The following is a 57,671-nucleotide window of genomic DNA, read 5'->3' on the forward strand; positions in this document are numbered from 1 at the left end:
GGATGGTTTTGTTTTTTTTGCCAGTTTTGACTGGTTGTTGGATATCGGATTTCTCTGATTTGCGATGCACCTGGTTTTGCCGGGTTGTTTTTGTTTGGAGAGTTTGATTCTGGCTCAGGACGAACGCTGGCGGCGTGCTTAACACATGCAAGTCGAACGGAAAGGCCCTTCGGGGTACTCGAGTGGCGAACGGGTGAGTAACACGTGGGTGATCTGCCCTGCACTTCGGGATAAGCCTGGGAAACTGGGTCTAATACCGGATATGACCTTGGGATGCATGTCNNTTGGTGGAAAGCTTTTGCGGTGTGGGATGGGCCCGCGGCCTATCAGCTTGTTGGTGGGGTTAAGGCCTACCAAGGCGACGACGGGTAGCCGGCCTGAGAGGGTGACCGGCCACACTGGGACTGAGATACGGCCCAGACTCCTACGGGAGGCAGCAGTGGGGAATATTGCACAATGGGCGCAAGCCTGATGCAGCGACGCCGCGTGAGGGACGACGGCCTTCGGGTTGTAAACCTCTTTCAGCACAGACGAAGCGCGAGTGACGGTATGTGCAGAAGAAGGACCGGCCAACTACGTGCCAGCAGCCGCGGTAATACGTAGGGTCCGAGCGTTGTCCGGAATTACTGGGCGTAAAGAGCTCGTAGGTGGTTTGTCGCGTTGTTCGTGAAAACTCACAGCTCAACTGTGGGCGTGCGGGCGATACGGGCAGACTAGAGTACTGCAGGGGAGACTGGAATTCCTGGTGTAGCGGTGGAATGCGCAGATATCAGGAGGAACACCGGTGGCGAAGGCGGGTCTCTGGGCAGTAACTGACGCTGAGGAGCGAAAGCGTGGGGAGCGAACAGGATTAGATACCCTGGTAGTCCACGCCGTAAACGGTGGGTACTAGGTGTGGGTTTCCTTCCTTGGGATCCGTGCCGTAGCTAACGCATTAAGTACCCCGCCTGGGGAGTACGGCCGCAAGGCTAAAACTCAAAGAAATTGACGGGGGCCCGCACAAGCGGCGGAGCATGTGGATTAATTCGATGCAACGCGAAGAACCTTACCTGGGTTTGACATGCACAGGACGCTGGTAGAGATATCAGTTCCCTTGTGGCCTGTGTGCAGGTGGTGCATGGCTGTCGTCAGCTCGTGTCGTGAGATGTTGGGTTAAGTCCCGCAACGAGCGCAACCCCTATCTTATGTTGCCAGCGCGTCATGGCGGGGACTCGTAAGAGACTGCCGGGGTCAACTCGGAGGAAGGTGGGGATGACGTCAAGTCATCATGCCCCTTATGTCCAGGGCTTCACACATGCTACAATGGCCGGTACAAAGGGCTGCGATGCCGTGAGGTGGAGCGAATCCTTTAAAGCCGGTCTCAGTTCGGATCGGGGTCTGCAACTCGACCCCGTGAAGTCGGAGTCGCTAGTAATCGCAGATCAGCAACGCTGCGGTGAATACGTTCCCGGGCCTTGTACACACCGCCCGTCACGTCATGAAAGTCGGTAACACCCGAAGCCGGTGGCCTAACCCCTTGTGGGAGGGAGCCGTCGAAGGTGGGATCGGCGATTGGGACGAAGTCGTAACAAGGTAGCCGTACCGGAAGGTGCGGCTGGATCACCTCCTTTCTAAGGAGCACCACGAGACTGCGGTCCGCCCACATCGTGTGGGAGTTCGGAGTTCGCAGCGATTCGTTGGATGGACCCGTTGCCCGTCACTGGGCGTATCTGTAGTGGAGCGGGTTCTGGTGCACAGACAAACTCAAAAAACGCCGGCGTCACCTTTCCGTTTGGGGGGTGGTGTTCGGTGGGCTGCCAAGCACACTGTTGGGCTTTGAGACAACAGGCCCGTGTTTCCCTGGCCACTGTGTGTGGTGGGAGGTGTGTTGTTGCCCCTAGGTTTTGGTGGTGGGGTGTGGTGTTTGATTCGTGGATAGTGGTTGCGAGCATCAACTCGCAGCAGTCGAGGTTCCTGCCTTGGTCGTCGTGCTCTTTCGGGGGTGTGGTGGTCTGTGGGTGGGTTCGGAGGTGTTGTGGGTTGTTGTGGTGTAATTTCGATTTTTTGTTTGAAACAATTGGTTTTTGTGTTGTAAGTGTTTAAGGGCGCATGGTGGATGCCTTGGCATCAGAGGCCGATGAAGGACGTGGGAGGCTGCGATATGCCTCGGGGAGCTGCCAACCGAGCGTTGATCCGAGGATGTCCGAATGGGGGAACCCAGCACGAGTGATGTCGTGTTACCCGTATCTGAATTCATAGGGTGCGGGAGGTAACGCGGGGAAGTGAAACATCTCAGTACCCGTAGGAAGAGAAAACAATAGTGATTCCGTGAGTAGTGGCGAGCGAAAGCGGAGGATGGCTAAACCGTATGCATGTGATACCGGGTAGGGGTTGTGTGTGCGGGGTTGTGGGACCCATATGTCTAGGGCTACCTCCCTGGAGGGCAGTGAGAAAGTGTCGTGGTTAGCGGAAGTGGTCTTGGGATGGCCTGCCGTAGACGGTGAGAGCCCGGTACGTGAAAACCCGACGCCTGCCTTGTGTGGTGTTCCCGAGTAGCAGCGGGCCCGTGAAATCTGCTGTGAATCTGCCGAGACCACTCGGTAAGCCTGAATACCTTCTGATGACCGATAGCGGATTAGTACCGTGAGGGAATGGTGAAAAGTACCCCGGGAGGGGAGTGAAATAGTACCTGAAACCGTGTGCCTACAAGCCGTCAGAGCCCTCCTTCGTGGTGGGGTGATGGCGTGCCTTTTGAAGAATGAGCCTGCGAGTCAGGGACATGTCGCGAGGTTAACCCGTGTGGGGTAGCCGCAGCGAAAGCGAGTCTGAATAGGGCGTATCCGCACAAGTGTGTGTGGTGTAGTGGTGTGTTCTGGACCCGAAGCGGAGTGATCTACCCATGGCCAGGGTGAAGCAGCAGTAAGATGTTGTGGAGGCCCGAACCCACTTAGGTTGAAGACTGAGGGGATGAGTTGTGGGTAGGGGTGAAAGGCCAATCAAACTCCGTGATAGCTGGTTCTCCCCGAAATGCATTTAGGTGCAGCGTTGCATGGTTCTTACTGGAGGTAGAGCTACTGGATGGCCGATGGGCCCTACAAGGTTACTGACGTCAGCCAAACTCCGAATGCCGGTAAGTCAACAGTGTGGCAGTGAGACGGCGGGGGATAAGCTCCGTGCGTCGAGAGGGAAACAGCCCAGATCGCCGACTAAGGCCCCTAAGCGTGTGCTAAGTGGAAAAGGATGTGCAGTCGCGAAGACAACCAGGAGGTTGGCTTAGAAGCAGCCACCCTTGAAAGAGTGCGTAATAGCTCACTGGTCAAGTGATTGTGCGCCGATAATGTAGCGGGGCTCAAGCACACCGCCGAAGTCGCGGCAACGAGTCATCCTTCGGGGTGGACGTTGGGTAGGGGAGCGTCCTGCACGCCGGTGAAGCCACCTAGTGATGGTGTGGTGGAGGGTGTGGGAGTGAGAATGCAGGCATGAGTAGCGATAAGGCAAGTGAGAACCTTGCCCGCCGAAAGACCAAGGGTTCCTGGGCCAGGCCAGTCCGCCCAGGGTGAGTCGGGACCTAAGGCGAGGCCGACAGGCGTAGTCGATGGACAACGGGTTGATATTCCCGTACCCGTGTGTGCGCGCCCGTGATGAATCAGCGGTACTAACCGCCCAAAACCAGGATTATCAACGACCTTCGGGTCAATGAATTTCTGGGGCTGCGCGGGACCTTCGCTGGTAGTAGTCAAGCGACGGGGTGACGCAGGAAGGTAGCCATACCAGTCAGTGGTAACACTGGGGCAAGCCCGTAGGGCGAACGATAGGTAAATCCGTCGTTCATGATGCCTGAGAGGTGATGCATAGCCGAGTGAGGCGAATTTGGTGATCCTGTGCTGCCGAGAAAAGCCTCTAGCGAGCACACACACGGCCCGTACCCCAAACCGACACAGGTGGTCAGGTAGAGAATACCAAGGCGTACGAGTGAACTATGGTTAAGGAACTCGGCAAAATACCCCCGTAACTTCGGGAGAAGGGGGACCCCTTACTGTCATGGCACGAGCTGCCGGCAGCGGTGGGGGGTCGCAGAAACCAGTGAGAAGCGACTGTTTACTAAAAACACAGGTCCGTGCGAAGTCGCAAGACGATGTATACGGACTGACGCCTGCCCGGTGCTGGAAGGTTAAGAGGACCGGTTAACCCCTCGGGGTGAAGCTGAGAATTTAAGCCCCAGTAAACGGCGGTGGTAACTATAACCATCCTAAGGTAGCGAAATTCCTTGTCGGGTAAGTTCCGACCTGCACGAATGGCGTAACGACTTCTCAACTGTCTCAACCATAGACTCGGCGAAATTGCACTACGAGTAAAGATGCTCGTTACGCGCGGCAGGACGAAAAGACCCCGGGACCTTCACTACAACTTGGTATTGGAGTTCGTTACGGTTTGTGTAGGATAGGTGGGAGACTGTGAAACGCACACGCCAGTGTGGGTGGAGTCGTTGTTGAAATACCACTCTGATCGTATTGGGCTTCTAACTTCGAACCGTATATCCGGTTCAGGGACAGTGCCTGGTGGGTAGTTTAACTGGGGCGGTTGCCTCCAAAAAAGTAACGGAGGCGCCCAAAGGTTCCCTCAACCTGGACGGCAATCAGGTGTTGAGTGCAAGTGCACAAGGGAGCTTGACTGCGAGACGTACATGTCGAGCAGGGACGAAAGTCGGGACTAGTGATCCGGCACCCCCGAGTGGAAGGGGTGTCGCTCAACGGATAAAAGGTACCCCGGGGATAACAGGCTGATCTTCCCCAAGAGTCCATATCGACGGGATGGTTTGGCACCTCGATGTCGGCTCGTCGCATCCTGGGGCTGGAGCAGGTCCCAAGGGTTGGGCTGTTCGCCCATTAAAGCGGCACGCGAGCTGGGTTTAGAACGTCGTGAGACAGTTCGGTCTCTATCCGCCGCGCGCGTCAGAAACTTGAGGAAACCTGTCCCTAGTACGAGAGGACCGGGACGGACGAACCTCTGGTCTACCAGTTGTCACACCAGTGGCACGGCTGGATAGCTACGTTCGGACAGGATAACCGCTGAAAGCATCTAAGCGGGAAACCTCTTCCAAGACCAGGTTTCTCACCCTTTGAGAGGGATAAGGCCCCCCGCAGACCACGGGATCGATAGACCAGACCTAGAAGACCAGCAATGGTTGCAGGGAACTGGCACTAACCGGCCGAAAACTTACACACACCCAAAAAATGAATCACTTGGGTCAAGCAAGAAGGCGTGTAACACCACATTGTGCACCTCGTGCACCTCGCAACCACACATGTTCATGAATCGAACAGACCACACCCCACCACCAAATAATTGTGGGGCGTAAAATAAATAGAGTTACGGCGGCAACAGCGGTAGGGAAACGCCCGGTCCCATCCCGAACCCGGAAGCTAAGCCTACCAGCGCCAATGATACTGCCCCTTCGGGTGGAAAAGTAGGACACCGCCGAACACCCTTTCACCTAAGGCCCCCAACCACGTTGGGGGCCTTAGGCATTTCCACCAACAATCAATGATACTGCCCCTTCGGGTGGAAAAGTAGGACACCGCCGAACACCCTTTCACCTAAGGCCCCCAACCACGTTGGGGGCCTTAGGCATTTCCACCAACAATGTCATTCAATTTGGCATTCGTCGCGTGGTGTCGAATGTCGCCGTATCCTTTCCGAGACGGCGAGAAGAAGAGGGAAGGCAGACGTGGCTCAGGACACGCAACGCGGAGGCGAGGACAAACGGCCTCGGCGTACTCCCAGCGCCGGCGCACCCCGACGGGGCTCTACGGACTCCCGTCGCGGATCGGCACCCGGTTCCGGGTTCGGAGACCGCCGGGGCGCCCCCCGATCCGGCGCCCCCGACCGCCCCCGACGGCCGTCGTCGCCGACCGACGATCCGCGGTCGGACAAGAACGCACCGCCCATCCCGCCCGACGTCGAGGCGAAGCAACTTGCGCCCGACGTCCGCGGCGAACTGATGACCCTCGACAAGACCACCGCCGACTACGTCGCCAAGCATCTCGTCGCGGCCGGTGACCTTCTCGACGAAGACCCCGAGCTGGCGTTGAAGCATGCTCAAGCGGCGCGGACGCGATCGGGCCGGATCGCTGCCGTGCGCGAGGCCGTGGGGATCGCGGCCTACCACTGCGGTGACTGGGCCCAGGCGCTCTCGGAATTCCGCACCGCCCGGCGGATGGGGAGCAAGTCCCCGCTGTTGGCGTTGATCGCGGACTGTGAGCGCGGCGTCGGCCGCCCGCAGCGCGCCATCGACCTGTCCCACACACCGGAGGCCGAGGAACTCACCGGTGACGACGCCGACGAGCTGCGCATCGTCGTCGCGGGCGCGCGGTCGGATCTCGGTCAGCACGAACAAGCGCTGGCCGTGCTCTCCTCACCCCCACTCGATCCGGAACGGACGGGGCTGACGGCGACCCGCCTGTTCTACGCCTACGCCGACACTCTTCTCGCACTGGGGCGCAACGACGAAGCGCTGCAATGGTTCATCAACGCCGAGGCGGCGGACGTCGACGGCGTCACCGACGCCGACGAGCGAATTACGGAGCTCAGCTGACGTGACAACCCTTGCGCAACAACACGACTGTCTTCTGCTCGACCTCGACGGCACCGTCTTCCGCGGGCAGCAGCCCACCGAGGGGTCCGTCGAGACGTTGAAGGGCATCGAGCCCCGCACGCTGTTCGTCACCAACAACGCCTCCCGCGGCCCCGACGAGGTCGCGAAGAATCTCGTCGCGATGGGATTCGCCGCGACGGCCGACGACGTCGTCACCAGTGCGCAGAGCGCGGCGCGACTGCTCGCGTCCCAAATGGGTTCGGGTGACAAGGTTCTGGTCATCGGCACCGATTCCTTGGCCGACGAAGTACGCAAGGTTGGCCTCGAGCCGGTGCGTGCGTTCGCCGACGAGCCCGCAGCGGTGGTGCAGGGGCACTCGCCGCAGACGGGCTGGGCCGACCTCGCCGAGGCGGCGTTGGCGATCCGGGACGGCGCGCTGTGGGTGGCGGCGAACGTCGACCGCACCTTGCCGTCCGAACGCGGTCTGTTGCCCGGCAACGGGTCGATGGTCGCGGCGCTCGAGACCGCGACCGATCAGCGGCCACAGGTGGCGGGCAAACCCCAGCCGCCGCTGCTGCTCGACGCGCTGGCCCGCGGCGAGTTCGAACGACCGTTGGTGATCGGGGACCGGTTGGACACCGACATCGCCGGCGCCAACGCCGCCGGTTTGCCCAGCATGCTGGTGCTGACCGGGGTCAGCTCGGTGACCGACATGATCTACGCCGACGCCGCGGAGCGACCGAACTACCTCGCCGCGGACCTGCGGTCGCTGAACGAAGACAGCGGCTCGCTGCGGGTGGCGCCGCATCCGTCCTGGCGCGTCGAGGTCGGCCCGCAGGACGTCACCGTCTACTGGACCGGTCGGGATGCCGAGGACCCGTTGAGCATCGTCCGTGCCGTGGCGAGCACCGTCTGGGGTTCGAGCGTCGACGGGGTCCGGTTCGCCATCCTCGGCGGAGATCACACGGCGCACGAAGCGCTGGAGCGCTGTGCGTTGGCGGGCTCGTCCAATCAGCTAGCGTGAACGTCGAGATGACGTCCGATCCCGATCAGATCCGAGCCAGGGTCGCGGCCCTGCTTGCCGAGCTTCCCGATCCGACTGCCGACGACTCCGAGCACGTCGACGTCGAGGCCATCGCGGCGCGCTTGGAGGAGGCCCACGACCTGTTGGTTCGGGCGCTGGAATCAGTCGAGAGGTAAGCACACGTGACTCGGCGCGCTCGCGTTGATGCCGAGCTGGTCCGGCGTGGCCTGGCACGGTCCCGCCAGCAGGCGGCGGAGCTGATCGATGCCGGTCGAGTGCGCATCGACGGCATTCCCGCCGGGAAGCCCGCCACCGCCGTGACCGTCGACGCGAAGCTCACCGTCACCGGCGCCGACGAGCGCAGTTGGGTGTCGAGGGGCGCCCACAAACTGATCGGAGCCCTCGACGCCTTCGACGTCCCGGTGCACGGGCGCCGCTGCCTGGACGCCGGCGCGTCGACCGGCGGCTTCACCGAGGTGTTGCTGGATCGTGGGGCCGGCGAAGTGGTCGCCGCCGACGTCGGATACGGCCAGCTCGCCTGGCCGTTGCGCTCGGATTCGCGGGTGGTGGTCATGGAGCGGACCAACGTGCGCACGCTGACCGCCGAGGCCATCGGCGGACCGGTTGACCTGGTGGTCGCCGACCTGTCGTTCATCTCGTTGGCGACGGTGCTGCCCGCGCTGGTGTCCTGCGCGTCGGCGGACGCCGATATCGTTCCCATGGTGAAACCACAGTTCGAGGTGGGCAAGGCGCGAGTGGGGCCGGGAGGTGTCGTGTCGGACCCCGAGATCAGGGCCGACGCGGTCCTGTCGGTCGCCCGCCGAGCGGCCGAACTCGGTTGGCATGCCGTCGACGTCACGTCGAGCCCGCTTCCCGGGCCGTCCGGCAACGTCGAGTTCTTCCTGCGCCTGCGAGCGCACACCGACCGTCCACTCCTGGGTGAGTCCCTGGAGCACGCCGTCCGTCGAGCGATCGAAGAAGGACCACAATGACCTGCGAACGCCAGGTGCTCCTCGTCGTACACACCGGCCGCGACGAAGCCACCGAGACCGCTCGGCGAGTGGAGAAGGTGCTCAGCGCGAACGGAATCGGGCTGCGCGTGTTGGCCGCGGAGCAGGTCGACCACGAGCCGTACTACCTGAGCGCCGACGAGGTCAGCGCGCTCGGCACCGACATCCAGGTCGTCGACGCCGACGAGCGTGCCGCCGAGGGATGCGAGATGGTGCTCGTCCTCGGAGGCGACGGCACGTTTCTGCGAGCCGCGGAACTTGCCCGCAACGTCGAGATCCCGGTGCTCGGCGTCAATCTCGGCCGCATCGGATTCCTGGCCGAAGCGGAGGCTTCGGCGATCGACACCGTGCTGGATCAGGTGATCCATCGCAGCTACAGCGTCGAGAAGCGCATGACGCTCGACATCGTCGTGCGCGTCGACGGTCAGATCAAGCAGCGGGGGTGGGCCCTCAACGAGGCCAGCCTGGAGAAGGGGCCACGGCTCGGCGTGCTCGGCGTCGTCCTCGAGGTCGACGGACGTCCGGTCTCGGCGTTCGGATGTGACGGCGTGCTGGTGTCGACGCCGACCGGGTCCACCGCGTACGCATTCTCCGCGGGCGGGCCCATTCTCTGGCCCGATCTCGAGTCGATCCTGGTAGTACCCAACAACGCTCACGCACTGTTCGCGCGGCCGATGGTGACCAGCCCGGATGCGTCGATTGCGATCGAGGTCGAGGCCAGCGGTTATGACGCGATGGTGTTCTGCGACGGCCGCCGCGAGATGGTGGTGCCGGCAGGCGGTCGTCTCGAGGTCACCCGGTGCGGCACGTCGCTGAAGTGGATCCGGCTGGACAGCGCGCCATTCACCGACCGATTGGTACGCAAGTTCCAATTGCCGGTCACCGGCTGGCGGGGGCAAAGTGCTCGCTGAAATCCGCATCACCGAACTCGGTGCGATCCGGTCGGCGACCGCCGAGTTCGACCGTGGGCTGACCGTCCTGACCGGGGAGACCGGCGCAGGCAAGACCATGGTGGTCACGGGTCTGCACCTGCTTGGGGGCGCGCGGGCGGACGCCAGTCGTGTCAGGTCCGGCTCGGAACGCGCGGTGGTGGAGGGCCGCTTCACGACCACCGAAATCGAGGGCACGGTGGCCAAGCGGATCGACGAGATCCTGGATTCCTCCGGCGCCGACCGCGACGACGACGGCAGTGTCATCGCCGCCCGGTCGGTCAGCCGGGAGGGTCCGTCGCGCGCCTATCTCGGTGGACGCAGCGTGCCGGCCAAGTCGTTGAGCACGTTCACCACCGAACTCCTTGCGCTGCATGGCCAGAACGACCAACTGCGGCTGATGCGTTCCGACGAGCAGCGGGGGGCCCTGGACCGGTTCGCGGACGTCGACGCCCCGCTGGCGCGGTATCGGACCCACCGCGAGGAGTGGCTCGCCCTGCGTCGCGATCTGGCCGATCGCCGGCAGCGTGCGCGCGAGCTGGCGCTGGAGGCCGACCGACTGCAGTTCGGGCTCGGCGAGATCGACGCCGTCGCCCCGCAGCTCGGGGAGGACGAGGCGCTGGTGGCCGACATCCGCAGGCTCTCGGAGTTGGACGCGTTGCGCGACGCGGCGCAGACCGCGCGGGTCGCGCTGTCCGGTGAGCTCGACGATCCGGCGCAGGGGGAGACGTCGGCGATCGACGGGATCGGCCATGCGAAGACCGCGCTGCAGGCAACCGACGACGCCGCCCTGCGGTCACTGGGCGACCGGTTGGGTGAGGCCCTTGCCGTGGTCGGCGACGTCTCGGGCGAGCTCGGCGACTACCTGGCTGAATTGCCCAGCGACGCAAGCACTCTGGAGGGCAAGCTGGCGCGCCAGGGCGAGCTGCGCAACTTGACCCGAAAGTATGCCGCCGACGTCGACGGCGTGCTGGCCTGGGCCGACGACGCGCGTAGTCGACTGGCCCAGCTCGACGTCTCCGAGGAGGGACTGGCGGCCCTGCAGCAACGCGTGGACGCGCTCCAGGAGAAGGTCGTCGCGGCGGCCGCCGACGTCACGAAGGTGCGGACCAAGGCCGCCAAGGCGATGGCGAAGGCGGTGACGGCCGAGCTGGCCGGGCTCGCGATGTCGGGCGCGGGATTCAGCATCGCGGTGAGCCCGCTGTTGGCCAGATCCGACGACTCGGCACCGTTGACGCTGGCCTCGGGTGAGGTGGTCCATGCCGGTCACGACGGCGTGGACGCCGTCGAGTTTGGCTTCACGCCGCATTCCGGATCCGAGGCTTTGCCGCTGGCCAAGAGTGCGTCCGGCGGCGAGCTGTCCCGCGTCATGCTGGCGCTGGAAGTGGTGCTGGCGGCGTCGGCCGAGGGCACGACGATGGTCTTCGACGAGGTCGACGCCGGCGTCGGTGGACGCGCAGCCGTACAGATCGGCCGGCGCTTGGCGCGGCTGGCCCGGACGCACCAAGTGATCGTCGTGACCCACCTGCCGCAGGTGGCCGCGTATGCCGACGTGCACCTCGTCGTAGACAGCGGTTCCGGGAAGGGCAAGTCGAGTGAAGTGCGCCGCCTCGACGACGACGACCGGGTCGGTGAGCTGGCGCGCATGTTGGCCGGGCTGGGGGAGTCCGACAGTGGGCGCGCGCACGCGCGGGAGCTGCTCGAGGGCGCGCAAAAGGAAGCCGCCGAGTAGTCGGGCCGAGATGCAACCGCCCGCCCGATCGTGTTGCAGATGTGACAGAACGTAACTTCTGAGGCTGGTGGTACGGCGCGCCTCCACCTCAACTTGAGGGTTCGCCGACAGAATCCCCCCATGAAGATGTCAGCGCTCCTCTCGCGTAATGCCGGCTCACGACCCGGCGTAACCGGTACGGCCCGCGTCGATCGCGACATCGACCGCCTGCTCCGACGCGTGGGGCCCGGCGACGTCGTCGTCATCGACGCCCTCGACCTCGACCGCATCACGGCCGACGCCCTGGTCGACGCGAACATCGCCGCCGTCGTCAACGCGTCGCCCTCGATCTCGGGCCGCTACCCCAACCTCGGCCCCGAGGTGCTGGTCGCCAACGGCGTCGTGCTGATCGACGAGGCGGGCCCCGAGATCTTCAAGAAGATCAAGGACGGCAGCAAGGTCCGGTTGCACAACGGCGGCGTCTACTCCGGTGACCGACGCCTCGCGCTCGGCACCGAGCGCACCGACGAAGAGATCCACGACCTCATGCACGAGGCCAAGAGCGGTCTGGTGGCACACCTCGAAGCGTTCGCAGGCAACACCATCGAGTTCATCCGCAGCGAGAGCCCGCTGCTGATCGACGGCATGGGCATCCCGGACATCGACGTCGACCTGCACCGCAGGCACGTCGTCATCGTCGCCGACGAAGCCGACGCCGCGGAGGACCTCAAGGCGCTCAAGCCGTTCATCAAGGAGTATCAGCCGGTCCTGGTCGGCGTCGGTTCGGGCGCGGACGTGCTGCGCCGGGCGGGGCACCGACCGGCGCTGATCGTCGGCGACCCGGAGGAGATGAGCGTCGAGGTCCTGCGGTCGGGCGCCCAGGTGGTGCTGCCCGCCGACGCCGACGGCCACGCCAAGGGTCTCGAGCGCATCCAGGACCTGGGCGTGGGGGCCATGACGTTCCCCGCCGCCGGGTCGGCCGCCGACCTCGCCATGCTGCTGTGTGATCACCACGGCGCCTCGCTGATCGTCACCGCGGGCCACAACGCCAGCATCGAGGAGTTCTTCGACCGCTCGCGCCAACAGAGCAACCCGTCGATGTTCCTTACCCGGCTGAAGGTCGGCGAGAAGCTGGTCGACGCCAAGGCCGTCGCGACGCTCTACCGCAGCCGCGTGTCCGGTGGTGCCATCGCACTGCTGGTGCTGGCCATGCTGATCGCCGTCATCGCCGCGCTGTGGGTGTCCCGCGCCGACGCCGTCGTCATCGAATGGGTCACCCAGTACTGGAACCAGTTCTCCCTGTGGGTGCAGGGCCTGGTCACCTGACCCACCGGCTCGCAACTTCTCGGAGGTTTCGTGATTTCCCTTCGCTCACATGCCATCTCACTGGCAGCGGTCTTCCTCGCGTTGGCGATCGGCGTAGCCCTGGGGTCGGGGCTGTTGTCCAACACGCTGCTCGCGGGTCTCAAGGACGACAAGACCCAGATGCAGAACCAGATCAACGGGCTGACCGACGAGAAGAACGTCCTCAACGAAAAGCTGAGTGCGGCAAACGACTTCGACGCACAGATGTCGCCGCGGATCATCCGCGACGCCCTGAAGGGCAAGTCGGTGGTGATGTTCCGGACGCCCGACGCCGCCGACGACGACGTCACCGCGCTGTCGCGTCTCGTCGGGCAGGCCGGCGGCGTGGTGACCGGGACGATCGCGATGACGAAGGAATTCGTCGACGCCAATTCCTCGGAGAAGCTGCTGTCGGTCGTCAACTCGCCGATCGTGCCAGCCGGGCGCCAGCTGAGCACCACCTCGGTCGACCAGGGTTCGCAGGCGGGAGATCTGCTCGGCATGGCGTTGTTCACCGGCAAGGACCCGGCGGTCCCGGCCGTCGACGACGCGCAACGTGACGCCGTGCTGGCAGCGCTTCGTGACACCGGCTTCCTCACCTACGGCACCGAACGGATCGGGGCGGCAGACACCGCGCTGATCGTCACCGGCGGCGGATTGGCCGACGACGCGGGCAACCAGGGTTCGACCGTCGCGCGCTTCGCCGCGGGTCTGGCCCCCCACGGCGCGGGCACGCTGCTCGCCGGACGTGACGGCTCGGCCACCGGCACGGGCGCCGTCGCGGTGGTCCGGTCCGACACCAGCCTCGCCAACGCAGTCGCCACGGTCGACGACGTCGACCGGTCGTCGGGGCGCATCACCGCGGTGCTGGGACTTCAGGAGATGGTCGACGGCGGTCGCCCGGGGCAGTACGGCACCGGCCGCGGCGCCGCGTCGTTGACGCTCGCCCAGTGACTCCTCGGTAGTCCCTCCGACCGGCGCGTCAGTCCCCACTCGGCCCCGTCGGTGTTAGGGTGAGTTTCCGTGGGTCGGCAGGCCCCAAGCCATTCGCCACGGAGGTCGCCACTTGCTCAGCCGAACGAATTCGTTACGTAGGCACCCACAGACCACGACCAAGCATCTCTTCGTCAGTGGCGGGGTCGCGTCCTCGCTCGGCAAGGGTCTCACCGCCAGCAGCCTCGGCCAGTTGCTCACCGCCCGCGGTATCCGCGTGACGATGCAGAAGCTCGACCCCTACCTCAACGTGGACCCGGGCACCATGAATCCGTTCCAGCACGGTGAGGTCTTCGTCACCGAGGACGGCGCCGAAACCGACCTCGACGTCGGGCATTACGAACGCTTCCTGGATCGCAACCTGTCGGGATCGGCGAACGTGACCACCGGGCAGGTGTATTCGACGGTGATCGCCAAGGAACGTCGCGGTGAGTACCTTGGCGACACCGTTCAGGTCATCCCGCACATCACCGACGAGATCAAGCGCCGCATCCTGGCGATGGCCGAGCCGGACGACGAGGGCGACCGGCCCGACGTCGTCATCACCGAGATCGGCGGCACGGTCGGCGACATCGAGTCGCTGCCGTTCCTCGAAGCGGCCCGGCAGGTCCGCCACGAGGTAGGCCGGGACAACGTGTTCTTCCTGCACGTGTCGTTGGTGCCCTACCTCGCGCCGTCCGGTGAGCTGAAGACCAAGCCCACGCAGCACTCCGTGGCCGCGCTGCGCAGCATCGGCATCAGCCCCGACGCGCTGATCCTTCGCTGCGACCGTGACGTGCCCGAGCCGTTGAAGAACAAGATCGCGCTGATGTGCGACGTCGACGTCGACGGCGTCATCTCCACCCCCGACGCGCCGTCGATCTACGACATCCCCAAGGTGCTACACCGCGAGGAACTCGACGCATACGTGGTGCGCCGGCTCAACCTCCCGTTCCGCGACGTCGACTGGACCGAGTGGGACGATCTGCTGCGCCGCGTCCACGAGCCGCGGGAGACCGTGCGAATCGCGTTGGTGGGCAAGTACATCGATCTGTCGGACGCGTACTTGTCGGTGGCCGAGGCGTTGCGCGCCGGCGGTTTCCGGCACCACGCCAAGGTAGAGATCCAGTGGGTCGCCTCCGACGACTGCGAGACCGATCCACGCGCGGCGCTTGCGCTCAATGACGTCCACGGCGTGCTGATCCCGGGCGGCTTCGGCATCCGCGGCATCGAAGGCAAGCTGGGGGCCATCAAGTACGCCCGCAAGCACGGCATCCCGGTGCTCGGACTGTGCCTCGGACTGCAGTGCATCGTCATCGAGGCGGCCCGCTCGGTCGGGATCGACGACGCCAACTCCGCGGAGTTCGACCCGGAGACGCCCGACCCGGTGGTCTCGACGATGGCAGATCAACAGGACATCGTGGCGGGGGAGGCCGACCTGGGCGGCACCATGCGCCTCGGCGCCTATCCCGCTGTGCTGGACGAGGATTCGATCGTCGCCCGGGCCTACGAGTCGACGTCGGTGTCCGAGCGGCACCGGCACCGCTACGAGGTCAACAACGCCTACCGCGACCGCATCGCGGAGAGCGGACTGCGGTTCTCGGGAACCTCGCCGGACGGTCACCTCGTCGAGTTCGTCGAGTACGACACCGACGTGCACCCGTTCATCGTCGGCACGCAGGCGCATCCGGAGCTCAAGAGCAGGCCCACCCGCCCGCATCCGCTGTTCGTCGCCTTCGTGGGGGCCGCCCTCGACTACAAGGCCGCCGAACGGCTGCCGGTCGAGCTCGCCACTCAACGAGCCAACGGCGCCGAGCTGTCAGAGCCCGCGCACCGTGGCTGACCACGAGTTCACCACGGTCGACAGCGAGACGATCTACGTCGGAAAGATCTTCGCGCTGCGCGCCGACGAGGTGGCCATGCCGGGTGGGCGGACGGCGCGGCGCGAGGTCGTCGAACACTACGGTGCGGTCGGCGTGGTCGCACTGGACGAGAACAACAACGTCGCGCTGATCCATCAGTACCGGCACCCGGTGGGGCGTCGGCTGTGGGAGCTGCCCGCCGGATTGCTCGACGTCAACGGCGAGGCACCGCATCTGAGCGCAGCCCGGGAACTCGAGGAGGAAGCCGGCCTGCAGGCCAGGGACTGGGCCGTGTTGGTCGACGTGATCTCGGCCCCGGGCTTCAGCGACGAATCCGTCCGGATCTTCCTGGCCACCGGTCTGACCGACGTCGGCCGGCCCGAGGCGCACGACGAGGAGGCCGACCTCGAGCTGCAGTGGTTCCCACTGGCCGAGGCAGTCGAAATGGTGCTCAGCGGCACGATCGTCAATTCCCTTGCCGTGGCGGGCATCTTGGCCGCCCGGACCGTCGACCGCGACGTTCGGGAGCTACGCCCGGTCGACGCGCCGTGGCCCGACAAACCGACCAGGTTCGCCGCACGCCGGGCCAACGGGTGACCATCGCCCTCGGCGCCTTGGACGGCCAACTGCGGGGGTACCTGGACCACCTGACCATCGAACGTGGGGTGGCCGCCAACACGCTGAGTTCGTATCGGCGGGACCTGCGCCGCTATCTGGCACATCTGACGGCCCGGGGCGTCGCCGACGTCGCCGACGTCACCGAGGAGCACGTCACCGACTTCCTGGTGTCGCTGCGCGTCGGAGACGAGGACCTCGGCAGCACCCCGCTGTCGGCGGTGTCCGCGGCGCGCACCCTCATCGCGGTCCGCGGATTTCACCGATTCGCCGCCGCCGAGGGACTCACCACCGCCGACGTCGCCCGCGCCGTCAAGCCTCCGACCCCGACCCGCCGGCTGCCCAAGAGCATCAGCGTCGACGACGTCGTCGCGCTGCTCGAGGGTGCGGGGGGTGACGGCGAGACCGACGGTCCGCTGTCGTTGCGCAACCGCGCGCTGCTCGAGGTGCTGTACTCCACCGGGGCGCGCATCTCCGAGGCCGTCGGCCTCGACGTGGACGACGTCGACGTGCAGTCGCGGTCGGTGCTGCTGCGCGGCAAGGGCGGCAAGCAACGGCTGGTGCCGATCGGAAGGCCCGCCGTCAGCGCGCTCGACGCGTACTTCGTCCGCGGCCGCCCCGACCTGGCGCGCCGCGGCAAGGGCACCCCGGGAATCTTCCTCAACGCCCGCGGCGGCCGGCTGTCCCGGCAGAGCGCCTGGCAGGTGCTGCAGGACGCCGCCGAACGAGCGGGCATCTCCGCGTCGGTGTCACCGCACACGCTGCGACACTCCTTCGCCACGCACCTGCTGGAAGGCGGTGCCGACGTGCGCGTCGTACAGGAACTGCTCGGCCACGCCTCGGTCACCACCACGCAGATCTACACGCTGGTGACGGTGTCCGCGCTGCGGGAGGTCTGGGCCGGCGCACACCCCCGAGCGCGGTAACGGTGACGGCACCCGAGAACGAGTCTCTTCTAGTCCACCGCGCGGGTCTGGCGTCCAGAGCGTTCCCATCCCGTTAAACTCCAAGCGATGTTCGCCAAGCCCGAAGGATGCCTGACCGGCGGCGGTCCCGAGTGACCGACGACGCTGGTACCCCCGACGGCCCCGGAATCTCGGACGCAGCGGGCCTCACGGGCCGTCCGCCCCGGTTCGTCCCGGAACCGAAGCCGCGAAGCGTGCACGGCCCGGCCAAGGTCATCGCGATGTGCAACCAGAAGGGCGGCGTCGGCAAGACGACGTCCACCATCAACCTGGGCGCCAGCCTCGCCGAGTACGGACGCCGGGTGTTGCTGGTCGACCTCGACCCGCAGGGCGCGCTGTCCGCCGGTCTCGGGGTCCCGCACTACGAGCTGGACCACACGGTGCACAACCTGCTGATCGAGCCGCGGGTGTCGGTCGAAGACGTGCTGATCAAGACCCGCGTCAAGGGCCTCGACCTGGTACCGAGCAACATCGACCTGTCGGCGGCGGAGATTCAGCTGGTCAACGAGGTCGGCCGGGAGCACTCGCTGTCCCGTGCGCTGCACCCGGTGCTCGACCGCTACGACTACGTGCTGATCGACTGCCAGCCGTCCCTGGGCCTGCTGACGGTCAACGGGCTGGCCTGCGCGGACAGCGTCATCATCCCCACCGAGTGCGAGTACTTCTCGCTTCGTGGGCTGGCGTTGCTGACCGACACCGTCACCAAGGTCAAGGAACGCCTCAACCCGAAGCTGGACATCGGCGGGATCCTGATCACGCGTTACGACCCGCGCACGGTCAACTCCCGTGAGGTGATGGCGCGGGTGCTCCAGCAGTTCGGCGATCTGGTGTTCGACACCGTCATCACCAGGACCGTCCGCTTCCCCGAGACCAGCGTCGCCGGTGAGCCCATCACCACCTGGGCGCCCAAATCGACTGGCGCGCAAGCCTATCGGTCGCTGGCGCGTGAGGTCATCGACCGGTTCGGCGCGTGAGTTCGCCGGTATCGGAGGAGTCACCGCAGGCGGGGTTTCAGGTCCGGCTGAGCAACTTCGAGGGTCCCTTCGACCTGCTGCTGCAATTGATCTTCGCCCACCGGATGGACGTGACCGAGGTCGCGCTGCACCGGGTGACCGACGACTTCATCGCCTACACCAAGCACATCGGTCGCCAGATGGAGCTCGACGAGACCACGGCGTTCCTCGTGATTGCCGCCACCCTCCTGGACCTCAAGGCGGCCCGGCTGCTGCCCGCCGGTGAGGTGCACGACGAGGAAGACCTGGCGCTGCTCGAGGTTCGCGACCTGTTGTTCGCCAGGCTGCTGCAGTACCGCGCGTTCAAGCACGTGGCGGTCATGTTCGGCGAACTCGAGGCCGCCGCGCTGCGCAGCTACCCGCGCCTGGTGTCGCTCGAAGAGCAGTTCTCCGACCTGTTACCCGAGGTCATGCTGGGTGTGGACGCGAACAGCTTCGCTCAGATCGCGGCGTCGGCGTTCACGCCGCGGCCGGTCCCGACGGTCGGCCTGGGCCACCTGCACGTCCAAGGGGTGTCGGTGCCCGAGCAGGCCCGGCTGTTGCTGGGCATGCTCGAAGAGCGCGGGATCGGGACGTGGGCGTCGTTCTCGGACCTGGTGGCCGACTGCGGGGCGACCATCGAGATCGTCGGGCGGTTCATGGCGCTGTTGGAGTTGTTCCGGGCCAACGCGGTATTGTTTGACCAGCCAGAACCGCTTGGTGTGCTGCAGATTTCGTGGACCGGGGATCGCCCGACCAGCGAATACCTGTCGACGGCGGTGGAAGAGTGAGAAATACGTAGATGACCGACGACCACCCCGAACCCGACCCTGCCTCCGATCTGGGGGTAGATCTTGCCCTCGAGCCCGAGATGGCGGACGACGAGCTCGGTGCCGTGTTGGAGGCCCTGCTGCTGGTGGTCGACACGCCGGTGACCGTCGACGCCCTGTCCACCGCGGTCGACCAACCCGCCTACCGGGTGGCGGCGAAGCTGCGCCTGATGGCCGACGAGCTCACCGCCCGAGAGAGCGGCGTCGACCTGCGCGAGGCCGGTGGCGGCTGGCGGATGTACACCAGGGCGCGGTACGCGCCGTTCGTCGAGCGGCTCCTGCTGGACGGCACCCGTTCGAAACTGACACGCGCCGCCTTGGAGACGTTGGCCGTGGTCGCCTACCGGCAGCCGGTGAGCCGGGTGCGGGTGAGCGCCGTGCGCGGCGTCAACTGCGACGCGGTGATGCGGACGCTGCTGGCCCGCGGGCTGATCACCGAGTCGGGTACCGACTCCGACACCGGCGCAACCACTTTCGCTACCACCGAGCTCTTCCTCGAGTGGCTGGGACTCTCCACCCTGGCCGACCTCCCCGACATCGCTCCGCTTCTCCCAGACGTCGACAACATCGACGACATCACCGAGTCATTGGCCGACGAACCCCGGTTCGTGAAACTCGGTGTGGTGCCCAACAATCAATCGCTGGCCTTCGACGTGGACAAGGACTGACATGGCCGACGAAGACGAAGGCACCCGACTGCAGAAGGTGCTGTCCCAGGCGGGCGTCGCCTCCCGCCGGGTGGCGGAACGCATGATCCGGGACGGCCGGGTCGAGGTCGACGGGCACATCGTGACCGAGATGGGCACGCGCGTCGACGCCGACAACGCGGAGATCCGCGTCGACGGCGTGAAGATCCGCCGCGACGACACCATGGTGTACCTGGCGATCAACAAGGAGCGCGGAATGCACTCCACGATGTCCGACGACCAGGGCCGGCCCTGCGTCGGCGACCTGGTCGAATACCGGGTCCGGGGCAACAAGAAGCTCTTCCACGTGGGCCGGCTGGACGCCGACACCGAGGGACTGTTGATCCTCACCAACGACGGCGAGCTGGCCCACCGTCTGATGCACCCGTCCTACGAGGTGCCCAAGACCTACCTGGCCACCGTCGTCGGTTCGGTGCCGCGCGGTCTGGGCAAGAAGCTGAAGGCGGGCATCGAGCTGGACGACGGTCCCATTCACGTCGACGACTTCGCGATGGTCGACACGGTGCCCGGCAAGTCACTGGTGACGGTGACGTTGCACGAGGGCCGCAAGCGGATCGTGCGACGGATGCTCGCCGCGGTCGGCTTTCCCGTCACCGACCTGGTGCGCACCGACATCGGCACGGTGACCCTCGGCGAGCAGAAGCCGGGCAGCATCCGGGTTCTCACCAGCAAAGAGGTCGGCGAACTCTACAAGGCGGTGGGGATGTGAGCGCACCCCTCACCGTTGCCGTCGACGGACCGGCTGGCACCGGAAAGTCTTCCGTCTCACGGGGTTTGGCCAGAGCGCTCGGTGCGCGCTACCTGAACACCGGTGCGATGTACCGGATCGTGACGCTGGCCGTGCTGCGCGCCGGGCTGGATCCCGACGACGCCGCCGCCGTGGCGGAGTTGGCCTCGGGTGTCGACCTGGCCGTCGGCTTCGATCCCGACGAAGACCTGTACTTCCTTGGGGGAGAGGACGTCTCGGTCGAGATTCGCGGTGACGCGGTGACCAAGGCGGTCTCGGCGGTGTCGGCCGTCCCCGAGGTGCGGACCCGACTGGTGGACCGGCAACGAGAACTGGCCGACGGCACGGTGGCCGTGGTGGTCGAGGGCCGTGACATCGGCACCGTCGTCCTGCCCGACGCCGACCTCAAGGTCTTCCTGACCGCCTCGCCCGAGGAGCGGGCCCGCCGCCGCAACGACCAGAACGTCGAGTCCGGTCTGCCCGGCGACTACGACGCGGTGCTGGCCGACGTGCTGCGCCGCGACCACCTGGATTCCACCCGAGCCGTGTCGCCCCTGCGCGCGGCCGACGACGCGATCGTCGTCGACAGTAGTGACTGGACCCAGTCCCAAACTGTGGCACATCTTCTCGACCTGGTCGAGCAACGAGCCGGAGCCTCCAGATGAGTGACATCGACAGCCAGCCAGAATCAGACGGCACGTGGTCCGACGAGGGCGACTGGGAGCTGCCGCCCGATGGCGTCGAGGTCGGCGACTTAGAGGCGGAGTTCGCACCGCCGCCCGTCGTCGCGGTCGTCGGACGGCCCAACGTCGGCAAGTCCACGCTGGTCAACCGGATCCTGGGCCGCCGTGAGGCCGTCGTGCAGGACATCCCCGGCGTCACCCGCGACCGGGTGTCCTACGACGCGAACTGGCTGGGACGCCGGTTCATGGTGCAGGACACCGGTGGCTGGGAGCCCGACGCCAAGGGCCTGCAGCAGCTGGTGGCCGAGCAGGCGACCGTCGCCATGCGCACCGCCGACGCGATCATCCTGGTGGTCGACTCCATCACCGGTGCGACCAGTGCCGACGAAGCCGCGGCCAAGCGCCTGCAGAAGTCGGGCAAACCGGTCTTCCTGGCGGCCAACAAGGTCGACAACGAGAAAATGGAGTCCGAGGCCGCGCTGCTCTGGTCGCTGGGACTCGGTCAGCCGCACCCGGTCAGCGCCATCCACGGGCGAGGCGTGGCCGATCTGCTGGACGCGGTGCTCGAGGTACTGCCCGAGGTCTCGGAGATGGGATCGGGCACCGGTGGCCCGCGACGCGTGGCGCTGGTCGGCAAGCCGAACGTCGGCAAGAGCTCGCTCATCAACCGACTCGCGAAGGAAGAGCGATCGGTCGTGCACGACGTCGCGGGCACGACCGTCGACCCCGTCGACTCGCTGATCGAACTGGACGGCAAGCTCTGGCGCTTCGTCGACACCGCGGGTCTGCGCCGCAAGGTCGGCCAAGCCAGCGGGCACGAGTTCTACGCCTCGGTGCGCACGCACGGTGCGATCGACGCGGCCGAGGTGGTCGTCGTCCTGATCGACTCGTCGGAGCCGCTGACCGAGCAGGACCAGCGGGTGCTCTCGATGGTGATCGAGGCCGGCCGGGCCGTGGTTCTCGCGTTCAACAAGTGGGACCTGATGGACGAGGACCGGCGTTACCTGCTGGACCGCGAGATCGACCTGTCCCTCGAGCAGGTGCAGTGGGCACAGCGGGTGAACATCTCCGCCAAGACCGGCCGCGCCGTGCAGCGCCTGGTGCCGGCGCTGGAAGCCGCGCTCGCCTCGTGGGACAAGCGCATCACCACCGGCCAGCTCAACACGTTCCTCAAGGAGCTCGTCGCCGCGACGCCGCCGCCGGTGCGCGGGGGAAAGCAGCCCAAGATCTTGTTCGCCACCCAGGCGACGGCGCGGCCGCCGACCTTCGTGCTGTTCACCTCGGGCTTCCTCGAAGCGGGTTACCGACGCTTCATCGAGCGCAAGCTGCGCGAGAAGTTCGGCTTCGAGGGCAGCCCCATCAAGATCAACGTGCGGGTGCGGGAGAAGCGCGCCCAAGGCGGGAAGAAGCGCTAGATCTCTGCCGATGATGCTCGCTGACGGAGCGTAGGCACCGGCCCGATAGGGTCACGTGGTGTCCGTCGCCCACATGATCCTGATTGCCCTGGCGGGTGTCGGAGCCGGAGCCATCAACGCCGTCGTCGGTTCGGGCACCCTGATCACCTTTCCCACGTTGGTGGCGTTGGGGTTTCCGCCCGTGACGGCGACCATGTCCAACGCGGTGGGGCTGGTCGCCGGTGGGATCTCCGGCACCTGGGGCTATCGCCGCGAACTGAAGGGCCAGTGGGGCCGGCTGAAGTGGCAGATCCCGGGGTCCCTGCTCGGCGCCATCCTGGGGTCGTGGCTGCTGCTGCATCTGCCCGAGAAGGTGTTCGTCGCGGTCGTACCCGTGTTGCTGATCGGTGCCCTGGTGCTCGTCGTGCTCGGCCCGCGGATCCAGGCCTGGGCCAAGGGACGGTCCGGGGACGACGAGGGTGCACCGGTGAAGACGGGACGGATGGTCCTGCTGGTGCTGGGGACGTTCGCGGTCGGCGTCTACGGCGGATACTTCACCGCCGCACAGGGCATCCTGCTGATCGGCGTGATGGGCGCGCTGCTGCCCGAGTCGATGCAGAGGATGAACGCCGCAAAGAACCTGCTGTCCCTGTTGGTCAACGTGGTCGCCGCCGCGGCGTACACCCTGGTGGCGTTCGACCGGATCAGTTGGCTGGCGGCGGGGTTGATCGCCGTGGGTTCGCTGCTCGGCGGCTTCCTTGGCGCGCACTACGGGCGGCGGCTGTCACCCAACGCGCTGCGGATCATCATCGTGATCGTCGGGCTGATCGGGCTCTACCGCCTGCTCGCCGTCTAGACGTCGGAGCTCTCCCGCCAGAGGTCGATGCCGGAGTCCGAGGCGTATTCGTCGATCTCGGTGAGCTCCTCGGCGGTGAAGTCGAGGTTGTCCAGGGCCCCGAGGTTCTCGTCGAGCTGCTCGACGCTGGAGGCGCCGATCAGCGTCGAGGTCACCGCGGGGTCACGCAACACCCAGGCCAGCGCGAGCTGCGCCAAGGACTGACCGCGGCGCTCGGCGATGGCCGCGAGTCCCCGCAATTGCCCGAGGACCTCGTCGGTCACCAGCTCGTCGTCGAAGGTGGGGCGCGCGGTGGCGCGGTCGACGTCGGCCGCGGCCCGCTGCAGGTAGCGATCGGTCAGCAGGCCCTGGCCGAGCGCGGTGAAGGCGATCGCCCCCATGCCCGCCTTGGTGAGCTCGTCGGTCAGGCCGCCCTCGATCCACCGGTTCAGCAGGGAGTAGGAGGGCTGGTGGATGACCAGCGGGGTGCCGAGGCGCTGCGCGATGGCCGACGCCTCCGCCGTCTTGGCCGCCGAGTACGACGAGATGCCCACGTAGCGCGCCTTTCCCGCCCGCACGGCCGTGTCGAGGGCGCCGATGGTCTCCTCCAGCGGCGTCACCGGGTCGATGCGGTGGGAGTAGAAGACGTCCACGTAGTCCAGGCTCATGCGGTCGAGCGACTCGTCGAGGCTCGCCAGCAGGTAGGCGCGGCTGCCGAGCTGGCCGTAGGGTCCGGGCCACATGTCCCAGCCGGCCTTGGTGGAGATGATCATCTCGTTGCGGTACGGCTTGAAGTCGCGGCGCATCATCCGGCCGAAGTTCTCCTCGGCCGATCCGTACGGCGGGCCGTAGTTGTTGGCGAGGTCGAAGTGGGTGATGCCGCGGTCGAAGGCGTGGCGCAGCACCTCCCGGATGACGTCGAAGGGCCGGTTGTCGCCGAAGTTGTACCAAAGCCCCAACGAGATGGCGGGGAGCAGCAATCCCGACGTCCCGACGCGACGGTAGGGCATGGCGTCGTAGCGACTCTTGGCCGCCACCCATGGGTCGTGGGTAAAGGGAACGTCGGTGATCGCGAGGTCGTCGGACATCACTCGATCGTAGGCGGGCCGGCTAGAAGTTTTGGCGATCTGCTTCCTGTTCGAGCACGGCGTCGAGGTCGGAGAGCCGGTCCATGTTGGCGACCACTCGTTGCGTGCGGTTGTTCTTGGCGAGCATGTCGCGGTTGCGGTGTACGAAGTTCCAGTAGCCGGCGGTGAACGGGCACGCGTCGTCCCCGAGCCGCTTCTTCGGGTCGTAGGCGCAGTCGCCGCAGTGGTCGCTCATCTTGTTGATGTAGGCGCCCCCGGAGGCGTACGGCTTGGTGGCGAGCAGGCCGCCGTCGGCGTGCTGAGACATTCCTATGACGTTGGTGGGCATGACCCAGCGGAAGCCGTCGACGTAGGAGGTGGCGAACCACTCGGTGAGGTCGTCGGGTTTGTATCCGCGTTGCAGGGCGTGGTTGCCGAGCACCATCAGGCGTTGGATGTGGTGGCTCCAGCCGCGATCCCGCACGCCGCCGATCGCGTGCTTCAGGCATTCGGCGGTGACGGCGTCGGCGTCGAGGTTGATCCACCAGTCCGGCAGATCCTGGTGTGCGCCAAGGGCGTTGTTCTTCGTGTACTTCGGGCCGAAGTGCCAATACAGGTGCCACATGTACTCGCGCCAGCCGAGGATCTGGCGGATGAAGCCCTCGACCGCGGCCAGCGGTGCCGTCCCGTCGCGGTAGGCCTTCTCGGCGGCCTCGACCGCGTCGAGCGGATGCAGCACGCCGAGGTTGAGCGGCACCGACAGCAGCGAGTGCGACATGGCCCAGTCCTGGCCCATGATGGCGTCCTCGTAGCGGCCAAAGTCGGGGAGCCGGTGTTCGATGAATCGCGCGAGCACGCGAGCGGCTTCGGCAGGGGTGACGGCGAACAGGCGGGGACCGTCGACGCCGACGGTGTCGAGGTTCATGGCGTCGAGGTCGCGACGCACCTGGTGGTCGACGTCGTCCTCCCGCGGTTGGTAGGGCTTGGGCAGGCCGAGCGTCTTCTGCTTCTTCGGCGGGGATTCGCGGTTGTCCTCGTCGTAGTTCCACCGGTTGCCGACGGGTTCGCGGCCGTCCATCAACACGTCGAAGCGGCGACGCTGATCGCGGTAGAAGTCCTCCATGCGGAAGCGGGTGCGATCACCGGCCCACTGCTGAAAGTCCTGGCGCGGCAACGCGAACATGGGTGTCGGCAGCACCTCGGCGACGAGGCCCTGCTTCTGCAGTCGGTCGACGAACCGCTCGGCGGCGTGCGAGGTCGGCTGGTGGACCAGGACGGGGCGGCCGAACTGTTCGAGGGCGTCGGAGTAGGTGTCGGCCTGGACCAGCGTCGCGCGGTCGCCCAGGTCGTCCTTGGCGTGCCGCAGTGCGGACAGGACCAGGTGCAGCTTCTGCCGGTGGTAGCGCCGCTTGCGGAGTGCGGAGGTGGCCTCGACGAGCAGGACCTCGCGGTGGGCGTGCTCGCCGCCGTACATCGCGGGCCCCAGCTGGTCGGCGAAGAGCCACAGGGGAGTGTCGTCGCGCGTCGTCAGGGCCACGCCTTCTTCATACCCGCGACCACCGACGCCGACGCGGTTGGGATAGCGGGTACTCGCTGCTGTAGCATTTCGACCGCTGCCGGTGATCCCGGTGGCGGTCGCGGGCTGTGGCGCAGCTTGGTAGCGCACTTGACTGGGGGTCAAGGGGTCGCAGGTTCGAATCCTGTCAGCCCGACAGAAGGTAGTCCCAGGTAAGGGGCGGTTTTCGGAGAAATCCGAAGACCGCCCCTTGCTCGTTTCCGAGGGCTTGACCGCAGTTATTGACCACAGCGGGCGGGAATCGGTCAGCGCGGTCGGCCCCCGCACCGAAGTCGACATATGCGCACTTCCCGCAGTATCGGTTCGAAGTCGACATATGTCTTAGTTTCCTTGCGGCCCTTACGTTTTCGCGTCTACCACCGTTAAATATTGTCTATGACGACGATGATGGAACCCGCCGACCCCGAGGCCGCCGCCTTGACGATGATCGTGACGTCCGCCGAGGAGGCGACGGGCAGCTCGGCGTTCCGGTCGATCCTCCAAGACTTCGCCGGGTTGCTTCACGCCGACGGGACCCTCGCCGGGTTGAGCTGGCCGGACGCCCAGCGGGTCGCCGCCGCGATCAGCTTCGACCTGGTCACCTTCGACGATGGGGCGGGGGCGCTTGAGCGGCGGGCCGCGATCGTTGCGGCGGGCCGAGACGGGATGAGCTGGGCTGACCGCGCCGCCGCCGCCCGCGCCGTCACCGCCGCCTCCGTCCTGGCCGCCTGGTGAAGCGCTGCGGGCCGCCGCCGATGCCCGTCCCGACCGCGTGGCTTCAATTGATCGGCAAGTACGCCGAAGCCGAGCGGGCGGCCGGGAGGGCGGGGACGACGATCGCGACGCGTAGGAGTCATCTCGGCCGCCTTGCGCGCGAGCTTCGGGCCGCGCCGAGTGAGGTAGACGAGAAGCTGCTGATCGGGTTCTTTGGCCGGCAGACCTGGGCAGTGGAGACGAGACGGTCCTGGGGCAACACGGTGGCGTCATTCTTCAAATGGGCTCACCGAGCCGGGCACGTCGCCGTCGACCCCGCGGCCGAGCTGGAATCCGTCGCACCGAGTCATCCGGCGCCCCGCCCCGCCCCCGATGCAGCGTGGAGCGCCGCCCTCGAAGCGGCCGACGGCCGCGTGACCCTGATGCTCCGCCTCGCCGCGGAGGCGGGTCTCCGCCGCGCGGAGGTCGCGCAAGTCACCGTCGGGGACCTCACGGTCGGGCCGTACGGCGCGCAGCTCCTCGTCCACGGGAAGGGCAGCAAGCTCCGCACCGTGCCGATCGCCGACGACCTCGCGGCTTTGATCGCCGCCGGGGCGGAGGGACACACTCCCGAGGAGGCGGCGTTCGGACCGGCGGGGTACCTGTTCCCCGGCGACGACGACGGGCACCTCAGCCCGGAGTGGGTGGGGAGACTCTGCGCCGACGCCCTGCCCGGCGGGTGGACGATGCATACGCTCCGGCACCGCTTCGCTACCCGCGCCTACCGCGGGACGCGGAACATCAGAGCCGTCCAGACGCTCCTAGGGCACTCCTCCGTCGCGACCACCGAGCGGTACACCGCGGTCGACGACGCCGAGATCCGCGCCGCGATGATGGCGGCCCGCTGAAACCGATCGAGCGTTCAGTGCTCCGGCGGCATCGCACCCCACCATGAAAGCGGCTCACCGGAACCGTCCTCCGTCTCGTACCACGTGACCGTCAGCTGCATCTTCGCCCCGTGCGAGGTATCACCCCAGAACTCATGCTGACTTCCACCGTCGAAGCGAGCGATCGGCTCAGGGCGGTAACGCGAACTCACGCCGGGTCCGGCGATCAGCACGTTGAACTTCGGCCGTCGACTCTCGTTATGTAGGGACCACTTTGCGCCGCGCGAGTGTCGAACACTCCAGGGCGCGCGCTCGGCGGCGTCTACCTCGTCCCGCGCGAAACGGTTCGCGTCCTCCAATGCGGTCGCGGCGCGACCGGCTGCTTCGGCAGCCTTCGCCTCGGCGGCGGCGGCGTCCTTGGCCGCCTGTAGCGCAGCGCTCATGTGCTTCGCGGCCGCCACTTCGGAGGCCTTCGACTTCCTAGACTCGTTCCACGCCACGAACGCCCCTACGGCAGCGATAGCCGCACCTACCCAGGCCGGAACATCTCCCCAATTCACCAGTCGACCGTAACCGCCACGCGCTCTCGTCGGAGTAGGTTCGATGTCGCTGCGGCCGAATCGGCCGGTAAGGGTGACCGAGGCGTAGGCTGCGCGTTCTTCCTCGTCGCCGCCGTAGCCCACCCGTTACGGGCGCGCCGTCATCAATTGCGCGGGAATGTCCGGATTCGAGATCGCTGCAAACCTCGATTTCAAAGTGTCGTCCGGTTGGGGGCAAAACACCTGGTTAACGGGGGTCGCATGTTCACTGCACACTCGGGGGGAGAGCCCTTGAGCCGGACCGGTCGGCGGCTCGCGGCAGGTGGTTCTAGTTCTGCACACGCCCCCTACCTGGGCTTTTGGTGAGCACGGTGGGGGTTTTGAGGTGTTTTTGGCCGGCGGGGGCTGGGAGGCTCTGGGCGTCGCACCTGGTCAGGGCAGTGGGGCTCCTGGGGGCCCAGCAGGGCGGCTCTACTCCCAGCCGGTGTCGAGGAGGTCGCCTGCGGCCTGGCGAACGTTACCTAGCGCGGTCTGCATCGCGTCGATCGCCATATAGATTGACGCGGGGTTGGGCATCTGGCCGTCGTCTTGGACCTTGTTCCGAAACGCCATCTCGGCGAATGGGCCTCGCATCATCGCGGCGTTGACGTCGTTGAGAGCTTCGTGCAGTTCATCGTTCCTTGTGAGCATATGCGCGCCCGCGAGCTCCACCGAGAAGTCTTGCACGAGGCCACCGAGCTTCTTTGCGCCCGGAAGCAGCGCTGCGTCACGCTCGGGCTTCGTCGCGAGCTTGGCGGCAAGACGACCCTCTTCGACCAGGGTCGCCAGCTCATGGGTGTACGCACCGGCTGCCTTCGACACCCGAACGAGCGACAGCTTGAACTCCTGCTCGCGTAGGTGGACCCGTTGGATCCGAGCGAGATCGACTTGTGCATCTAGTTGAACGCGGGCGATCTCTCGCTGGGCTTCGATCTGGCTGCGGTGACGGGCCTCGGCGGCTTCGAGTTCGAGCCGCGACATCTCCTTGACCGCGGCAACCTGCTCGTTCGTTCGTCGGTTGGCCTCATCGAGCTCGCGCTGGAACCGCGCCGCGACTTCGACGGCGTCTTCGGCCGCCTGGCGTCGGATGACTACGGATTGCCAAAGGGCGACTGCGACGGCGGCGAGAGTTCCGAGGCCGGAGATCCATTCGGCTAACGACCCGACATCCCACGGCTCCACGACGAACGACGCGACCAGCGAGCTAATACTCGCCGCACCGATCGCCGCGACGATCCACTCTCTGGCGCGCCAGCCGGACCAAAGCCGTGGTCCTAGAGCTAGTTCGGCCCGTGTCACGGGCTCGGATGCCCCGTCGGGGGCCTCGGCGGGCACTGTCATGACTCAGGCCGTCTCCACTTCGGGTACGACCTCTTCTGGTTGCCCGGCTGCCGTCCGTGTCCAGCGGACGCCGCTGGCGTCGGTGTAGCGAACCTTGGGGACCTGTTCGAACCAGTCCCAGTCAAGCGGGAATGAGGTCACTTCGTAACTTGCGACGTGCTTATCACGGGCGTCGATCGCCCGCGCCTGCTCGGTGTTGAACGGGTCGCCGTCGACTGTGCCGAGCCGTATCCGACGATTCGTGGGCACCTCGATCTGGACGTCGAAGATGGGGCGGCTACTGAGATTACGGACGATGCCCGCCATGTAGGTCTCCGCGCCACCGGTCTGCATGTCGAGCATCTCCTCGTATTGCATCTCCAGGATGACCAGGCGGGCTTGGTCAGCACGCGCAGCCAGTTCCGCTGCTCTCCGAGCGATTTGTGCCGTCTTCGCTTCCAGCTCGTCCGCCCGACGAGCCGTGACCTCATGCCGCCAAACCAGTGCCGCCACCCACAGGGCCCCGACGGTACCGATGGCGGCGAACGCATCCGGGACCGTTCCAAGGTCCACTCGCCACCCGCGTGCACGCAGCGCCAACGCCTGGGCGGCGGCGATGAAGACGAGGACGACGGTCACGAAACCGAGTCCGGCTATTAACCAGTTGCGACGATCCTCCATCAGACGTTTCGTTCGGAGTCGATGACGTCGATGTCCCGCATGGCGGTCACAGTACCGACGGCCCAACGTCCTTCTTGGGCATCCGCTCGAATACCTCCCGTGTGGCTTGCTCCATCAGGGCAACGTCGTAACCGGCGTGGGCGATCCAGCGGTAGGTAGCCTCCTGGAGCGCGTCTGCCGCCGCACCGATCGTTGCCGTCACGAATTCCGGTTCGGGCGAGGTGATCACACGGAAGTGGCCGGGCTCGTACTCCTCCTTGAACGTCAGCGCGTAACCCTCCAGGGAGAACCAGTTCTGGCCGTGCGCGGCTCCGCTCGCGGCGTTCCAGAAATAGGCCCATCGGTTCTCGTCACCGCCGCAGTGCTTGGCGGCGTGCCGGACGAGCGCGGCATAGCTCGGCGGCAACTCTTTCGGGTTGGGCGCGGGGCTGAGACCCGCGGCGCGAATCTCGAGATCCGAGATCAGCTCATCGACGAGCGAGTAATCCTCACCCCCGGCCCTGAGTGCTGTGCGATGAAGGTTGAAGTCCCGGTGCATCAGTCGGACGTGCCGACTAATGCACTCGTCGTCGCTTTCCGAGGTGAGGAGCCACAGGCCGTGTGCGGCCGCCTCAAGCCCGGCCCGGCCGAGGAGGAGATACGGCCGAAACGCGACGTTCCTGACCGCGCCAGGCTCGAACTCGTACGGGGCGACGATATCTGCCCAGAAGCCGAGGTGCTCGACCGCCGCCCGGAGGTAAGACCGAGCCCACGTCGACACCTTCTGCATCGGGTAGAGCGAGTCCACGGTCGCCAAAGCGCTCCCCGCCATCGGGTCCACCAATCGCTGTAGAACCAGGGCGGACGACCGTATTTGGTACATGCTGGACTTCCACTCCAGCGCGTGATCGTCGCTGAGTGGATAGGGTTCTAGCGGGTCGCGAGGGGGCACGACGCAAGTATGCGACGAGGCCCCGACACCCCTTGGTTCGGCGAGGTCGATTGGTAATCCGGTTGGGTATCGGGCGGCCGTCGCGGGCCAGCTTCGCTACGGGTTACCCGGCCCCTTCGGGATACCCGAGGCGGCAGTCTGCTTCCGCTCGTTCCGCTTCGCGTCCATCGCCCCGACGATCACGTTCTTGTCGAGGCCGACGTTCCCCTGGAATGTGACCGAGTTGTCGTTCACGACACCACCGCCCGTCTGTGAGTTTTGGATTGGCTGGCCGGGCTGCGGAATCGCGGCCGCGAGGGTGTCGCCGAGACCGGAGATCCCCGCGCCTTCGCCCATGCCGTTGACCAGCGCGCCGAAGCCGCCGCCGTCAGCACCCGGTGCCGCTGCGCCGCCGTCCGATCCGAGAGGGCCGCCCTCCCCGCCGCCGTCACCGGTGCCCTTCCCCCATCCCTTGGCGACCTTTGCGGCGTAGTTCGCGATCCCCACGCCGGTCTTAAAAATCCCCCACTGTGTCGGGTCGGAGAAGACGTCGCCGTCGAGACCGATCGCTTCGAGCGCCCCCTTGGCGAGGTCGGAGCCGAAGCTCTTGGTGTCGGGTCCCTTCGAGCCGTCGCCGCCGTCAGCTCCGTCGTCGGTTGCCTTCTGCTTCGCCGCGGTGAGGTCCTCGGTCGCCTGCGTGTGTTCCCGTTCGGCCTTCGCGACCCGCTTCTCGGCCGCCTCCCGGGTGCTGGCCTTCGCGTCGGGCTTGAGCTCGGCGAGCTTCGCCTTCGCGGTGTCGAGGCTGTCCTGGGTGTCGGACAGGTGGTCCTCCGCCTCACGGATTCTCTTCGCCGACGCGGCCGACGTAGAGCCACCCCCTCCGCCGCCCCCGCTGCCCCCTCCGCTGCCGCCGAACCCGCCGCCGCCCGACGGGGAACCCATCGCGTCCCCCTCGGCGTAGAGAGCCTCTGCGGGGATGTACGCGTGGTTGGTGAACTGCTCGTCGTCCGCTCCGACGCCGCCGCCGACTGTGAACGGCCCGACGGAGCCGCCCTGCTCGACGTTCCGGCCGTCGGGGAGAGTGCCGGCCATATGGCCGCCGCCAGCTCCGCCGTTCTTCCAGCCGAAGCGCAGCGACCCCGCCGGGCCGTCGCCGTCGATCGCCCCCGCCTCGGCGAGCCAGTCAGCCGCGTTGCCGGTCGCCATCCGCGACGAGTTCGGGCGGCCGAGCGCGTTGTTGACGAGGAACGACATCGCACCCGAGCAGTCCGCGCCCGACGGGTCGAACCCGCCGCGGACGTACGGGGCCCCCGACATCGCGGAGACGGCACCGTCGAGACCGACGACGCCGCCCTTCTCGTAGCGGGGGATGCTCTTGAACCACTTCCCGAGGTCCTGGCCCTTGTTCCCGGCGTTGATCATGTCCCAGTTCGCCCGGGTCGACGCCTCGGTGTTGATCGACTCCCCGTTCGCGACGCGGAGGAACTGACCCGAGTTGGTCTGCGCGAGAATCGAATCCGACGTGCCTGAGCCCGGGCCCTTGATGATGTTGTTCACTCGGCCGCCGGTAGCGCCGCCGGGAGGAGTCCAGAGCCCGCGGCGCTCACGGCCGCCGGCAACCGCGCCCGACGACCCCGGCGCGAGAGGCACCTGGAGCTGCTCCTGACCCGCCGCGGTGGTGAATCGGACCGGGACGACCGCCTCGGTCGCCTCGACCTTCCGGACCAGCTCGGCGAGCCGGGACTGCGCCTCGTCCGTCGTGGCCGTGACCTTCACCGTGCCGCCCGGGAGACGCTCGACCTTGTAGCCGAGGTCCTCCAGCGTCTTCTTGGCCGCGTCGGTGATCGCCGTCGTCTGGATGACCTTCTGGCTTGGAACCGAGAGGATCTGAGCCCCGAGGGCGGCGAACCGGGCCGTCCCCTCCTCGGTAGCCTCCCAGGTGCCGTTGAGGGTCGCGTTGTACTGCCGCTGCGCCTCAGCCCCGGAGTTCGACGCTCGCGCTTGATCGTTGACCGCTTGCACCATCGAGATCATCGACTCGTTGACGTCCGGCATGGTGTCGACGACGGACTGGAGACCGTTCTTCATCGTGTTCGCAAAATCGGGGTTAGCTGCCTGCTGCGCGGTCGTCCACTCGGTGATCTTCCGGTTCACGACGTCCCACGCGTCGCCTTCGTGAAGCAGCGCCTTCGTCATCTCCTCCGGGGAGACACCAGCCGACTCCGCGTCCTGCATCTGCATCCGAGTCTTGTTGCCACCGGACGCGATTCCCGCCGCCGCCGCCTCGGCTGCCTTCTGCCGGAGCGCGGCATACACCGCCTCGTCGCCCGTCGCGGCGGCGAGGAGCTGGTTCGGATCGAGCCCGAAGGACTGGGCGCGGTCGGCGGTCGAGACCCCCTTCCCGTCGTCACCCCGGTTGTTGAACGCATCAGTGATCTTCTTGCGGGTCTCCTCCGTAACGGCCCCGGTCTCGGCGTCCAACGTCTGCTGCAACGCGACCTCTTCGTCGCGGTGCTTGCGGGCCGCCTCCGCCGCGTCGGCGTGCTTCTGCATCAGGTAGCCGACGGCGATCGTCGCCCCGGTAATCGCGAGCATCCACGGTCCGCCGAGCGCGCCGACGAGACCACCTGCGGCGGAACGCATTCCGCTCATCGCCCCCTTGGCGAGGACGGTCGACCGGCCGAACCTCTCACCGGATTCGCCCGCCGCCTTGTACGCGTCGCGGATCTGCGTCAGCGACCCGCGCTGCTGGTCGAACTCCCCACGCGCCCCCGTGGCGGCCGTCTTCCAGCCCCCGAACGCCTTCGCCCACGCGTCGGTCGCCTTCGCCCCGGCGTTGAGCACCGGCACGGTGAGCTTGCTCTTGAGGTACAGGGCGGCGAGGACGGCGACGAGGCCGGTCGTCATCCCCTGGTTCGAGCCGAGGAGGTCCGCGACGATCCGGAGCGGCGGCTCGACGATCTGCACCGCTGCGCCGAGCGCACGCCACGCGCCGATCGCGACGGTCCCCACTCCGGTACTGAGGGCCTTGACCGCCTGTCCCGCTGCGGGGGCGAGATCCACCGCGGCGTCGCGGATGTCCTCGAACCCTTCGCGGATCTGCTCGACCGCTTCCCCGCCGCCACCCGTGCGGATGCCGTTGACCGTCTCGGTGAGACCTTCGAGGAGGTGGGTCAAACCGCCGCCGCCGGAGGAGATCGCCGGGGTGAGCATGTCGTAGAGCGCGAGCTTCGCGCCTTCGGCCGTATTCGAGACCGTCTCGATAACGCCTGGGATGCCTTGCATTTGGGCTGCCGCCATGCGGGCTGCGCCGCCGCTCTGACCGACGGCGTCGTACATCTCCTTGAACGCCTTCGTGCCGCCGTTCGCGGCGACCATCGAGCCGCGCATCGCGTCGGACCCGAAGAGGACGTTGGTCGCCGCCTGGAACTGCTGCTCCGACATCCGCTGGGAGGCCGCCGCGACCTGCTCCATCATCGACGAGTAGCCGACGAACTTGCCCTGCGTGTCGTAGAGCTGGAGACCGAGTTCGAGGATCGCCCCTTGCGCCGGGGCCCCCTGGTCGGTGATCGACTGCATCGACGTCTTCATCAACGTTCCGGCGTCGGAGCCCTTGATGCCGAAGTTCGCGAACATGCCGAGCGCGGAGATCGTGTCCTGGATCGAGAGGCCGAAGCCGTTCGCGACCGCGCCGCCCTGCGCCAAACCGACTGCGAGGTCGGAGATGTCGGCTGTCGATGCGTTCGCGACGTTGGCGAGGTAGTCGGCGACGTTCCCCGCCTCACCGGCGCCGAGCTGGAACGTGTGGAGGGCGTCGGCCTGGATCTCCGCGGCCTGCGCGGCGCTGATCTGCGCGGCGGTCGCGAGCTGCAGCGTTCCGCGGACGCCGTCCATGCTCTGCTGGACGTCGAATCCGCCCTTAGCGAGGACTCCCATCGCGGTCGCCGCGTCGGAGGCGGAGACGCCCGCGAGGGTGTTGTCCGTGCCGAGCTGGCGGGCCTTCGCCGACACGGCCGCCATCTGTTGGCCGGTCGCGTTGGTGACGCCCTGCATCTCGTTGAGGGCCTTGTCGTAGTCCAGGCCAGTCCCGACGACCTCCTTGATCGACGCGACGAAGCCACCGGCGGCGACGAGCGCCCCGCCCGTCTTCATCGCGGACGCAAAGCCGGAGTTGAACCTGGAGCCGGTCTGCCGGCCCTCGTCCTCCGCCATCGCCCGAAGGCGAGCGCCCCACGGGATCTTCGGCATCGGGACGGCGTCGGAGTCCTTGGCGGCGGCGTTGACCGCACGGAGGTTCCGCTTCTCGGCGGTGAGGGCCTTCGCGGTGATGACCTGCGCCCGTTCGGCCTTCGCGAGGTTCTCGGCGGCCTGGACGCGCTGCTTGTCGGTGACGATCGCCTTCTTGGCGAGGTCGTCGCTGGCGGCCTGCGCGACCTTCACGCGGCCGAGGGCGTCGGCGTTCTTTGCGTTCGCGACCGCGACCTTCGAGGTCTGCTTCTCGACGTCACGGAGCGACGCGACGGCCTTCTTGCCCGCCGCGTCGATCCCCGACGCCATCTGCGCGCCCATCGTCTTCGTCGCCCGCCCGAAGACCCTCGTCGCGTCCCGACCGATCCGGTCGACGCCGCCCGAGAGCTTCGATGCTTCCGGCATGAGCGGAACCCAGACCTGCGCGAGTTCGATTGCTCCGCTCATACCGGCTCACCTCTCGTAATCCAGCGAAGCGCGCCGAGGTGAAAGCCACCTCAGCGGGCCGAACCGGCACTGACACGACCTATCCGCACCCTCTCCAGGGCGTACAACTCGCGGCCGGTCCAGGAACGGACGCGGCTCACGCACCGGGTCACCCCTCGCGGGGCCCCCGAGTCTTCGGCCCGACGACGCTGCGCCGGAAGGCTTCGGCTCCGGCGAAGTCGCGGCCCCGCGGCGCGTTGGATGCACCTTGCCCGGGGCTGCTCTCGACCTGCGGGCGTTCCGTCGAGCAGGCGCGGAGCAGTTCCTCGGCGCGGGCGACGATGGCGTCGCCTTTCGAGCGCGCGGCGGCGTCGGCGGCCATGATTCGCTGCGCCTCGGCGCGGCGGGTGCCGGTCCGGCCCCTCGTGCCGCCGCCAGCGGTACGGGTGGGGTGCCCCTTGCCGTCGATCAGGTTCATCGTCTCCGCCTCCGCCACTGATAGCGTCCTGCGCTTCCCGGCGCTCTTCCCCTTGCGCCGGCCAAGAATCTGGGCGGAGGTCGTCGGGTTGGCGCCGAAGTTGACGATTGACACGTCGCCCTTGTGCAGGCTGACCTCTTCGAGGTACCGCAGTCCTTGAGGGTCATCGTCGAAACCGATTGCGTAGTGCCACGATTGGGCCTTGACGCGGAACGCGAACGACATCTCGTCCATGTCGCCGCGCTTCATCTTGGTCTCCAGGCGCTGAACGTCGGGATCAGACCTGTCGAGGGTGGCTTCCACGCGAAGACCAGTGCTGTCGACCGCGAGGACTAGGGTCTCGCTTTTGGTCCGCGCCAACGGCATTCCTTCATGATTGATCAGAAGGTGGACGTCGGGCTTCTCACGAATCGTCTTGTCGAACGCCTCCGTAGAAACTTGCTCGAACCAACCACCCGCTCCGGGGCCGCCGTACATCTCGTAGGGCTCGAACGTCGAGGCGTAGCCGCTGAGCTTCAACTCGCCGGTCGCGCTGGCCCGCAGCTCGAATGGTGACGTTGCTGCCCGGTGCTCGCGAACGTCGATGAGTTCGGACCGCTTATGCGGCGGGATTATCACGCTGTGCCTCCTTCATCGGTGTAGCCGCCGAACACAGCGGCCCAGAAGCCCGTCTCTTCGGCGGGCGCTATGACGACTCGGATCGCCGCCAGAACCCGTTCTTGCGCATCGGGATCCAATAGATTGAGCGCGGCGGAGAACTCCGGATCGTTGGCGAGCGCCTGGACGGCAGTCAGGGCGGCGTTAACGACGTCAGGCACGGCGAGCGACCTCCGCATCGACGTCGGCGACGGGAATCGACCACCTGCCGCGCTTCTTGCCGGCCACCCCGGCGTACCGGCCTGACCTACAGGCCAGCCGAACTGCTCCCTCGGTAATGCCGAGACACTCAGCCGCAGTTCGGGAGTCCATGCGGGCATCGTGCGCGGCCGGTCCGTCAAGGCCTCGCGTTCTCGCGTCGTCGCGAGCGGCAACGCGAGTTGCGATGAAGCGGGCGAACATCTGCTTGTCCCGCGCCACGTCAGCCAAGATGCGCCCGCCCCGCGCCGCCGTTAGGCGCTCCAGAGTCTCTAGGGCGGCGAGCTGCCGGGCGGCGTCGTGCACGTCCAGAACCAGGAGGTCATCGCGCATCGGGGGCCTCCACGTCGGGTAGCCAGAGCCACCCGTCGGCGTCGCTCGCCAGCTCGACGTTGTACTCGTAGGCGGCCAAGAATCGAAGCGCGGTAAGGAAATCCGCAGTGCCCGTCGCGGCCCGCGCCTCAGCCACCCGACGACGCCCTGCTTGAGCCCACTTCAGCGGGACGGCTTCGAGGGACGACACGTCCTGAGCCCTCACTTCCGCCGCGGAGACACCCAGGAGCAGCGCAATCGCTTCGGGGTAGATGATCGGGCGGCCGCCGTCCGTGAGGGCCAGCAGGAGGTGTCGGCCCGCCGCGTCGCGATCGTCTGCCGCGTCCGGAGGTACTCGCGAGTCCCTCGCGAGTACGGGGTTAGGTGGTTGAGGATCAGTCACGCTTCGCTCCTTCGGTTTTGGCGTCTAAAACGTTGCGGATTGCTTAGCGACTCGCTAGCGATTCGGTAGCCGACCGGCGACCACCCCCGGCGGCTTTTGGCTGGTCGGGAGCGCGTCGACCCACTCGCGGCAGCGACTGAGGACGGGGCAGCGGTAACAGACCATCACCGCCTCGACGTGCCGATCGGCGGCGGCGTCAACGGTCTCGTCGTCAGCCCGAGGGTCGAAGCGATCCCACCGGCCGACGCACAGGGCTCCATCGAGGTTCGGGGCGACGACGGCCGTCGCCAGCTCGTCGAGGACCCGATCTGTAACCGGAGGAGGAGATTTAGCCGGCTGCGGTCTCTTTGGAATTCTGTCCGCCGGAGCGATACGGCCCGCCGCGTGGTACGCCGCGTTCGCCTCGACGCACGGCGGGCACCGACACTTCAAATCGCGGTTCTGGTACCGGGCCCGGGTCCCGTGGGCGGGCTCGGCCCTCATCGTCCAACCTCCGTATCGCCCTCTGATGCTTCACAAGTGGTCCGCGGGCTCGGGAACCCCTCGCGACCCTCTCGCGCGCCTCTCCTGCCCGAGGAGGCGGTGGTAACGCCTGTCTCGGAGTCACGGCAACGGACGACGTGCGGAACCGCTACCGTCCGCCCCGACGAGTCGCGGCACCAGTCATCCGGAAGGGCGCGGCACTGAGGGCAGCGCCGTAGCAATGCGGACGTCGCGAAGTACGCCTCCGCGATCGGCTTCCCGGCCCGGCTCATCGGACATCCTGCTGACCAGGGGTTATGCGCTGGGAGTGCCGGAAGTGCCGCAGAACTAGATGAGTTTCATAGAGGGGCGCGTATAGGGGAAACGGGAGATGCGGCACTAGCGGCACTACCGGCCGTCTACGGGACCTCATTCGGCCCGGTCCTGATGGTGAAGCGCGATACCCAAACGCCACCGTCGGCCGTTCGACCGCTTCATCGAGAAGCCCTTCACGTCGATGGCCTGACCGAAAGCCTTGAGGCTGATGGCGTCGACCCCGTCGGCGGCCCGCCAGCCTTCCCACGCCTCGAACAGCTTCGAGTTTTCGACCTTCTGCACCTCGCTGCTGGTCGTGCAGCACTCCGCGATGAAGCGGCTGATCGCATCACTCGCGAGCTGGTAGTCGTCCGTCGCGGCGAGGACGGCCGAGGGTTCGTCGAGCGCTCCTCGTCCGCGGTAGTCGCACCAGCCGGCGACGGCCCATGCGAGGATCGCGTCCGCCTCCGCTTGAAGGCGCTCGTCGAGGTGGGGGTCACGCTCGATGACGGGGATCTCCACCTCGAACGGGATCACGCGGATGCGCCGCCAGATCGCCGGATCGTCTCCCGCCACCTTCGGCAAGTGATTGGTGATCAGCAGCGGGAGATGACTCGGCTCGAACTCGATGAAATCCTGGCGCATCCGACGGGCCCGGATCGTGTCACCGCCGGTGAGGCGCTTCATCGTCGCTTCGGCTAGGCGGCGGTCCCGCTCGGACTCGGAGACGACAATCAGCCGCTTGCCGATGAGGTCCATTTCCCCCGTTGGGTGCGCCCCCTCCCGGTGCATGAACAGGTCGGGTTCGGCCGTGCTGGCGTAGTCCCCGAGCGCCCAGGTCAGAGCCTTGTACGTGACGCCTTTCCCGTTGGCCCCCGTGCCGGTGAGGATCGGGAGGATGTGTTCGTTGACGCGGCCCAGGAGGGCGAGCCCGAGTAACCGCTGGAGGTAGGCCCTTACGTCGGCGTCAGGGAGGACGCGGTCGAGGTGGGCGTGCCAGGCCGAGCCTGCTGCCGTCGGGTCGTGAGCCGCCCGAGCGACCTTCGTGATCCGGTTGCGGTGATCGTGGGGGGAGAGCTCCATCGTCCGGAGGTCGAGCGTGCCGTTCGCGACGTTCAGGAGGTACGGGTCGGCGTCGAGGTCGCGGATCGTCGCGGCGAACGGCGTTAAGGCGGAGGCGATTCCGAGGACGCCGTTGACGCCGGAGTCCGATTCACACTTTCGGACATCGGCTTGGAGGCGGCGGTCGAAGAGCGACTCGGCGAGTGCCTTCCGAAGTACCTCCAGTACGGCGCGCTTGGCGTTACCTGTGTCGTCGACCGCCCACCGGGTGCCATCCCACATATGCCAGCCGAGGCCGGAGACGTAGAGCAGCCGATCGGCGTGCGACTCCGCGAGCCGGTAAGCCATCCGGATCTGACCGGAATGCTCGACGGCCTGGGCAGGGGGCGGCTCGGGAGGGGGTGGCGGCGGGGCGGGTTCATCGGGTGGATCGTCGGCGGGCCAATGTGTTTGGCCGGCACCCGTTACCGAGTACTTGCCCGATTCGAAGAGCTGCTTGCCTCGCTCGACGGCGTCGTGGTTCACCGGCCCCACCGCCGCCGGTCGGGATCGCGCTCGCTCGGTCGGTGGGGGATCGGGGGAAGTCGCCGAGCGGCTTCTTGACGTCGGCGGAGCTGGCTGAGAAGTGCTGAACCTCTCGACTCGCGTTGTTGCTGTGCGGTTTCGGAAGCGGTCCTCTGCGGCGCGAGTGGGCCGAGCTGCGGGGGGCCGATCCGATTAGGCGGCACCGGTCCGGGCTGCGTCTTCGAGCCGCTCGATGTAGGCGTCCATCGAGGCGACGGTGACGAACGTCTTGCTGCCAATCTTCACGCGGGTGATCTCGCCGGATTCCATGAGTTTGTAGAGGGTAGTGCGGCCGACCCGCAAGTAGGAATTGCTTTCGGCGGGGGTCGCGAGAGGTGATGCGACGGTAGGTGTTTGAGGATTCATCGGGGCTCCATTCGTCTCTGTTTGGACGTTCTATGGATACCGGCGGGCAGGGACGGACGGGGGCGGTCTAGCTTCAATAAGGTGGTCGTCGAGGGTCGTTACTCGGTGCTTCGCACAGAACCAGCAGGTAGAAACCGCGTAGTCGGATTGGCCGTCTTCGGATCAGAAGAGCACGGCCGCCCGTCTCGAATCAGCAGAGGAGTGCCATATGGGTAGACGGGCGAACGGCGAGGGTCATGTTCGGAAACGGGCCGACGGCCGCTGGGAGGCGTCGGTCGCGTGGACCGATCCCGACACCGGGAAGCTACGGCGTCAATCGTTCTACGCGCCGTCAGCGAAGACGGCTCGCGACAAGCTGAAGGCGGCCCGCGAGCGGCTCGACGAGGGCGCACCGGTGAAAGATGCGTCTCGGACGGTCGGCGAGTGGCTGGCTCATTGGAGGGATACGACGCTAGAGGCGTCGGACCGGCGGCCGACGACGAAACAGCTCTACGCGACCCTGTCGCGGAAGCACCTTGAGGTGGCCCCCCTCGGCCTCGTCCGACTTGACCGGCTCAAGCCATCTGACGTCGATGGACTCATCCTCCGGATGCGGTCCCAGGAGAAGGCGGGGAAGGGGGAGGGGGCCGACCCGGTTCGGAAGTACGCCGACGCGACGATTCGCCAGGTGTACACGATCTTGCGGGCCGGGCTCGACGGGGCGGTGCGAGACGGTCTGCTCGCGAAGAACCCAGCAGCACTTGTGAAACGGCCTGGTATCGCGCGGCAGGAAGCTCGTCACCTCGATCCCACGACCGTCACCGCCGTCCTCCGCGCCGCCGAAGAGTCGCGCTACCACCCGGCCCTGTACCTCATCGCCACGACGGGTCTCCGGCGGGGCGAGGCGCTCGGGCTCCGATGGGAAAACGTCGACCTCGATGCTGGGGTCCTCCGAGTCGCCGGAACCCTGAGCCGCGTCGGGAAGGAGCTTGTCGTGTCCGAGCCCAAGACCGCCCGGTCCCGGCGTGAGATCCCTCTCGCGCCTCCCGTCGTCGATGTCCTTCGCCGACAGAAGACGGCGCTTGCCGCGGACCGCCTACGTGCCGGAAACCAGTGGATCGAGAACGGGCTGGTGTTCGCGACCGAACTGGGCCGCCCGGTCGACCCGCGGAACTTTCTCCGGGTTATCTCCGTCGCCGCCAAGGCGGCTGGGGTTGAGAACGTTGGCGTCCACACGCTCCGTCACTCGGCGGCGACTGCCTGGCTCCGGCAGACCGACATCAAGACGGTTGCCGACCTTCTCGGCCACTCATCGATCGCGATTACCGGAGACATCTACGGTCACGCGAGTGCAGGAGCCGCGCGAGCCGCGGTTGAGGCGTTGACCAGCCAGTTTGGTGACTCTTGTTGACCGCAATTCTGACCGCAATCGGGTTGTGTTCGCCGATATCCGCCGCCGTCCGCGGAGAACGTAATACCAACCAAGACCAGGGATTTCGGACGTCGGCGAACGTCGGCGAATGGCCCTCTTATAGCTGGGGGTCAAGGGGTCGCAGGTTCAAATCCTGTCAGCCCGACCGTGAGAAACCCGCTCTGACCAGTGTCAGGGCGGGTTTTTCTGACGTCAGCCGTGCGTGAGCGTGCCGGCCACTGGCCGGTCGGCATTGGACCGACGCTGGTGCGCGGGCGGAGGCGTGGGAATTCGCCTGAGTTCGACAGCGAGTCGGAACGATCCGGCGCACGAGCCGAAGTGAATTATCCATGTCGAATGAGGTTGTCGAGCCGCAAGTCTCGAACGTCGGCAGGATGGCGTTCCACCGTCAGCGCGCCACCATCAGCCCAACCATGTCGAAGACGACGGTCGCTGCGGCGATCGAGGTGATCTCTGCGTGGTCGTAGGCCGGCGCCACCTCCACCACGTCCGCGCCGACGAGATTCAGACCGGTGAGCCGCCGCAGCATCCGCAGCAGTTCCCGCGCGCTCAGCCCTCCCGATTCGGGGGTGCCGGTACCGGGGGCGAAGGCGGGATCGAGCACGTCGATGTCCACCGACAGATAGACCGGCTCGTCGCCCACCCGGCGCCGGATGACGTCGACGGCGGCATCGATTCCCATGACGTCGAGGTCACCAGCGCGAATGATCCGGAAACCCATGGCGGCGTCGTCGTCGAGGTCGGCCTGGTCGTAGATGGGCCCGCGGATACCGATGTGGATCGAGTGGTCCTCGATCAGCAGGCCCTCCTCGAAGGCCCGCCGGAAGATCGTGCCGTGCGTCACGGGGGCGTTGAAGTACGTGTCCCAGGTGTCGAGATGAGCGTCGAAGTGCACCAGCGCGACGGGGCCGTGCACCGCGTGCAGGGCGCGGAGGTTGGGCAGCGCAATGGTGTGGTCCCCGCCGATCGACACGATCCGGCGGCGACCGTCGCCGAGGATCTCGGCGGCGTGCTGCTGAATCTGGCGGCACGCCTCGTCGATGTCGAACGGCGTGACCGTGACATCGCCGGCATCGACGACCTGCACGACTTCCAAAGGGGCGACGCCGAGTTCGACGTGGTAGCCCGGTCGTAGCGTGCGGGCGGCCTGACGAACCGCCATCGGACCGAAACGGGCGCCCGGCCGGTAGGAGGTGCCGCCGTCGAAGGGCACGCCGAGGATGGCGATGTCGTAGTCGCTCACCTCGCCGATGTCGGCGATCCGCGCGAAGGTCCCCTTTCCGGCGTAGCGCGGCACTTCGATGGCGGGTACGGCGCCGATGGGCGCGGACTCGCTCACTTCGCGCCCTCGCGCGGGAACTCGTCGTCGAGGACGTCGAGCACCCGCTCGACGAACCATTCGGTGAGGATGCGGCCCTTCTCGGCGCTCGCCGGCGCCGGTGAGGACAGTGCTCCGCTCGCGGTAGACAGTCGCGTGTCGATGGGCAGGACGTCGTGGCTCACCACCCGCTCGGGCTGGTCGGGGGCGATGCGCTCGGTGCGCACCATGTCCGGCTGGTGGTGCATCCACAGGGAGGTCTCGATGACCGCGGCGTGTTCGAGGGCGAGCCCGGGAAACGAGTCGGGCCAGAGGAGTTCGCGACGCTGCGGGGTGTAGTCGGGGTTGACGTCCTCGACGACGACGATCTTGACTTCGGGACGCCGCTGGCTGACGAGGAAGGCAGGCTCGTAGACGAACCCGCTGTTCTCGAAATGCCAGTTGTACAGCACGATGTTGCGGAACCCGCCACGGGCGAGTTCGTCGAGGACGTCCTCGAGCACGCTGATCAGAGTCGTCGCACGGAGCGAGAGGGTGCCCGGAAAGTGTTGGCCACCACCGCTTCCCGGACGGCTGCGGTATCCGAAGGGGATGAACGGTCCGACGACGATGCGGCGGTGCCGTGCGGCTTCCACCAGAATGCGCTCCGGCAGTACCCAGTCGGTGCACACCGGGAGGTGGTGGCCGTGCTGCTCGGTGGCTCCGATGGGAATCACCACCGGCACCCCGGCCGCGGCCGCGTCGGCGATCTCCGGCCACGTCATGTGTTGGTAGAGAACGGGAACGGTCTCACTGGTCATGATGTCGGCTCCAGGTCTGCGGCCTCGACGGGTTTGGTGGGCGCGGGCGGCGACCACACCTTGGATCCGCCCCATGCCAGCAGTGCCAGGGCGATCAGCACCAACTCGGCGATCAGGTAGGGCGTGTCCTGGGTGGCCAGCGCGATCGCGGTGAACGCCACGACTACCAGCGGTGGCAGCGGCCACAGTGGCATCTTGAACGGGCGGGGCTCGTCGGGCATGGATCGGCGGCTGCGCAGCGCGGCCAGCCCGATGCACAGGTACACGGCGGCGATGACGGTGCCCGCGAAGATGATGAGGAAGTTCAGCGCCGAGGTGAAGACCAGCACCGCGGCGGGCACGGCCAGCACCAGCACCCCGACTCCGGGTGCCTTGAACCGGTTGAGGCTGCCGAGCATTCGGTTCACCGGCTGTGGCCAGGCACCGTCGCGACCCGTGGTGTAGACGCCGCGGGCGAAGTACATGAGCAGCGACAGCATCGCGTTGAACAGCGCGACGATGGCACCGACGTCGACGATGGCGCCCGCCTTCGTACCCAGCGACGCCTCCACCGAGTACACGACCGGCGCCGGGGCGCTGAAGAACTCCTTGAGGTCCGGCGCGGCGACCACGGCGGCGATGAGCGGAACCATGATGAACACGCAGGCCAACACGGCGGAGATGATCACGGCCTTGCCGATGTTGCGTTCACCGCCCTTCAGCTCCTCGGAGAAGCCGAGTGCGGCGTCGTAGCCGTTGATGACGTTGAAGGCCGGGGCCAGCGTCGCGAGCATGACCGCAAAGCCCACGGCGACGAGTTCGCCGTTGCTCAGCGCGGTCGGGTGGAACGTGACCTCGGCCAGGGACTGGTGGGGATTGGCGAAGGCGGCGATGGTGATGATGCTCAGCACGACGAGCTCGACGACGACCATCAGAGCGGTGGCCCAGGCGCCGATCTCGACGGTCGTCAGCGCGAGCGCGGTAGCCAGGGCCAGGAGGATGATCGCAATGACGCCGTCGGACAACGTGATTCCGGGAATCAGATTCTTGAGGAAGGCGCCGATTCCCAGTGCGATGCTGGCGGGGATGACGACGCCCTGGATCAGGTAGTTGAACATCGTGATCCAGGACAGCGGCCCGGGCAGCACCTTCTGCACGAGCGAGTACATCCCGCCCGCGATGGGAAACATGCCCGCGAGTTCGGCCAGGCACAGGGAGATCAGCACCACGACGACCGACAGGAGCAGGCCCGCGCCGATGGAGAACGTGCCGCCGACGACGAACACGCCCGCGGAGAGGAACAGGACGGCCATCGTCGGGGAGACGTCCGCCATGGCCAGTCCGACCACCTCCGGCACGTTGAGTCGGCGGTGCAGGTCCTGGGTGTAGCCCAGCTGCTCTAGTCGGGACGGGGCGGGGCCACGTTCTGGTTCGGTCATCGTCGCGCTCTCTCTTGAGGATCGGTTTCTATTGGGCGGCAACGCCGATGGTGCCCACGGGTACGCAATTGGTCCGGCCGCCGTCGGCGACCATCTGCGCGCCGGTGACATAGCTGGCGCGATCGGAGAGCAGGAACGCCACCACTTCGGCGATCTCCGCTGGATCGGCGATGCGTTGCATCGCCACGCTCGCCGCGTTGTCGGCGAGCTCCGCCTCGGGGTCCGTGGCTCCGTCGAACTCGGCGAGGAACATCGGGGTCTTGGTGGTGCCGGGACACACCGAGTTCACCCGGATGCCCCAGGAGGACAGTTCGGCGGCGGCGCTGCGGGTCATCGCCAGGATGGCCCCCTTGGTGGCGGTGTACGCGACGTAACCGGCCTGGCCGATCAGCGCGAGTTCGGAGGCGGTGTTGACGACCGCGCCGCGGCGACGGGGCTGCATGACGCGGGCGGCTTCGCGCAGGGTGTGGAAGCTGCCTGCCAGGTTGGTGCGCACCAATCGGTCGAACATCTCGTCGGTGGTGTCGACGAGCGGCGCCACGATCGAGATGCCCGCGTTGTTGTGCACTGCGTGGATGGGGCCGAGGTCACGTTCGACGCGCTCGAACGCGTCTCGAACGCCGTGGGGGTCGCCGACGTCGACTCCGATCGGCAGAGCCCGGCGGCCATGGCCTTCCACGAGTTCGACGGCACCGCCGAAGTCGTCCTCGGCGCGCGAGAGCAGGGCCACGTCGGCGCCGTCGCGGGCGAGCGCGGCGGCCGTGGCCATCCCGATCCCCGATGCGGCGCCGGTGACCAGGGCAACTCGTCGATCGCTGGCTGTCATGGGTGCTTGCTCCTCGTCGTGGTGGCGTTTGGGGTCAGGTGTTCGTGCGCAGCCAGTCGATCTGGTCGCGCAGACCGCGCTCGAGGTCCCACTGCGGGCGATAGCCGAGGTCGCGTTCGGCCGCGGAGACGTCGAAGGCACCCATGTGGTCCCAGGCCGGGAGCAAGCCGGGCCCGATGTCGAACTCGGCCTGTGGCAACAGCTTTGCGAGCATCGCGGCGGTCTCGGTGACCGAGACCTGCCGTCCGCCCGAGACGTTGTACGTCGGTTGGGCTGGCGAGTCGGCGGTGGACGCCAGCCGTGCCGCGGTGGCGACGTCCTCGACGTGGACGAACTGGAACGGGTGGTCACCACCCTCGGGGAGGTGGAACGGCTCCTGGTTGAGTGCCGCGCGGATCATGTCGCCCAGCAGGCTGGGCATCCACAGCCCCGGCCCGTACACCTCGGTGATGCGCAGGGACACGACGTGAACGCCGTACAGCGACGTGTAGACCGAGCCGAGCAGTTCCCCGGTGACCTTGGTGACGCCGTAGACCGTGGTGGGGGCGGGGGTGACGTCCTCGCCGACCACGGTTCCCGGTGCGATGTTGCCCAGGGCGCACTCCGACGAGAAGTTGACCACCCGCTTCACTCCTGCCATCCGCGCTGACTCGAGGACGGAGAACGTGCCCTCGGCGTTGGCGGCGAAGGTCGTCACCGGCAGCTCGATCGAGACCCCCGGGTGGCTCTGTCCGGCGGTGTGGATGATCCGGGTGACCTCGTGGTCGCGCAACGTCTGAACCAGTCGCGGGATGTCGAAGAGTTCGCCTTGTACGAGCACTAGCCCGTCGCGATCGTCGACGGCGAAGTCGCGGTTGTAGCTGATCACCTTCTCGCCGAGGCCGACGAGCTGGTTGACGAGGTGCCGTCCGACGAATCCGCGGCCGCCCGTGACGAGAGTGCTCATGTGGGTCTCCGATCACCAGTTGGGATAGACGGCGGGGTCGACTTCGAGCGGTTCGAGCCGGCGCCGTTCGACGGTGGGATCGGCGAGCACGGCGTCGCGCAACTGGGTGCCGGTCATGAAGGTGACGTCGCCGCGTTCGAAGATGATCTCGATCATGCGGCGCAGGTTCCTGGCTCGTCCGGCACGACCGGAGAGGAAGGAGTGCGCGGTCAGCTGGAACAGGCCGCCGAATTCGCGCAGTCCGTCGAGTTCGGCGGTCCAGAGGGCGAGCGCCTTCTCTGGCGGCTCGATGACGTAGCCGAGGTGTGGCTCGGGCAGATATGCGTACTGTTCCCAGTCGTCCAGCGACCAGTGCGGCGGCAGTTCGACCAGCGGGCCGTGGTCGGTCTCGATGACGTAGGGGCGGTCGTCGTCCATCAGGCTGGTGTCGTAGGTCAGCCCGTGTTCGACGGCCAGACCGGCGCTGCTCCACGTGGCGGCCCACATGGGGGAGCGGTAGCCGTTGGGTGTGACCCCGAGTTTGGCGAGGGCTTCGTAGCCTCGCTCGAACTCGATGCGCTCCTCGGCGGCGGTCAGCTGGGTGGCGGGTCGGTGCGAGTAGCTGTGGTGGGCGACGTCATGGCCGCGCTCGACCATCTCGGTCACCAGCGCGGGCCAGAGTTCGGCGGAGATTCCAGGCACGAAAAACGTTGCCTTGATCTCGAATTCGTCGAGGATGTCGAGAAGCCGCGGAGTGCCGCGGCGCGCGTCGAACTGCTGGTGGGTGATCGCCATCGCGTTGTCGGCGTGCCGGCGTCCTGCGGCCAGGACCGGTGTCACACCGTCGACGGCGAAGGTCAGCATGGCGACTGCCGCCGCGCCGTTGCGCCACCCGTCGGATGGCTGAGCGGACTGATGTGGGTTCACTGCCGGTTCGGCGGTCATGGGGCTCCTGTCTGCCGTGACAGCCAACGATGGTCGTGTTCGCGCGCGGGTGCAACGGACGCAGTGTCAGCAATCGGAACCCTGTTCGTGGGACATACTGTCGTATGAGCTTGATCCTGAGCGAGGTGCTCGACCACCCGCTGCTGCAGTTGGCCGACCCCGTCATCCTGAGTGGGCACGACAACCTCGATCACACGGTGCGCTGGGTGCACTCTGCCGATCTGCTCGACATCGCACCCCTTCTTCGGGGCGGCGAGGTGCTGCTGACCAACGGTGTGGGACTGGTCGGCGTCGACCAGCCGGCACGGCGGCACTACGTTCGAAGCTTGGCCGAAATCGGCGTCGCCGCACTGCTATTCGAGGTGGGTCGGACCTTCGCCGGGGTGCCGGAGGAGATGGTCGACGAGGCGACCGAAGCAGGTCTGACGATTGTGCAGATGCGGCCGGTGCTGCGGTTCACCGACGTGGCCGAGGCGGTGAACAGCGAGTTGATCGACCGGTCGGTGATCCGGCTGCGCCATGCCGACGAGACGTCGCGCGCGCTATCTGTGGCGCTGGCCCGCGGTGCGTCGCTGCGCGAACTCGTGGGGCAGGTGGCGGCCACCCTGGGTTCCTGGGCGCAGCTTCGAGACCGGGCGGGCCGGCTCGTGGAGGAGGCCGGCGCCCCGCACGATCCGGACGCCGCGAGCGCCGACGCCCCGGTGCTGGTCGACGGCGCCGCCTGGGGACGGCTGGTGATCGGAACGGACGGCGCACCCGAATTGCTGTGCGAAGCGGTGCTGGATCGCGCCCCGACGGTCCTGGGACTGTGCCTGATCCGCGAGCACAAGGACGTCGCCGATGCGGTCCGTGCTCAACAGATTCTGCTCGAGCAACTCGTCGGGAACCGTTCGGTGGCGCGCGGACTGCTCGAGGCCCAGCTGGCGGCAGCCGGGGTGGCCGTCGACGGTCACGAGTACGTCTGCCTGGTCGCCGACCTGCACCGGATCCCGTCTGCCGAGCACTTCGTGGACAAGGTGATCCGCCAGTGCGGGCACGGAATCTTCGGTGTCGTACGGGGTTCGCTGTGCGCCGTGGTCGCCCGCAGCCGCGACGTCGAGGGGATGGCGTTCGGTGACGCCGTGCGGCGGGTGGCCGAGCGTGAACTCGGACGGGACAAACGAGTCTGTGCTGTCGTGGGCCGCCGGGTCCAAGACGTGTCCGACGTGCCAAGGGCGATGGCGGATGCGCACGCCACCCTCGAGCTGGCTCGTGAACTGCACATCTCCGACCCCGTCATCGAGGTACAGCAGCTGGCGCTTCAGCGACTGCTCGACGGTTACAGCGACCGGGAAACGCTGCGCCAGTTCGTCAACGAACAAATAGGAATGCTCGACGACTCCGACAAGCGCCGCAGCGGGCAATTGCTGCAGACTCTGGAGGTGCTGGTGGCATGCGCGGGCAACAAACTCGAAGCCGCTCGGCGCCTCCACATTCGGCGCCAGTCGCTGTACTACCGCCTCGAGCAGATTCAGCGGCTCACCGGGTGCAATCTGGACGACGCACAGCAGCTGCTGCCGATGGCGGTGGCGTTGACCGCGCGCACGATGCTGACCACCGGCCGCTGACCGTCTACGACGGGAGCGCAGCCGGGGATCCGCAAACCCTGCTGCCGATCGGGTTCACTCCCTAGGATCGAGCTGTTCCCGCGACCTGAGGATCTTGTATGAAGATGCGTGGATGTCTGCTCGTCGTGATCGTCTGCGCGAGTGCGCTGCTGAGCCCCGGCACCGCCACGGCCCAGAGCGTGACGAGTCTGACCGTGCTCCGTGGGCTGACGCCCGTGGCCACCCTCGACAACACCGACGCCGGGCGGGCTGCCCTGGCGGCGAACCTCACGGTCACCGGGGCGATCCAGAACGGGATCGCCAATCAGCCGACGCTTCTCCCGTTCCCCGATCAGCAGCAGCAGGCACTGCGTGACGCGTTCATCACCGACGGCAACGCCTATCAGCTCGCCGACGGCCTGGGGACCGCGCTCGGTGACGCCTACCAGAGACTGACGTCCTACACCCGTGACGCCGACGGCAACGAGGACTACACCAACGTCTCTCCGGCCGTCGCCAATCTGATCGCCTACGCATCGGACGTCACCAAGACCGACTCCAACGCGGGGAAGTACTTCTTCGCCAACGCGACCACCGACGGCAAGGAACCGGTTTCGCCGGAAGCGCTGGCCATCCTGCACCAGGCGGGCGGGGTCACCGACATCTTCGGCAAGGCCTACGACTTGCCGGCGGGCAGCGAGGGAGCCGACGCCTACGGCGATTCCCGACCGTTCCAGACCGAGCCGCACCTGCTGACATATGGCGGTCCCGACTTCTTCGGGAACCCGTCCGACAACTCGTCGTGGCTGCGCGGGCCGGAGCAGAACCTGGTCGACAGCCCGTCCTACCCCAGCGGGCACACCACGTACGGCTACACCGAATCGCTGATGCTCGCCCTGCTGGTCCCCGACCGCTATCCGGAGATGATGGTGCGGGCCGCCGAGTACGGCAACGACCGCGTCATCATCGGCGCGCACTACGCCATGGACGTGCTCGGCGGACGGACCTTGGCCACTTACGACGTCGCACACCTGTTGGCGAACGCGGCGGGATACGTCGGTGTCGAACGGGACGGGGTGCGGATCGACGACTTCCGTCACGCGCTGGCCGCGGCGCGCACCGATCTGACCGGCGCTCTTGCCGGTGCGTGCGGGAACGCGGTGGCAGTGTGCGCCAGAGACGACCAGAGCCGGTTCGCGCGGCCCGAGGACAACGCACGTTTCGTCGACGCCACCCAGACCTATGGCCTGCCCGCGGTATTCGGCCAGAACGTGAACGCCGCCGTAGACGTCGGCAAGGTCGCGCCGGAAGCCGGATATCTCCTCACCGCGGCGTATCCTTACCTCTCGCTGGAGCAGGCCAACGCCATCCTGACGGCGACCCTCGGGCCGGGCGGCGGTTTCCTCGACGACGGCAGCGCCTTCGGGGTGTACTCACGCCTTGACCTTCATCGCGCGGCGCAACAGGCCCTTGCGGAAGCGCCAGGGCAGGCGGCGGGGCCGTCGTGATGGTCGCGCTCGTCACGTCCCGAAGTATTCGTGGATCTGCCGGACCGCCATGGATCCTTCCCCGACGGCGGACGAGACCCGCTTGACCGAGCCGCTGCGCACGTCGCCCACCGCGAACACGCCGGGTCGGCTGGTCTCGAGCGTCATCGGCTGACGCGGCGGGCTGGTCTGACTGCCGCCGACGTCCTGGTAGAGCGCGGCCGGCCCGGTGGGGATGAAGCCGCGGTCGTCGAGGCGGACGGCGCCGTCGAGCCACGAGGTGTGGGGCTCCGCGCCGATGAAGACGAACAGCGCACGGGTCTGGATCGACTGCCGCTCGCCGGTTCGGCTTGTCCTCGATCACCACCTCGCCGAGCTTCTGGTCCCCGTGTACTTCTCGGACCTCGGTGCACGACCGTACGGTCACGCGAGGGTGCCGGTCGACCTGGTCGACGAGATACCGGGACATGGTCCTGCTTAGGTCCTCGCCGCGGATCACCACGTACACCCGGGAAACCCGCTCGGCGAGGAAGACCGCCGCTTGCCCCGCGGAGTTCCCGCCCCCGACGACGACCACCGGCCCGGTGCCGCACACCAACGCTTCCTGAACGGTGGCGGCGTAGTACACGCCGTCGCCCTCGAACGATTCGATTCCGGGGACGGCGAGCTTGCGATACCTGGCACCCGTCGCAAGCACGACGGCCCTGGCCACCAAGGTCGCACCGTCCGCCAGCGTCAACTGATGCTGGCCGTCACCGGATTCCAGTCGAACGATCTCTGCGGACACCAAGATCCGCGCTCCGAACTTCTCGGCCTGCAGGGCGGCGCGCTCGGCCAGGTCGCCTCCGGAGATGCCGCCGGGGAAGCCGAGATAGTTCTCGATCCTCGACGACGTCCCGGCCTGCCCTCCGGTCGCGATCCGCTCCATGGCCACGGTGGTCAAACCGTCCGAGGCGGCGTACACCGACGCGCCCAGTCCCGCAGGACCGGCACCCACCACGACGACGTCGGATTCACCGGCCGCCGTATCCGGCACCGGCAGTCCCACGCGCCGGGCCAGCTCCGCATTGGTCGGGTTGCGCAGCACCGCACCGCCCCAGATCACCACCGGGGTGTCCTGTTCGGTCACCCCGAACCGCTGGAGCAGCCGTTCGGCCTGCGAGTCGCGTTCCAAGTCGAACCAGCGGTGCGGCAACCGATTTCGTGCGGCGAACTCGCGCAACCGAACGGTGTCCGGAGAGTAGCAGGAACCGATGATGCGAAATCCGAATCCCTCCTGAATGAGCAGCGAGCGCCGCCACAGGTAGGCGCGCAGGATCAGGTCACTGAGCGCCTGATCGTGGGCGACCAAGTCGCGCACCCGTTCGGTCGGGACCAACAACACTTCACCGGCCTCCACCACCTCGGCGGTGTAGAACGCTGCCTGGCCCTCGAGGTCGCCCAGCTCACCGAGGAATCGTCTGGCGCCGTGGACCCGCGTCACGCGCTGTGTGCCCGCGTCGTCGGTGGTGCTGACGGCCACCTTGCCCGACAGGACGACGAAGAAGTAGTCGGCGCGCTCGCCTTCGCGAACGAGCGTCTCACCCGTGCCTACGGTGCGCCGGGCGCCGCCCACCTCGAGGGAGGCGATCTGATCGTCGGACAGTCTCGGATACGCGCCGTACACGTCGGGGGTCTCGGCCAGGGGAGACGACTCGCGCTGGTCGACCGCGACCTCAGACATAGTCTTCGTGGACGTAGCACCAGCGCCAATTCTCGCCGGGTTCGAAGGACTGCACGATCGGGTGCCCGATCGCGTGGGCATGTCCCCGGGCGTGCCGCATGGGCGACGAATCGCAACAACCGACGTGTCCACACGTCAGGCACAGCCGCAGGTGCAGCCATGGTGTGCCGAGCCGCAGGCATTCCTCGCAGCCGTTGGAGCGCGGACGCACCGGGCGTATCTCCGCCACGTGTGGATCCATGTACACGGACGTCATGATCGTGCCTCCTTCGGGTCGTCCACCGACAACGTCTCATCCAACCAATTACGCAGCGCCGCAACGGGAGCCGCGCCCGATCTCCGTGCCAGCACTCGCCCGTGGTCGAGGACCAGCAGGGTCGGCACCGCCTGCACGGTGAACCGCTGGGAGATCTGCGGTGCCCCGTCCACGTCGACCTTGACCAGTTTCAGTCGGCCGGCCCGTTCTCCTGCGAGCTGTTCCAGCGCGGGGCTCACCATCCGGCACGGCCCGCACCAGGTCGCCCACAGGTCGACGAGCACTGGCACCGACGCCTTTTCGGCGACGTCCGAGAAGTTCGAGTCACCCGCCGCGGCGATCCACGGCAACCACTGGTGACAATTGGCGCACCGCGGCGTGCCCGAGGCCAAACCTTCTCGCGGTCACCCTGTACCACGCCGACCCCGAACGATGGCAGCAGACCGACGACGTGATCGACCGCCTCGCGTCGCGGCTCGACGCCGACGCATTGCTCTTCCGAGACTCGTGGGGAGACGTCTGCCGCCGTGGGCACACCGTCCGGCGACGACTCGACGAGCAGCGCGCACAGCTCGGGCGACGAGAGCCATGGGACGTCATGCGGCTGGGAGTCGCCGCCTACTACGTGGACGCACTTGCCGACTTTCGGGCCACTCTCGCGACGTTGTTTCGCCGCGAGTCCGACCGCGGCGCGGTCACGAACGCGATGACCATGCTGCACCTGACCCTGCTCGACCAACTCGCGACGGGAGACTGGAACCAGGCGGAGCAGTCGACGCGACTCGGACGTGACCTGACCGAGCTCCACCGCAACGACCTGTTTCGCCACCAATTCATCGCCTACGAGGGACTGCACGCCGCCGCCACCGGCGACGTCGACACCGCTCGCCGGTGCACCACCGAAGTCCAGGCCTGGGCCGGACCACGGCGACTTGGCCTCTTGAGCACCATCGTGCGGCGCACCGAGGCGCTCATCGCGCTCGGCGCGGGAGACTACGCCGCAGCCCACGCCGTCACCGCCGACAGCCATGCGGCAGCACGATTCCCGCCCTACTCGAAGCAACCGACCGAAGAGCTGCTCGACGTCGTCGAGGCCGCCCTGGGCGCCGGACACCCCGAACGTGCTCAGGCCTACGTCGATCAGGCGATTGAGCTCCGCATCGCCGACATCTCACCGAGGCTGGCCGCGCTCACCGTCGCCGTGCAAGCGATGACCGCCGCGGACGAATCGGCGGCTCAACTCTACGACCAGGCCCTGGCGCACCCGGGCCTGTCCCAGAACACGTTCGAACGCAACCGAATTCGACTGTCGTACGGCATGTGGTTGCGACGGCGCCGCCGAACCGTCGAAGCCCGCGAGCAGCTCACTCGAGCAGCAGACGGGTTCCGCGCTTTGTCTGCGCACCCGTGGGAACGACGCGCCACGGGCGAGCTGCGTGCCTCCGGCGCAGCGGTCCACCGCGCCCCCGGTGGCTCGGTCTCGCTGAGCGCCCAAGAGCGTACGATCGCCGAACTGGCGGCCGCGGGGCAGTCGAACAAGGAAATTGCCGCCCGCCTCCATCTGTCTCCCAGAACCGTAGGCGCTCACCTGTACCGCATCTTCCCCAAATTGGGCGTGACCAGCCGCGCCGCACTCGGCCAAGCCCTGAGGGACGCCTCGACTTCCCCTTTGGACCAGTGAAGGAGGCCGGCGGCGCCGACGATTCCGATCACTGGGCCAAACCCATTGCTGCACAACGTCGTCGAGAGGCAATGGTTCGCCTTGTCACGCAGCCTAGAATCGGGGCATGGAACTGCGGCAGGTGCACTACGTCGCAGCCCTCGCCATGCAGGTGCACGACCACCGTGCCCTCGTCCTGACCGGAACCGACGGCTGACCGCGATGTCGGCCGTACACCGTGTCGTCGCGTTGGCGATTCCCGACGTCGTCGCCTTCGACCTGTCGATTCCCGCGCAAGTATTCGGGCACTACGACGAACGAGACCGATACAGCTTCGCCGTCTGCGCCGAACGCCCCGGCGACGTCCCCACCTCGACCGGATTCTCGGTCAGTGTGCGCCACGGCCTGGAGGCTCTCGATCACGCCGACACCGTCCTGGTCCCCGGTTTTCACCCCCACCTCGCACCGCCGGACTACGCCATCGACGCGCTACGCCGAGTCGCTGCCCGCGGGACCCGCATCGCCTCCGTCTGCATCGGAGCGTTCGCACTCGCGACGGCGGGGCTTCTCGACGGTCGGGTTGCGACGACGCATTGGCAATACGCCGACGACTTTCGACGATTGCACCCGCAGGTCAGCCTGAACCCCGACATCCTCTACGCCGATGAGGGGCAGATCCTCACCAGCGCAGGGATATCCGCCGGCGTCGACCTGTGTCTACACATGGTGCGCCTCGACTACGGTGCGAACGCCGCGGCCGACGTGGCGCGACGGATGGTCGTCGCCGTGCATCGCACCGGCGGTCAAGCCCAGTACAGCCAGCGCCCCCTACCAGCCGACGGTGGTCTGGGTGACACGCTGGAGTGGGCGATCACGCAGATGCGGCGGCCTCTGACGGTCGACAGTCTGGCCCACCGTGCCGGGATGTCCAGGCGAACCTTCGTGCGGCGCTTCGCCGAACAGGTCGGTACGACGCCGATGCGCTGGCTCGTCGGCCAGCGTGTGCTGGAGGCCCAACGCCTGCTCGAGGCAACCACTCTCGACGTCGACGACATCGCCGACCGCTGCGGATTCGGCAGTGCCGCGGTGCTTCGGCTGCACCTGGCCCGACAGGTGGGCATGACTCCCACCGCCTACCGTCGCGCGGCGCGTCGCCCCGAGCCCGTCTGAGCGCTGCCCCGTCGCACCGCGGACCAGGCGCCGGCGATTGGCACGACCCGGACCCCGCGTGGCCGTTTCGACCCTGGAGGGGCCAGCCGCGCAGGGCAACACTGGTCGGTATGAGCAACTTCGACGAACTCATCGTCAACAACACCCGCTTCGCCGCCACCGACATGAAGGACCACGTCCCGGCAATACCGTTCCTGCCGACCAAGCAGGTCTACCTGATCACCTGCATCGACCCTCGCGTGGACCCTGCCGTGCTGCTGGGTCTGCACCTCGGAGACGCGATCGTCGCCCGCAACGTCGGTGGTCGCGTGACGGATTCCGTGTTGGCGGACCTGGCCTGGATCAGCTACCTCCACGAAGTCAAGACACCCGACGCCCCCTGGTTCGAACTGGCCGTCATCCACCACACCGACTGCGGCTCGGGCCTGATGGCCGACGACGAGCTACGCGCCGAATTCGCCGCTCGCGGCTTCGACGACGGCACGCTGCGCCGCACCGCGGTCCTCGATCCGGCCGAGACCGTCGCGGCCGACGTTCGACGCATTCGCGCCACGTCGACGATCTCCACTCGAATTGCGCTGTCGGGCTTCATCTATGACGTCAGCACGGGGCGGCTCACCGAGGTCGTGACGTCTGATCGAGCCTCGGCGTGAATGTGATCGTCACCGCCCGAGGTTGGGGGAGGCGAACGCGACGGTGAGAACGTCGTCTCAGTTGCCCTCCTGCGGCTGCCGGTAGTCGACGAACGCGGCGACGGCGGTATTCGTCGCCCACCACAGTGCCGCGTAGCGGTCGTCCTCGGTGACGCGTTCGCCGTCGTCGTCGGTCATGGATGTGCAGTGGCTTCCCGTCATGGGTGCGGTCCGCTGGCTCGAGGCGCGTGGGGGGTCTCGACGCGGGCTGAAGTGGTCACTGTGGTCAAACCCCTCGTGTGAGTTGTCATTCGCTTCTTCTTCGCCGGCGTGCGGCGACGGGACAACCATCTCGCGCTGGCGGCCCGACGTCTGTCCGGTGACTGGTGGGCGGGGCGGGGGATCTGCGTGTCCGCCGATCGGGGGAGGGACGGGATCGCCGGGCCCGCCCGCCGTCACCCAGAGACGACGTCCCCCTGAATGTCCTCCGACAGCCTGTCGGTGTGGTCGGAGCGATGGTCGAAGGCGTCGCGACATTCGCCGAATACGTCGACGATCACGTGACCGACCGGCGCCGTGTCGGGCTTGGGCGGGGGAATGACCCACACGCTCACGTCGACTCCGTCGCGCGAGAACGTGGTGCCGTGCGAGGTGAAGTCGGGATCGGTCTGCCAGCCGCGCTGCCGCAACAGGTTCATCACGGTGTCGGAAGACACTTCGCGGGTCCGGTCGGCCCCGGGCATCCACAGCAGCAGATTGCCGTGCCCACGAAAGGGTGCGTCGCCCTGGTCGTTGCACGAGTCGTAACCGAACTTCGCCTTGGCCACCTCGGCGCCGAGATCGGTGACCACCTGACGCGACGCGTCGACCACTTGCCGGCGCGCGTCCTGCGGAGAGATCGGATTGCTCACGGCGTCACTGCATCCCGTCGCACAGAGCAACGCGAGCGCGCCGGCAACGCTTAGGTCTACGAGCCTCAACGGTCAGTGCCCCTCTTCGTTCGGTCGTCATGGCTAGCCGCCCGGCCCGGTGTGATGGTTGTCGTCGTCGGAGCGGTGAACCAACTCGGGATCGATCACGATCGAGGGCGGCAACCCCGGGATGGGGAAGGGAAACCCGGGGGTCTTCACGCGGTGGTCGGCGGTCATGCCGTCGTGT

General features: G+C 67.0%; 49 protein-coding genes, 1 tRNA gene, 3 rRNA genes and 1 pseudogene (1 of these 54 running past the window's edge). 30 read left to right on the forward strand and 24 right to left on the reverse strand.

The window, feature by feature from the left end; genetic code table 11:
• Window positions 1-91: 91 nt before the first annotated feature.
• From H7J06_RS15530 to H7J06_RS15630, 21 genes are all read left to right on the forward strand, one after another.
• A 16S ribosomal RNA gene (locus tag H7J06_RS15530) occupies window positions 92-1,610 on the forward strand.
• Window positions 1,611-2,068: 458 nt separating this feature from the next.
• Window positions 2,069-5,204: ribosomal RNA gene (locus H7J06_RS15535) — 23S ribosomal RNA — on the forward strand.
• A 146-nt stretch (window positions 5,205-5,350) separates the two neighbouring features.
• A 5S ribosomal RNA gene (rrf, locus tag H7J06_RS15540) occupies window positions 5,351-5,463 on the forward strand.
• Together the 16S, 23S and 5S rRNA genes form the textbook arrangement of a ribosomal RNA operon.
• Window positions 5,464-5,707: 244 nt before the next feature.
• Window positions 5,708-6,574, forward strand: a complete 867-nt coding sequence (locus H7J06_RS15545) for a tetratricopeptide repeat protein (protein WP_264039854.1) — start codon at window positions 5,708-5,710, stop codon at window positions 6,572-6,574.
• Window position 6,575: 1 nt separating this feature from the next.
• Window positions 6,576-7,598, forward strand: coding sequence for an HAD-IIA family hydrolase (locus H7J06_RS15550; RefSeq protein WP_264039855.1), 1,023 nt, complete (start codon window positions 6,576-6,578; stop codon window positions 7,596-7,598).
• Window positions 7,595-7,774: a hypothetical protein gene (locus H7J06_RS15555; protein ID WP_264040134.1), complete on the forward strand. Its 180-nt coding sequence runs from the start codon at window positions 7,595-7,597 to the stop codon at window positions 7,772-7,774. The genes H7J06_RS15550 and H7J06_RS15555 overlap by 4 nt, the downstream gene beginning before the upstream one ends.
• A gap of 6 nt (window positions 7,775-7,780) precedes the next feature.
• Window positions 7,781-8,590 (forward strand): TlyA family RNA methyltransferase, encoded by an 810-nt coding sequence (locus H7J06_RS15560; protein WP_264039856.1) that lies wholly within the window; start codon window positions 7,781-7,783, stop codon window positions 8,588-8,590.
• A complete protein-coding gene (locus tag H7J06_RS15565) occupies window positions 8,587-9,519 on the forward strand; it encodes an NAD kinase (RefSeq protein ID WP_264039857.1) in 933 nt (310 codons plus the stop codon). The genes H7J06_RS15560 and H7J06_RS15565 overlap by 4 nt, the downstream gene beginning before the upstream one ends.
• Window positions 9,509-11,269: a DNA repair protein RecN gene (gene recN / locus H7J06_RS15570; RefSeq protein WP_264039858.1), complete on the forward strand. Its 1,761-nt coding sequence runs from the start codon at window positions 9,509-9,511 to the stop codon at window positions 11,267-11,269. The genes H7J06_RS15565 and recN overlap by 11 nt, the downstream gene beginning before the upstream one ends.
• 120 nt (window positions 11,270-11,389) lie before the next feature.
• Window positions 11,390-12,574, forward strand: coding sequence for a putative cytokinetic ring protein SteA (steA, locus tag H7J06_RS15575; protein WP_264039859.1), 1,185 nt, complete (start codon window positions 11,390-11,392; stop codon window positions 12,572-12,574).
• A 30-nt stretch (window positions 12,575-12,604) separates the two neighbouring features.
• Window positions 12,605-13,546 (forward strand): copper transporter, encoded by a 942-nt coding sequence (locus H7J06_RS15580; RefSeq protein WP_264039860.1) that lies wholly within the window; start codon window positions 12,605-12,607, stop codon window positions 13,544-13,546.
• A gap of 112 nt (window positions 13,547-13,658) precedes the next feature.
• Window positions 13,659-15,407, forward strand: coding sequence for a CTP synthase (gene pyrG / locus H7J06_RS15585; protein WP_264039862.1), 1,749 nt, complete (start codon window positions 13,659-13,661; stop codon window positions 15,405-15,407).
• Window positions 15,400-16,023 carry an NUDIX domain-containing protein gene (locus H7J06_RS15590; protein WP_264039863.1) on the forward strand — a complete coding sequence of 208 codons (624 nt, stop codon included), beginning with the start codon at window positions 15,400-15,402 and terminating at the stop codon, window positions 16,021-16,023. The genes pyrG and H7J06_RS15590 overlap by 8 nt, the downstream gene beginning before the upstream one ends.
• A gap of 2 nt (window positions 16,024-16,025) precedes the next feature.
• Complete coding sequence (xerD, locus tag H7J06_RS15595; RefSeq protein ID WP_308205798.1) at window positions 16,026-16,967, forward strand: site-specific tyrosine recombinase XerD; 942 nt, start codon at window positions 16,026-16,028, stop codon at window positions 16,965-16,967.
• Window positions 16,968-17,098: 131 nt separating this feature from the next.
• Complete coding sequence (locus tag H7J06_RS15600) at window positions 17,099-17,980, forward strand: ParA family protein (RefSeq protein ID WP_264039864.1); 882 nt, start codon at window positions 17,099-17,101, stop codon at window positions 17,978-17,980.
• Window positions 17,977-18,789, forward strand: coding sequence for a segregation/condensation protein A (locus H7J06_RS15605; RefSeq protein WP_264039865.1), 813 nt, complete (start codon window positions 17,977-17,979; stop codon window positions 18,787-18,789). Before H7J06_RS15600 ends, H7J06_RS15605 begins: the two co-directional genes overlap by 4 nt.
• Before the next feature lie 11 nt (window positions 18,790-18,800).
• A complete protein-coding gene (gene scpB, locus H7J06_RS15610; protein ID WP_264039866.1) occupies window positions 18,801-19,496 on the forward strand; it encodes an SMC-Scp complex subunit ScpB in 696 nt (231 codons plus the stop codon).
• A 1-nt stretch (window position 19,497) separates the two neighbouring features.
• Complete coding sequence (locus tag H7J06_RS15615) at window positions 19,498-20,244, forward strand: pseudouridine synthase (protein WP_264039867.1); 747 nt, start codon at window positions 19,498-19,500, stop codon at window positions 20,242-20,244.
• Window positions 20,241-20,927, forward strand: a complete 687-nt coding sequence (gene cmk, locus H7J06_RS15620; RefSeq protein ID WP_264039868.1) for a (d)CMP kinase — start codon at window positions 20,241-20,243, stop codon at window positions 20,925-20,927. The genes H7J06_RS15615 and cmk overlap by 4 nt, the downstream gene beginning before the upstream one ends.
• Window positions 20,924-22,360, forward strand: a complete 1,437-nt coding sequence (gene der / locus H7J06_RS15625; protein WP_264039869.1) for a ribosome biogenesis GTPase Der — start codon at window positions 20,924-20,926, stop codon at window positions 22,358-22,360. Before cmk ends, der begins: the two co-directional genes overlap by 4 nt.
• 58 nt (window positions 22,361-22,418) lie before the next feature.
• Window positions 22,419-23,195, forward strand: a complete 777-nt coding sequence (locus H7J06_RS15630; protein WP_264039870.1) for a sulfite exporter TauE/SafE family protein — start codon at window positions 22,419-22,421, stop codon at window positions 23,193-23,195.
• Here H7J06_RS15630 and H7J06_RS15635 read toward each other — a convergent pair.
• Window positions 23,192-24,262 (reverse strand): aldo/keto reductase, encoded by a 1,071-nt coding sequence (locus H7J06_RS15635; RefSeq protein ID WP_264039872.1) that lies wholly within the window; start codon window positions 24,260-24,262, stop codon window positions 23,192-23,194. The genes H7J06_RS15630 and H7J06_RS15635 overlap by 4 nt on opposite strands.
• A 22-nt stretch (window positions 24,263-24,284) precedes the next feature.
• The gene (locus H7J06_RS15640; RefSeq protein ID WP_264039873.1) at window positions 24,285-25,778 is read right to left on the reverse strand and encodes a cryptochrome/photolyase family protein; all 1,494 of its coding nucleotides are present in this window, start codon (window positions 25,776-25,778) and stop codon (window positions 24,285-24,287) included.
• Window positions 25,779-25,879: 101 nt separating this feature from the next.
• On the opposite strand from H7J06_RS15640, the gene H7J06_RS15645 reads away from it, so the two are divergent.
• The 3 genes from H7J06_RS15645 to H7J06_RS15655 all read left to right on the forward strand — a co-directional run bounded on the left by H7J06_RS15645 (window position 25,880) and on the right by H7J06_RS15655 (window position 27,397).
• Window positions 25,880-25,953 (forward strand) — tRNA-Pro (locus H7J06_RS15645).
• 239 nt (window positions 25,954-26,192) lie between these two features.
• Window positions 26,193-26,531 (forward strand): amino acid aminotransferase, encoded by a 339-nt coding sequence (locus H7J06_RS15650; RefSeq protein ID WP_264039874.1) that lies wholly within the window; start codon window positions 26,193-26,195, stop codon window positions 26,529-26,531.
• Window positions 26,532-26,551: 20 nt separating this feature from the next.
• Window positions 26,552-27,397, forward strand: a complete 846-nt coding sequence (locus H7J06_RS15655; RefSeq protein ID WP_264039875.1) for a tyrosine-type recombinase/integrase — start codon at window positions 26,552-26,554, stop codon at window positions 27,395-27,397.
• 14 nt (window positions 27,398-27,411) lie between these two features.
• Here H7J06_RS15655 and H7J06_RS15660 read toward each other — a convergent pair whose 3' ends face one another.
• The 11 genes from H7J06_RS15660 to H7J06_RS15710 form a co-directional block, all read right to left on the reverse strand.
• A complete protein-coding gene (locus H7J06_RS15660; protein ID WP_264039876.1) occupies window positions 27,412-27,876 on the reverse strand; it encodes a hypothetical protein in 465 nt (154 codons plus the stop codon).
• Window positions 27,877-28,386: 510 nt separating this feature from the next.
• The gene (locus H7J06_RS15665) at window positions 28,387-29,295 is read right to left on the reverse strand and encodes a hypothetical protein (RefSeq protein ID WP_264039877.1); all 909 of its coding nucleotides are present in this window, start codon (window positions 29,293-29,295) and stop codon (window positions 28,387-28,389) included.
• A gap of 3 nt (window positions 29,296-29,298) precedes the next feature.
• Entirely contained in the window at window positions 29,299-29,913 is a 615-nt protein-coding gene (locus H7J06_RS15670) for a hypothetical protein (protein ID WP_264039879.1), read from the reverse strand.
• Between the two features lie 88 nt (window positions 29,914-30,001).
• Window positions 30,002-30,742 carry a hypothetical protein gene (locus H7J06_RS15675; RefSeq protein WP_264039880.1) on the reverse strand — a complete coding sequence of 247 codons (741 nt, stop codon included), beginning with the start codon at window positions 30,740-30,742 and terminating at the stop codon, window positions 30,002-30,004.
• A gap of 240 nt (window positions 30,743-30,982) precedes the next feature.
• Entirely contained in the window at window positions 30,983-35,560 is a 4,578-nt protein-coding gene (locus tag H7J06_RS15680) for a phage tail tape measure protein (RefSeq protein ID WP_264039881.1), read from the reverse strand.
• 148 nt (window positions 35,561-35,708) lie between these two features.
• Window positions 35,709-36,635 carry an HK97 family phage prohead protease gene (locus H7J06_RS15685; RefSeq protein WP_264039882.1) on the reverse strand — a complete coding sequence of 309 codons (927 nt, stop codon included), beginning with the start codon at window positions 36,633-36,635 and terminating at the stop codon, window positions 35,709-35,711.
• Window positions 36,632-36,835: a hypothetical protein gene (locus H7J06_RS15690; RefSeq protein ID WP_264039883.1), complete on the reverse strand. Its 204-nt coding sequence runs from the start codon at window positions 36,833-36,835 to the stop codon at window positions 36,632-36,634. The genes H7J06_RS15685 and H7J06_RS15690 overlap by 4 nt, the downstream gene beginning before the upstream one ends.
• The gene (locus H7J06_RS15695; RefSeq protein ID WP_264039884.1) at window positions 36,828-37,205 is read right to left on the reverse strand and encodes a hypothetical protein; all 378 of its coding nucleotides are present in this window, start codon (window positions 37,203-37,205) and stop codon (window positions 36,828-36,830) included. Before H7J06_RS15695 ends, H7J06_RS15690 begins: the two co-directional genes overlap by 8 nt.
• Complete coding sequence (locus H7J06_RS15700) at window positions 37,195-37,587, reverse strand: hypothetical protein (protein WP_264039885.1); 393 nt, start codon at window positions 37,585-37,587, stop codon at window positions 37,195-37,197. Before H7J06_RS15700 ends, H7J06_RS15695 begins: the two co-directional genes overlap by 11 nt.
• 891 nt (window positions 37,588-38,478) lie before the next feature.
• Window positions 38,479-39,774, reverse strand: a complete 1,296-nt coding sequence (locus H7J06_RS15705; RefSeq protein ID WP_264040116.1) for a DNA primase family protein — start codon at window positions 39,772-39,774, stop codon at window positions 38,479-38,481.
• A gap of 369 nt (window positions 39,775-40,143) precedes the next feature.
• On the reverse strand, window positions 40,144-40,356 hold the full coding sequence (locus H7J06_RS15710; RefSeq protein ID WP_264039887.1) for a helix-turn-helix domain-containing protein: 213 nt from the start codon (window positions 40,354-40,356) through the stop codon (window positions 40,144-40,146).
• A gap of 208 nt (window positions 40,357-40,564) precedes the next feature.
• On the opposite strand from H7J06_RS15710, the gene H7J06_RS15715 reads away from it, so the two are divergent.
• Entirely contained in the window at window positions 40,565-41,746 is a 1,182-nt protein-coding gene (locus H7J06_RS15715) for a tyrosine-type recombinase/integrase (RefSeq protein ID WP_264039888.1), read from the forward strand.
• Window positions 41,747-42,155: 409 nt separating this feature from the next.
• On the opposite strand, the gene speB is transcribed toward H7J06_RS15715, so the two are convergent.
• The 6 genes from speB to H7J06_RS15745 are packed head-to-tail and all read right to left on the reverse strand — an operon-like array spanning window position 42,156 to window position 47,999.
• Window positions 42,156-43,106, reverse strand: coding sequence for an agmatinase (gene speB / locus H7J06_RS15720; RefSeq protein ID WP_264039889.1), 951 nt, complete (start codon window positions 43,104-43,106; stop codon window positions 42,156-42,158).
• Window positions 43,103-43,885: a creatininase gene (locus H7J06_RS15725; RefSeq protein WP_264039890.1), complete on the reverse strand. Its 783-nt coding sequence runs from the start codon at window positions 43,883-43,885 to the stop codon at window positions 43,103-43,105. Before H7J06_RS15725 ends, speB begins: the two co-directional genes overlap by 4 nt.
• Window positions 43,882-45,303, reverse strand: coding sequence for an APC family permease (locus H7J06_RS15730; RefSeq protein ID WP_264039891.1), 1,422 nt, complete (start codon window positions 45,301-45,303; stop codon window positions 43,882-43,884). Before H7J06_RS15730 ends, H7J06_RS15725 begins: the two co-directional genes overlap by 4 nt.
• A 28-nt stretch (window positions 45,304-45,331) precedes the next feature.
• Complete coding sequence (locus H7J06_RS15735) at window positions 45,332-46,129, reverse strand: SDR family NAD(P)-dependent oxidoreductase (protein ID WP_264039892.1); 798 nt, start codon at window positions 46,127-46,129, stop codon at window positions 45,332-45,334.
• A 34-nt stretch (window positions 46,130-46,163) separates the two neighbouring features.
• Window positions 46,164-47,075 (reverse strand): NAD-dependent epimerase/dehydratase family protein, encoded by a 912-nt coding sequence (locus tag H7J06_RS15740; RefSeq protein ID WP_264039893.1) that lies wholly within the window; start codon window positions 47,073-47,075, stop codon window positions 46,164-46,166.
• Between the two features lie 12 nt (window positions 47,076-47,087).
• Window positions 47,088-47,999 carry a polysaccharide deacetylase family protein gene (locus H7J06_RS15745; protein ID WP_264039895.1) on the reverse strand — a complete coding sequence of 304 codons (912 nt, stop codon included), beginning with the start codon at window positions 47,997-47,999 and terminating at the stop codon, window positions 47,088-47,090.
• A gap of 104 nt (window positions 48,000-48,103) precedes the next feature.
• Between H7J06_RS15745 and H7J06_RS15750 the strand changes: the two genes are divergently transcribed.
• Complete coding sequence (locus H7J06_RS15750; protein WP_264039896.1) at window positions 48,104-49,606, forward strand: PucR family transcriptional regulator; 1,503 nt, start codon at window positions 48,104-48,106, stop codon at window positions 49,604-49,606.
• 98 nt (window positions 49,607-49,704) lie between these two features.
• Window positions 49,705-51,093: a phosphatase PAP2 family protein gene (locus H7J06_RS15755; RefSeq protein ID WP_264039897.1), complete on the forward strand. Its 1,389-nt coding sequence runs from the start codon at window positions 49,705-49,707 to the stop codon at window positions 51,091-51,093.
• Window positions 51,094-51,481: 388 nt separating this feature from the next.
• Here H7J06_RS15755 and H7J06_RS15760 read toward each other — a convergent pair.
• From H7J06_RS15760 to trxA, 3 genes and pseudogenes are all read right to left on the reverse strand, one after another.
• Window positions 51,482-52,876: pseudogene (locus tag H7J06_RS15760) on the reverse strand (FAD-dependent oxidoreductase); the annotation flags it as partial.
• Complete coding sequence (locus H7J06_RS15765; protein ID WP_264039898.1) at window positions 52,788-53,051, reverse strand: UBP-type zinc finger domain-containing protein; 264 nt, start codon at window positions 53,049-53,051, stop codon at window positions 52,788-52,790. The pseudogene H7J06_RS15760 and the gene H7J06_RS15765, both read right to left, overlap by 89 nt.
• The gene (trxA, locus tag H7J06_RS15770; protein ID WP_264039899.1) at window positions 53,048-53,443 is read right to left on the reverse strand and encodes a thioredoxin; all 396 of its coding nucleotides are present in this window, start codon (window positions 53,441-53,443) and stop codon (window positions 53,048-53,050) included. The genes H7J06_RS15765 and trxA overlap by 4 nt, the downstream gene beginning before the upstream one ends.
• A gap of 59 nt (window positions 53,444-53,502) precedes the next feature.
• Between trxA and H7J06_RS32390 the strand changes: the two genes are divergently transcribed.
• The 3 genes from H7J06_RS32390 (at window position 53,503) to H7J06_RS15785 (ending at window position 56,534) form a co-directional block, all read left to right on the forward strand.
• Window positions 53,503-54,732, forward strand: coding sequence for a helix-turn-helix transcriptional regulator (locus H7J06_RS32390; RefSeq protein WP_264039900.1), 1,230 nt, complete (start codon window positions 53,503-53,505; stop codon window positions 54,730-54,732).
• Between the two features lie 201 nt (window positions 54,733-54,933).
• Window positions 54,934-55,881 carry a GlxA family transcriptional regulator gene (locus tag H7J06_RS15780; RefSeq protein ID WP_264039901.1) on the forward strand — a complete coding sequence of 316 codons (948 nt, stop codon included), beginning with the start codon at window positions 54,934-54,936 and terminating at the stop codon, window positions 55,879-55,881.
• Between the two features lie 110 nt (window positions 55,882-55,991).
• Complete coding sequence (locus tag H7J06_RS15785) at window positions 55,992-56,534, forward strand: carbonic anhydrase (RefSeq protein WP_264039903.1); 543 nt, start codon at window positions 55,992-55,994, stop codon at window positions 56,532-56,534.
• Window positions 56,535-56,968: 434 nt separating this feature from the next.
• Here H7J06_RS15785 and H7J06_RS15790 read toward each other — a convergent pair whose 3' ends face one another.
• Both H7J06_RS15790 and H7J06_RS15795 read right to left on the reverse strand, forming a co-directional pair.
• Entirely contained in the window at window positions 56,969-57,424 is a 456-nt protein-coding gene (locus H7J06_RS15790) for a lipoprotein LppJ family protein (protein WP_264039904.1), read from the reverse strand.
• A gap of 102 nt (window positions 57,425-57,526) precedes the next feature.
• Window positions 57,527-57,671 carry the end of an alpha/beta hydrolase gene (locus tag H7J06_RS15795; protein ID WP_264039905.1) on the reverse strand. 1,667 nt of this gene lie beyond the right edge of the window, so 145 of the gene's 1,812 nt are visible here — the last part of the coding sequence; its start codon lies beyond the right edge, outside the window — the gene reads right to left on this strand; it ends in the stop codon at window positions 57,527-57,529.

Source organism: Mycolicibacterium hodleri, from assembly GCF_025822245.1.
In the GTDB taxonomy this organism is placed as follows: Bacteria; Actinomycetota; Actinomycetes; order Mycobacteriales; family Mycobacteriaceae; genus Mycobacterium; species Mycobacterium hodleri.

Bases quoted from the DNA above. Each gene is read 5' to 3' on its own strand.
- H7J06_RS15565 (WP_264039857.1), top strand. From the start codon at position 8,587: ATGACCTGCGAACGCCAGGTGCTCCTCGTCGTACACACCGGCCGCGAC.
- steA (WP_264039859.1), top strand. From the start codon at position 11,390: ATGAAGATGTCAGCGCTCCTCTCGCGTAATGCCGGCTCACGACCCGGC.
- scpB (WP_264039866.1), top strand. From the start codon at position 18,801: ATGACCGACGACCACCCCGAACCCGACCCTGCCTCCGATCTGGGGGTA.
- H7J06_RS15615 (WP_264039867.1), top strand. From the start codon at position 19,498: ATGGCCGACGAAGACGAAGGCACCCGACTGCAGAAGGTGCTGTCCCAG.
- der (WP_264039869.1), top strand. From the start codon at position 20,924: ATGAGTGACATCGACAGCCAGCCAGAATCAGACGGCACGTGGTCCGAC.
- H7J06_RS15635 (WP_264039872.1), bottom strand. From the start codon at position 24,262: ATGTCCGACGACCTCGCGATCACCGACGTTCCCTTTACCCACGACCCA.
- H7J06_RS15650 (WP_264039874.1), top strand. From the start codon at position 26,193: ATGACGACGATGATGGAACCCGCCGACCCCGAGGCCGCCGCCTTGACG.
- H7J06_RS15655 (WP_264039875.1), top strand. From the start codon at position 26,552: ATGCCCGTCCCGACCGCGTGGCTTCAATTGATCGGCAAGTACGCCGAA.
- H7J06_RS15665 (WP_264039877.1), bottom strand. From the start codon at position 29,295: ATGACAGTGCCCGCCGAGGCCCCCGACGGGGCATCCGAGCCCGTGACA.
- H7J06_RS15680 (WP_264039881.1), bottom strand. From the start codon at position 35,560: ATGAGCGGAGCAATCGAACTCGCGCAGGTCTGGGTTCCGCTCATGCCG.
- H7J06_RS15695 (WP_264039884.1), bottom strand. From the start codon at position 37,205: ATGCGCGATGACCTCCTGGTTCTGGACGTGCACGACGCCGCCCGGCAG.
- H7J06_RS15705 (WP_264040116.1), bottom strand. From the start codon at position 39,774: ATGGCTTACCGGCTCGCGGAGTCGCACGCCGATCGGCTGCTCTACGTC.
- H7J06_RS15710 (WP_264039887.1), bottom strand. From the start codon at position 40,356: ATGAATCCTCAAACACCTACCGTCGCATCACCTCTCGCGACCCCCGCC.
- H7J06_RS15715 (WP_264039888.1), top strand. From the start codon at position 40,565: ATGGGTAGACGGGCGAACGGCGAGGGTCATGTTCGGAAACGGGCCGAC.
- H7J06_RS15725 (WP_264039890.1), bottom strand. From the start codon at position 43,885: ATGACCAGTGAGACCGTTCCCGTTCTCTACCAACACATGACGTGGCCG.
- H7J06_RS15730 (WP_264039891.1), bottom strand. From the start codon at position 45,303: ATGACCGAACCAGAACGTGGCCCCGCCCCGTCCCGACTAGAGCAGCTG.
- H7J06_RS15735 (WP_264039892.1), bottom strand. From the start codon at position 46,129: ATGACAGCCAGCGATCGACGAGTTGCCCTGGTCACCGGCGCCGCATCG.
- H7J06_RS15740 (WP_264039893.1), bottom strand. From the start codon at position 47,075: ATGAGCACTCTCGTCACGGGCGGCCGCGGATTCGTCGGACGGCACCTC.
- H7J06_RS15745 (WP_264039895.1), bottom strand. From the start codon at position 47,999: ATGACCGCCGAACCGGCAGTGAACCCACATCAGTCCGCTCAGCCATCC.
- H7J06_RS15750 (WP_264039896.1), top strand. From the start codon at position 48,104: ATGAGCTTGATCCTGAGCGAGGTGCTCGACCACCCGCTGCTGCAGTTG.
- H7J06_RS15755 (WP_264039897.1), top strand. From the start codon at position 49,705: ATGAAGATGCGTGGATGTCTGCTCGTCGTGATCGTCTGCGCGAGTGCG.
- H7J06_RS15765 (WP_264039898.1), bottom strand. From the start codon at position 53,051: ATGACGTCCGTGTACATGGATCCACACGTGGCGGAGATACGCCCGGTG.
- H7J06_RS15780 (WP_264039901.1), top strand. From the start codon at position 54,934: ATGTCGGCCGTACACCGTGTCGTCGCGTTGGCGATTCCCGACGTCGTC.
- H7J06_RS15785 (WP_264039903.1), top strand. From the start codon at position 55,992: ATGAGCAACTTCGACGAACTCATCGTCAACAACACCCGCTTCGCCGCC.